At 73.8% G+C, this 57,671-nt stretch carries 36 protein-coding genes (1 of these 36 running past the window's edge); 22 read left to right on the top strand and 14 right to left on the bottom strand.

The features are described from left to right. From SNE206_RS20865 to SNE206_RS20855, 3 genes are all read left to right on the top strand, one after another. Window positions 1-92, top strand: the 3' portion of a protein-coding gene (locus tag SNE206_RS20865) for a hypothetical protein (RefSeq protein ID WP_407914962.1). Its footprint begins 172 nt before the window's first position; the window shows 92 of its 264 coding nt (coding positions 173-264); its start codon lies off the left edge, out of view; its stop codon occupies window positions 90-92. A gap of 263 nt (window positions 93-355) precedes the next feature. After that, window positions 356-856: a MarR family winged helix-turn-helix transcriptional regulator gene (locus SNE206_RS20860; RefSeq protein WP_407914961.1), complete on the top strand. Its 501-nt coding sequence runs from the start codon at window positions 356-358 to the stop codon at window positions 854-856. Next, a complete protein-coding gene (locus SNE206_RS20855; RefSeq protein ID WP_407914960.1) occupies window positions 847-2,139 on the top strand; it encodes an MFS transporter in 1,293 nt (430 codons plus the stop codon). The genes SNE206_RS20860 and SNE206_RS20855 overlap by 10 nt, the downstream gene beginning before the upstream one ends. A gap of 49 nt (window positions 2,140-2,188) precedes the next feature. Here SNE206_RS20855 and SNE206_RS20850 read toward each other — a convergent pair whose 3' ends face one another. Continuing rightward, entirely contained in the window at window positions 2,189-5,077 is a 2,889-nt protein-coding gene (locus SNE206_RS20850; protein ID WP_407914959.1) for a peptidoglycan-binding domain-containing protein, read from the bottom strand. 135 nt (window positions 5,078-5,212) lie between these two features. Here SNE206_RS20850 and SNE206_RS20845 point away from each other — a divergent pair, with 135 nt between their 5' ends. From SNE206_RS20845 to SNE206_RS20830, 4 genes are all read left to right on the top strand, one after another. Further along, entirely contained in the window at window positions 5,213-8,758 is a 3,546-nt protein-coding gene (locus tag SNE206_RS20845) for a DUF6603 domain-containing protein (RefSeq protein WP_407914958.1), read from the top strand. A 111-nt stretch (window positions 8,759-8,869) separates the two neighbouring features. After that, window positions 8,870-13,615 (top strand): hypothetical protein, encoded by a 4,746-nt coding sequence (locus SNE206_RS20840; protein WP_407914957.1) that lies wholly within the window; start codon window positions 8,870-8,872, stop codon window positions 13,613-13,615. Continuing rightward, window positions 13,612-18,123, top strand: a complete 4,512-nt coding sequence (locus SNE206_RS20835) for a hypothetical protein (RefSeq protein WP_407914956.1) — start codon at window positions 13,612-13,614, stop codon at window positions 18,121-18,123. The genes SNE206_RS20840 and SNE206_RS20835 overlap by 4 nt, the downstream gene beginning before the upstream one ends. Window positions 18,124-18,139: 16 nt before the next feature. Next, window positions 18,140-19,828, top strand: coding sequence for a hypothetical protein (locus tag SNE206_RS20830; protein WP_407914955.1), 1,689 nt, complete (start codon window positions 18,140-18,142; stop codon window positions 19,826-19,828). A 642-nt stretch (window positions 19,829-20,470) separates the two neighbouring features. Here SNE206_RS20830 and SNE206_RS20825 read toward each other — a convergent pair. Continuing rightward, window positions 20,471-21,400: a zinc-binding alcohol dehydrogenase family protein gene (locus tag SNE206_RS20825; protein ID WP_407914954.1), complete on the bottom strand. Its 930-nt coding sequence runs from the start codon at window positions 21,398-21,400 to the stop codon at window positions 20,471-20,473. Between the two features lie 83 nt (window positions 21,401-21,483). Between SNE206_RS20825 and SNE206_RS20820 the strand changes: the two genes are divergently transcribed. Then, window positions 21,484-21,939: a MarR family winged helix-turn-helix transcriptional regulator gene (locus tag SNE206_RS20820; RefSeq protein ID WP_407914953.1), complete on the top strand. Its 456-nt coding sequence runs from the start codon at window positions 21,484-21,486 to the stop codon at window positions 21,937-21,939. Between the two features lie 151 nt (window positions 21,940-22,090). On the opposite strand, the gene SNE206_RS20815 is transcribed toward SNE206_RS20820, so the two are convergent. Further along, window positions 22,091-23,614, bottom strand: a complete 1,524-nt coding sequence (locus SNE206_RS20815; RefSeq protein ID WP_407914952.1) for an FAD-dependent monooxygenase — start codon at window positions 23,612-23,614, stop codon at window positions 22,091-22,093. Window positions 23,615-23,770: 156 nt separating this feature from the next. Here SNE206_RS20815 and SNE206_RS20810 point away from each other — a divergent pair, with 156 nt between their 5' ends. Both SNE206_RS20810 and SNE206_RS20805 read left to right on the top strand, forming a co-directional pair. Then, window positions 23,771-24,517, top strand: coding sequence for a TetR/AcrR family transcriptional regulator (locus tag SNE206_RS20810; RefSeq protein ID WP_407914951.1), 747 nt, complete (start codon window positions 23,771-23,773; stop codon window positions 24,515-24,517). A gap of 356 nt (window positions 24,518-24,873) precedes the next feature. After that, the gene (locus SNE206_RS20805; protein ID WP_407914950.1) at window positions 24,874-27,111 is read left to right on the top strand and encodes an alpha-amylase family glycosyl hydrolase; all 2,238 of its coding nucleotides are present in this window, start codon (window positions 24,874-24,876) and stop codon (window positions 27,109-27,111) included. Window positions 27,112-27,121: 10 nt separating this feature from the next. Here SNE206_RS20805 and SNE206_RS20800 read toward each other — a convergent pair whose 3' ends face one another. Beyond that, complete coding sequence (locus SNE206_RS20800) at window positions 27,122-28,315, bottom strand: FAD-dependent oxidoreductase (protein ID WP_407914949.1); 1,194 nt, start codon at window positions 28,313-28,315, stop codon at window positions 27,122-27,124. Window positions 28,316-28,443: 128 nt separating this feature from the next. On the opposite strand from SNE206_RS20800, the gene SNE206_RS20795 reads away from it, so the two are divergent. Beyond that, entirely contained in the window at window positions 28,444-29,064 is a 621-nt protein-coding gene (locus SNE206_RS20795) for a TetR/AcrR family transcriptional regulator (protein ID WP_407914948.1), read from the top strand. Here SNE206_RS20795 and SNE206_RS20790 read toward each other — a convergent pair. Continuing rightward, window positions 29,045-30,145 carry an Lrp/AsnC family transcriptional regulator gene (locus tag SNE206_RS20790; protein WP_407914947.1) on the bottom strand — a complete coding sequence of 367 codons (1,101 nt, stop codon included), beginning with the start codon at window positions 30,143-30,145 and terminating at the stop codon, window positions 29,045-29,047. The genes SNE206_RS20795 and SNE206_RS20790 overlap by 20 nt on opposite strands. 106 nt (window positions 30,146-30,251) lie before the next feature. On the opposite strand from SNE206_RS20790, the gene SNE206_RS20785 reads away from it, so the two are divergent. Together SNE206_RS20785 and SNE206_RS20780 are read left to right on the top strand one after the other, a co-directional pair. After that, a complete protein-coding gene (locus SNE206_RS20785) occupies window positions 30,252-31,460 on the top strand; it encodes a M20 family metallopeptidase (protein WP_407914946.1) in 1,209 nt (402 codons plus the stop codon). Beyond that, window positions 31,457-32,926: an MFS transporter gene (locus SNE206_RS20780; RefSeq protein WP_407914945.1), complete on the top strand. Its 1,470-nt coding sequence runs from the start codon at window positions 31,457-31,459 to the stop codon at window positions 32,924-32,926. Before SNE206_RS20785 ends, SNE206_RS20780 begins: the two co-directional genes overlap by 4 nt. A gap of 106 nt (window positions 32,927-33,032) precedes the next feature. Here the strand turns inward: SNE206_RS20780 and pulA are convergent, their stop codons facing one another. From pulA to SNE206_RS20750, 6 genes are all read right to left on the bottom strand, one after another. Continuing rightward, window positions 33,033-36,392: a pullulanase-type alpha-1,6-glucosidase gene (gene pulA, locus SNE206_RS20775; RefSeq protein ID WP_407914944.1), complete on the bottom strand. Its 3,360-nt coding sequence runs from the start codon at window positions 36,390-36,392 to the stop codon at window positions 33,033-33,035. A 177-nt stretch (window positions 36,393-36,569) separates the two neighbouring features. Then, window positions 36,570-38,276 (bottom strand): glycoside hydrolase family 13 protein, encoded by a 1,707-nt coding sequence (locus SNE206_RS20770; protein ID WP_407914943.1) that lies wholly within the window; start codon window positions 38,274-38,276, stop codon window positions 36,570-36,572. A gap of 143 nt (window positions 38,277-38,419) precedes the next feature. Next, a complete protein-coding gene (locus tag SNE206_RS20765) occupies window positions 38,420-39,286 on the bottom strand; it encodes a sugar ABC transporter permease (RefSeq protein WP_407914942.1) in 867 nt (288 codons plus the stop codon). Then, window positions 39,286-40,275, bottom strand: coding sequence for a carbohydrate ABC transporter permease (locus SNE206_RS20760; protein WP_407914941.1), 990 nt, complete (start codon window positions 40,273-40,275; stop codon window positions 39,286-39,288). Before SNE206_RS20760 ends, SNE206_RS20765 begins: the two co-directional genes overlap by 1 nt. A gap of 80 nt (window positions 40,276-40,355) precedes the next feature. Continuing rightward, window positions 40,356-41,633, bottom strand: coding sequence for an extracellular solute-binding protein (locus SNE206_RS20755; protein WP_407914940.1), 1,278 nt, complete (start codon window positions 41,631-41,633; stop codon window positions 40,356-40,358). 472 nt (window positions 41,634-42,105) lie between these two features. Continuing rightward, the gene (locus SNE206_RS20750; protein ID WP_407914939.1) at window positions 42,106-43,116 is read right to left on the bottom strand and encodes a LacI family DNA-binding transcriptional regulator; all 1,011 of its coding nucleotides are present in this window, start codon (window positions 43,114-43,116) and stop codon (window positions 42,106-42,108) included. Window positions 43,117-43,567: 451 nt separating this feature from the next. Between SNE206_RS20750 and SNE206_RS20745 the strand changes: the two genes are divergently transcribed. Together SNE206_RS20745 and SNE206_RS20740 are read left to right on the top strand one after the other, a co-directional pair. Then, entirely contained in the window at window positions 43,568-43,885 is a 318-nt protein-coding gene (locus tag SNE206_RS20745; protein WP_407914938.1) for an alpha-1,6-glucosidase domain-containing protein, read from the top strand. 303 nt (window positions 43,886-44,188) lie between these two features. Further along, a complete protein-coding gene (locus tag SNE206_RS20740) occupies window positions 44,189-46,777 on the top strand; it encodes an alpha-amylase family glycosyl hydrolase (RefSeq protein WP_407914937.1) in 2,589 nt (862 codons plus the stop codon). Between the two features lie 180 nt (window positions 46,778-46,957). Here SNE206_RS20740 and SNE206_RS20735 read toward each other — a convergent pair whose 3' ends face one another. Together SNE206_RS20735 and SNE206_RS20730 are read right to left on the bottom strand one after the other, a co-directional pair. Then, window positions 46,958-47,569, bottom strand: coding sequence for a TlpA family protein disulfide reductase (locus tag SNE206_RS20735; RefSeq protein WP_407914936.1), 612 nt, complete (start codon window positions 47,567-47,569; stop codon window positions 46,958-46,960). 780 nt (window positions 47,570-48,349) lie between these two features. Next, a complete protein-coding gene (locus SNE206_RS20730) occupies window positions 48,350-49,696 on the bottom strand; it encodes an MFS transporter (protein ID WP_407914935.1) in 1,347 nt (448 codons plus the stop codon). Window positions 49,697-49,828: 132 nt separating this feature from the next. Here SNE206_RS20730 and SNE206_RS20725 point away from each other — a divergent pair, with 132 nt between their 5' ends. Then, window positions 49,829-50,482, top strand: a complete 654-nt coding sequence (locus SNE206_RS20725) for a winged helix-turn-helix transcriptional regulator (protein ID WP_407914934.1) — start codon at window positions 49,829-49,831, stop codon at window positions 50,480-50,482. Window positions 50,483-50,829: 347 nt separating this feature from the next. On the opposite strand, the gene SNE206_RS20720 is transcribed toward SNE206_RS20725, so the two are convergent. Then, window positions 50,830-51,396, bottom strand: coding sequence for a TetR/AcrR family transcriptional regulator (locus tag SNE206_RS20720; RefSeq protein ID WP_407914933.1), 567 nt, complete (start codon window positions 51,394-51,396; stop codon window positions 50,830-50,832). Between the two features lie 220 nt (window positions 51,397-51,616). Between SNE206_RS20720 and SNE206_RS20715 the strand changes: the two genes are divergently transcribed. The 6 genes from SNE206_RS20715 to SNE206_RS20690 all read left to right on the top strand — a co-directional run bounded on the left by SNE206_RS20715 (window position 51,617) and on the right by SNE206_RS20690 (window position 57,624). After that, on the top strand, window positions 51,617-52,144 hold the full coding sequence (locus tag SNE206_RS20715) for an ATP-binding protein (RefSeq protein WP_407914932.1): 528 nt from the start codon (window positions 51,617-51,619) through the stop codon (window positions 52,142-52,144). A 97-nt stretch (window positions 52,145-52,241) separates the two neighbouring features. Next, window positions 52,242-53,915: a CocE/NonD family hydrolase gene (locus SNE206_RS20710; protein ID WP_407914931.1), complete on the top strand. Its 1,674-nt coding sequence runs from the start codon at window positions 52,242-52,244 to the stop codon at window positions 53,913-53,915. 131 nt (window positions 53,916-54,046) lie between these two features. After that, window positions 54,047-54,997, top strand: coding sequence for an ABC transporter permease (locus SNE206_RS20705; RefSeq protein ID WP_407914930.1), 951 nt, complete (start codon window positions 54,047-54,049; stop codon window positions 54,995-54,997). Beyond that, window positions 54,994-55,851: an ABC transporter permease gene (locus SNE206_RS20700; RefSeq protein ID WP_407914929.1), complete on the top strand. Its 858-nt coding sequence runs from the start codon at window positions 54,994-54,996 to the stop codon at window positions 55,849-55,851. Before SNE206_RS20705 ends, SNE206_RS20700 begins: the two co-directional genes overlap by 4 nt. Beyond that, the gene (locus SNE206_RS20695; protein WP_407914928.1) at window positions 55,848-56,843 is read left to right on the top strand and encodes an ABC transporter ATP-binding protein; all 996 of its coding nucleotides are present in this window, start codon (window positions 55,848-55,850) and stop codon (window positions 56,841-56,843) included. Before SNE206_RS20700 ends, SNE206_RS20695 begins: the two co-directional genes overlap by 4 nt. Further along, entirely contained in the window at window positions 56,836-57,624 is a 789-nt protein-coding gene (locus SNE206_RS20690; RefSeq protein WP_407914927.1) for an ABC transporter ATP-binding protein, read from the top strand. The genes SNE206_RS20695 and SNE206_RS20690 overlap by 8 nt, the downstream gene beginning before the upstream one ends. Window positions 57,625-57,671 lie beyond the last annotated feature (47 nt).

Here is a 57,671-nt window from a genome sequence, read left to right as displayed (position 1 = left end):
GCACGGCCCGCGCCCGGTGCTTCCCCGCCCGGATCGTGGAGGCCGCCGCGCCGGAGTGCACCGCCCGGGCGCTCGACCCGCTGTTCACCTGACCCGGCACGCCACTTGCCGCTGACAGCGCTGCTCGACGTGCAGCTCTCCGGTCGGATCAGCACGACAACTGCCGCCGAATCGGCGAGGTGTCCGACGGCTGGTGACCGTTCGGCGAGCGCCGCACAGGAAGCCCGGCGGCTCGGGGGCCGTCAACCCGGGGGCCGTCAACTCGGGGGCCGTCAACTCGGGGTCCGGACCGTCGAACCCGCGATGCGGCCGTAAAAGCAACAGTACTTATATAAGTACTGTTACGATACCTCGCATGGCCGACCCCCGTGCACTCGACCCGACGCAGCAGAGCCGCTGGCGGCCCCTGCGTCTGCTCCAGGCGTCGATGGACGCCGACATCGCCCAGGTCTACTCCGGGCAGCAGATCGACGGGCTCAAGCCCAGCTTCGTCATGGAACTGCTCCGGCTCCACGCCTGCGGGCCCATGACCATCGCGGAACTGGCCGAGTCGGTGCAGCGCACGCATTCGGCGCTCAGTCAGAAAGTCGCCGCGATGCGCAAGGCCGGCTGGGTCCAGACCGTGGTGGGCGACGACGCGCGCACCAGGAAGGTGACGCTCACCGACAAGGCCCGCGGCGTCGTGGATCGTCTGGCGGCGGAATGGCGGGCCACCGAGGCCGCCCTCGCCGACCTGGAGGCCGAGGTTCCCTACCCGCTCTCCCGGGTCGTCACCGACATCGAGCGGGCTCTGGAGCGCAAGAGCTTCCACGACCGGATCGCCGAGAAGCTGGCGGAGGATCCCGCATGGAGCTGAGACGGATGCTGATCGACGTGACTCCGTTACGGTCGTCACCACCGTTCCGGCGGTTGTGGATCGGGCAGACCCTGTCCGCTTTCGGCGGCCGGATGACGCTCGTCGCCGTCATGTTCCAGGTCTGGCAGATGACGGAGAGTCCCACGTGGACGGGTGCCGTCGGGCTGGCCCAGGCGGTTCCGCTCGTCGCGCTCGGGCTGTTCGCCGGATCGCTCGTCGACCGGGTGGACCGCCGGAAGTTCTACCTGCTCGCGATCGGCGGACAGGCCGTGTGCTCGCTCCTCCTCGCATTCCAGGGCTTCCTCGGGCACGTTCCCGCCGCCGGCGTTCTGGGGCTGGTCGCGCTCCAGTCCTGCTTCGGCGCAGGCAGCGGCCCCGCCTCGCGCACCTTCGTTCCGCACCTCCTGCCCGAGCACCAACTGGCCGCGGGTCTGGCGCTGAGACGCATCGCCTTCCAGGGCGCGATGCTGTTCGGTCCCGTACTGGGCGGATCGATCGCGGGCGGGCCGGGAGTCGGCGTCTGCTACCTGATCGACGCCCTGACCTTCATCGCCGCACTCCACGGCGCATCCGGCCTGCCGCGGACGGACCCCGGGGACGAGCCCGCACGGTCCGGCCTGCGCGGAGTGCTGGACGGCCTGGCCTTCCTGGCCCGCACCCCCGTCATTCGCGGGGCCCTGCTCACGGACCTGGCCACCACCGTGCTGTCGATGCCCATCAGCCTGTTCCCCCTGGTCAACGCCGAACGATTCGGCGGCAACCCCCGCACTCTCGGACTGTTCCTCACCGCCGTCGCCGTCGGCGGCGTTGCAGCGTCGCTCTTCTCCGGAACCTTCACCCGGTTCCCCCGCCCCGGCCTGGTCATGCTTGGCGGATCCGCCACCTGGGGCGCAGCGTTGACACTGTTCGGCCTCCTGCCCGACCCATGGGCCGGTCTGGCCCTCCTCGTCGTGGCCGGCGCCGCCGACACCGTCTCCGTCGTCTCCCGGAGCACCGTCGTCCAGATGCACACCCCGCACGAACTGCTCGGCCGCGTCAGCGCTGCTGAGCAGATCGTCGGGCAAGCGGGACCTGATGTCGGCAACATGCGCGGTGGTCTCGTCGCGGACGCCACCTCGGGAGCAGCGGCCATCGTCAGCGGTGGCCTGCTGTGCCTCGGTGCCGTAGTCCTGGTGAGCGCCACCACGACAGACCTGCGCAACTCCTCCGCACCGCACCGTCCGCACCCGTCCGCGCACCCGGCCGGGCACCCAGCGGGGCTTCCGGCCGCAGCCGGCCCATGAGTCCTGCTCCGAGGCGCGCAGCCACCCGCTGCCGCGGCAGCGGTGGCCGTCAGGGTTGCACCAGGGACCTCGCCTGGTCGGAGAGGCGGCCGTAGTGGGCGTCGTTGTACTCGACGGCGAGGCGGACGCTGTTCTGGAAGGCGCCGTCGGTCGTGGCGTTGTCGATGAGCCACCGGGCCAGGGCCTGCTGCCGGGCGTCGGCACCCGCGGCCGGAAGTCCGTCGATCACGACGCGTCCCGTGCCGTGGACGGCCTCGTAGGCGCTGCGGGCCGCGTTCACGGCTCCGTTCGCGCCGATGATCTGGTTCGGGCGGTTGACGTGCCAGCGCAGCAGCGCGGCCACCGCCTGCTCGCTGGTGAACACGTCGCCGAACGTCGCCACCGAGCCGTCCGCCCGGAAGGGGCCGGTGTCCTCCGGGCCGGCGGCGGTCTGGAAGGCGCGGCCGAGCAGGGTGCGCAGCCGGATCAGGGCGAACCGGTACTGGGCGTACTGGAACCGCCGGCTGGTGCGGGCGACCGAGAGCAGCCGGTGCAGCACCCGCCAACTGCGGTACCAGTCCAGCAGGTAGGCGTCCTTGACGCCGCCGCCGTCGGCCGGGGTGAACGGCAGTGCCAGGTACGGCTGGAGCACTCCGTCCTCGTCGTGCAGGCCGTACATGGCCAGTGTGCCGGTGAGTTTGGCGCGGTTGACCGAGTCCGGCGGCTGGGTGTCGTCCCAGCCCTCGGCGATGCCTACGCCCCAGGAGCCGAAGTCCCGTTCGTAGTCCTGCGGGTAGTGGGTGCGGTAGTGGCTGAGCATCGCCGGCAGCTCCCACCGGCCGTTGGGGCCGAGGGTCCAGTGGTACATGCCCATGGACAGGCGGGCGATGTCCCAGCAGTTGTGGACGTCGAAGTACCCGTACATCTCGACCTTGGCGATGGCCCGTACGACGCGGTACTGCGAGACGACGACGGGAAGGGCGGGGGACGGCGGGACGTCCGGGTCGCCGCAGGTGTACGGGGTCATCTCGGCGCCCGCCCAGGTGCGCCGGATCGCCTTGTTCGGCATCTGGACCGGTCCGCCGGTGCCCTCGGGGGTCCAGGAGCCGAGCACCACGGGGTCGTTGCCCTGGGCGCCGAGTTCGGGTGCGGGGGTCGCGCCCCTCTCGGCGGCCTCGAACCACTGGCGGCGCAGGCCGTCGACCGCGCAGAGCACCAGCGAGGAGTCGGTGACCTGGTTCCACGTCCACACGTCGTCGTGGACCACGACGCCCAGGCCGGCGCTGCTGTAGCGGTGGGAGCGCACGCGCAGCGGGTTGAGCCGCACCGGTGTCGCCGCGGGGTCGGTGAGCCCGGACGCCTCGACCCAGGTGGCCAGGACCTGGGCGGTGTCGTGGTCCAGCACGCCGTTGACCGGCCCTCGGTAGCGCATCCAGGCGAGCTCGTCGGGACGGGGGGCCGGCCCGGCGGGGACGTCCCGGTGGAACTGCGACTGCTGCGCCTCGATCTGGAACTCGCGCAGCGCGACGGCCGTCCGGCCGCCGAAGTCCCCGTCCGCGGCGGTGATCACGGTGAAGCCGAGCGCCATCAGGTCCGTCTGGAGCTGGCGGACGGGGCCGGGCGGGGGAGGGGTGCCGTCGGGGCCGGGGGCGGAGGCCGGGTCCTCGGAGCCGATGGACAGCATCGAACCGCCCCAGCGCTCCAGCGGGTTGACGAGCGGCCAGCCGTTGAGCGCCCAGCCGTCACCGGTCAGGCCGGCCCGGAGCCAGGCGGTGAACCGGTCGGTCACCGCCTGCAGCATCGCCGCGCCCCAGGGGCTGCCCAGTTCGTGGTCGATCTCGCGGTTGATCTCGTTGAAGCCGACCCGGCCGACGAGGGGCAGTTCGCGGACCACGGTGGGCCGGCCCTCGGGGAAGGCGTCGAGTGCGTCGGTGTGGAACGAGGCCCGGCGGTAGCGGGCGGTGTAGAGCAGGGTGTGGACCGCCTCGCGGAGGGCCTCGCGGACGTCGGTCGCCGCGTCGGCGCCCAGCTTGCGGGCGCCGGGACCGCCCGCGGGGTCGTCCTCCTGGTCGATGTCGGGTACGACGCGGGCGAGGAAGAGGTGGAAGCGGTTGTTCGCGTGGACGGCGGAGCGGTCGGCGGGCGGGTGCTCCACGTCGTAGTAGGAGCGCAGCAGGTCGGTGACCGGGGTCCCGGAGTCGTCGTCGAGGTCCTCGAACTCCCGCATCAGGACCACCGCGTCGAGGTCGCCTATCAGGTCGTCGGCCGCGCAGCGGGCGGTGACCGCGGCGTCGAGCCACTTCGTCGGCACCGCGGCGATGACGGCGGGGTCGGCGGACTCGGTGAACGGCGGCTCGGTCACGGGGACCCTCCGCGCGACGGCGTCCCTCCGGACGGTCGTCCGGGTGTCGTTCCACTGCGACCACCAGGAGGCCAGATCGCCCGTCCAGCTGAGCAGGCCCGTCACGTCGGCGAGGCCGTTGTCCACCGCGTGGGCCTTGTACGAGAGGCCGTTGCGCGCCCGGTCGGCGAGCACCCACAGGTGGGAGAGGTCGATGGGCGGCAGGTCGCGGCGGACCCGGATCGCGCCGGTGCGGAAGAGGTTGTCCAGGGTCCGCTGCGGGACGTCCCCGACGGTGACGGGGGCGCCGGCCCAGTCGCTGCCGGTGGTGTCGAGGACGGTGTCGAAGAGGGCGTTGCCGGTGGCCTTGCCGTAGTAGAGCAGGCGGACCCGCTGCACGAACTCGTCCACGTCCCAGTCGGTCGCCCGTTCCAGTTCGGCGAGCCAGGTGAGGTAGTCGGCGAGGTCGACGACGTACCCCTTGTGTTCGCGCCGCAGTGCCACCGGCCCGCCGTACCAGCGCTCCCGGGGGTGGATCCGGCCGACCCGCAGCGTGGCGGCCGTCAGTGCGGTGATGTCGACCGGGGGCGGGGCCGGCGCGGCGGCGGCGGTCTGCATGGTGGCTCCCCATGGTTGCCTGATGTGGCATCAGCTGACTGCAGATCAGTTTGTGGATTTTACAGGCAATCCATGTACTTGTAGGGCACGATGTGAATATGCCGGGGTGGGCTGGTGTGTGATCGAGGGGGATCCATGACGCTTCGGGTGGATCGGGCACTGGCCGAGGCCGCCGTCGAGCTGGTGCGCCCGCTCCTGGCGGCCGCGCGCACCTCCGCCGACGCCGAGCGGCTCTTCGAGACCCTCGACTGGAACCCGCTCGCCGTCACCGGCCTCTCCGAGGCGCTGACGGCCGCCTTCGCCGCCTGCAGGAGTGCCGTCGACCAGGTGGTTCCCCTCGTGGAGAAGGGCCCCGACAGCTTCTCCGACGTCCAGGCCGCCCTGGAGGCGGCCGGGCGGGCCGCCGTCGCCCTGCGCGACGCCGCCCGCGCGTGGAAGCCCCCGGCGGGGATGTCGCCCGAGCTCGCCGCCACACTGGTGGAGACCTTCGTCGAGGACCTGCTCAACGCCCTCTTCGACCGCTGGCTCGAACTGCGCTTCCCCTGGCTGGCCGGCGTCCTGCTGCTGCTCGGCGTCCGCACCCTGCACGTCGAACCCGAGATCAGGATCGGCGCGGCGCCGCCCGTCCGGCGGGCCGCTCCCCGGCCGCGGCTGCACCTGGACCGGCTCGGCCGGGCGCTCACCGAGCCGGCCGAGGTGGTGCGGGAGAACGCCTTCGCCGACGGGACGGCCGCCGTCCAGGTCGCGGACCGGATCGGCCCGCTGGTGGCCGAGGCCGTCCGTCAGCTCGGACTGAACGCCGTGTACGGCATGCCCGCCGCACCCCTGGACGGCACGCTCGCCCCGGACGCCCGCGCCGCGGCCCGGCGACTGCTGCGGGTGTCGCTGGGCGCACCGTTCGGCGACCCGCCCCGCGCGGCCGGCGGGGCCGGCACCGAGGGCCGGGCGGACCTGGCACTGACGGCCGGCCTCGGCGACGGCCCCACCGGCCTCGTCGTGGCCGTCGTCCTGGCCGGGGCGCTGGACGCCCGCCGGACGTCCGGCGACTGGACGGTCGAGGCGGTGCTGCAGGCCGTCGCCCCGGCCCTGCTGATCGACCGGGACTCGGTGACCTTCGCCGCCCCCGACGGGGACGGCGGCACCGGCGAGGTGAGCGGCCGGCTCACCGTCACCGCGGACCCCCAGGACGGCCCGCTGCTCCGGATCGGCCCGGCCACCGGCACCCGGCTGGAGATCGACGGCGTCACCGCCTCGATCGACGCCCGCGCGGCGGCGGGCCAGCCCTTCTCGTTCACCGTGGGCCTGCACACGGGCGGCGCCCGACTGGTGCTCGGCGCCGGCGAGGACCCCTTCCTCGCCCGGGTGCTGCCCGACGAACCGCTGGTGGTCGCCCTGGACCTCGGCGCGGAGTTCAGCCCCGGCACCGGCCTGCGGTTCACCGGCTCGGCCGGCCTGGACCGCACCTTCCCGGTGGCGCTCGAACTCGGTCCGGTCCGCATCCCCCGGGTCCGGGTCCGCTTCGCGGTGGACAGCACCGGCGTCGCCGTGGAGGTCGGCGCGGACCTCACCCTGGCCCTCGGCCCGCTGCTGGTCTCCGCCGCCGACCTCGGGCTGCGGCTGGAAGCGGCCGGCGCCGAGGGCGGCACCGGGAACCTCGGTCCGCTCGCACTGCGCGCCGCGCTCAAACCGCCGACCACCATCGCGCTCAGCGTCGACTCGGGGCCGGTCTCCGGATCCGGCGCACTCACCGTCGACCCCGGCCGGGGCCGCTACGCGGGCGCCGCCCAGCTGCGCATCGACCTCGGCGGCTACGACATCCGGCTGACCGCCCTCGCGGTGATCGACACCCGGCTGCCGGACGGCACCCCGCTGCGCGGCCCAGACGGCTCGGACGGCTGGTCGCTGCTGCTGCTCGCCTCCGGCAGCTGGTCGCCGGGCTGGCAGCTCGGCCTCGGCTTCGCGCTCTCCGGCCTCGGCCTGCTGGTCGGCGTCAACCGGGCGGCCGACCCGGAGGCGCTGCGGGCCGGCGTGAAGACCAGGGCACTGGACGCCCTGCTCTTCCCGGCACCCGCCACCGCGTCCGGCGGCACCGATCCGACGGCCCTGCCCGAAGTCCTGGGCGGGCTGTTCCCGGCCGCCCCCGGCCGCCACGTCGCCGGCGTCATGGCCCGGATCACCTGGGGCCCGCAGCCGCTCGTCACCGCCGACCTCGCGCTGTTCCTGGAGTTCCCGGCGCCGCTGCGAGCCGGGCTCGCGGCGAGGATCACCGCGGCCCTGCCCGACCCGAAGGCGCCCGTGGTCAAACTGCGCATGGACGCCGTCGGCCTGGTCGACCTCGGCACCCGCACCGCCTCCCTGGACGCGGTCCTGGTCGATTCGGCGATCGCCGGGTTCCCGCTCACCGGCGAGATGGCGATGCGCCTGCAGTGGGGCGCCCGGCGGCGGTTCCTGCTGTCGGTCGGCGGCTTCCACCCGCGCTTCACCGACAAGCCGGCGGGCTTCCCGCAGCTGCGCCGGGTCGCCCTGGACCTCGGCCGGGGAGACGACCCGCGCATCCGCGCCGAGGCGTACCTGGCCGTCACCTCCAACACCGTGCAGCACGGCGCGCGGGTCGAACTCAGGGCGTCCAAGGCCGGGTTCACGGTCGAGGGCCAGCTCGGCTACGACGCGCTGATCCAGCTCTCGCCGTTCGCCTTCGAGGTGGACGTGTTCGCCCGGGCCGCCGTCAAGCGCGGCAGCAAGGTGCTGCTGGCGGTCGGCATCGAGCTCAACCTGTCGGGGCCGAACCCGTGGCGGGCCCGGGGCAAGGCCCACTTCAAGATCTGGTTCGTGTCGGTGTCGGTCTCCTTCGACGTCACCTCCGGCACCCGGGCCCGCACCGCGCTGCCGAAGACCGCCGACCCGCTCGCCGACCTGCGCCGGGCCCTGGCGGACCCGGCCTCCTGGTCCGCCTCCGCGCCCGGCTCGGGCCCGGTCACCGTCCGCCAGGTCCGGCCCCGCGCCGGGGAGGTGCTGGTCCACCCGCTCGGCGAGCTCACCGTGTCGCAGCGGGTGCTGCCGCTGGGCGTGGTGATCGAGCGGGTCGGCCCGGACCGGGTGGAGCGCAGGACGGCGTACGACATCGCGGGCGTGAGCTTCGGCACCGGCCGGCAGTCCCGGCCCGGCCCCCTCGGCGCCGCCGTCACGGACGCGTTCGCCCCCGGCCACTTCCTCGAACTCGACGACGCCGCCAGGCTCAGCAGGCCCTCGTTCGAGAACATGCGCTCCGGCTGCCGGATCGGCGCGGCGGGCCTGCGCTGCCCGTCCGGCGGAACCCCGGACGGCGTGCCGCTGACCACCTTCGGCGAGCTCGGCTACCGGACCGTCACCAAGGACGAGCCCGACCCCGCCCTCTCGCCGGCGGCCGGCGAGAGGGGAGGGGCCGCCGCCGCCCGGCTCGAACCGGTCGCGGCAGCGGACCTGTTCACCTTCGCGGCCGGCGCCCCGGCCGCGCCCCGGCCCCGGTTCGCCGCGGCGGGACCGGCTCTGTCCACCGTGCCGGTCCGCCACACCACCCCGGGCGGCCCGGCGTCCGGGGCCGGCTACACCGAGACCGCCCAGGCCGGCGGCGGAGGCCAGCGGGTCGTCACGCTGACGGCGAGCGCGCTGCGGGCAGCCTCCCTGACCGGCGCCCCCGCCTGACGGACCGCCAGGTCCTGCCCACGGCCCCGACCATCCGTGACCGGACCTGTCCGGGCCCCCACCCACCGACGACGCCGTTGCTGCGGCACCGACCATGGCAGGAGACACACGTTGAGCGGAGGGCTTCGGTTCCTGCCCTGGGTGCGTGACGGCCTCGCCGGAGGCGTGGACGGGCAGCCGGACGGCACCGGCGGCGCCAGGGCCGCGACGACCGTCGGGCTCACCCTGACCCGCGGCGGCGAGCCGCTGGACGGCGGCCGCGTCCAGGTGGCCGTGCTCGGACCCGGCGACGTCACCGGGCTCGACCCGGCCCAGATCGTGCGCGCCTTCCCCGCACCCGGCAGCGCCGACGCCGAGACCACCGGCTTCGCCGCCGTCGAGTTCGCCCGGCCCGACCTGCCGTGGATGTTCAGCCCCGGCGCACCGGACACCCGGGGGCGGCTGCGCCCGTGGCTGGTCCTGGTGGTGCTGCCCGAGGACGAGGGCGTCCTGGGCAGCCCGCCGGGGCGGACGCCGGTCCTGTCCTGCCCGGCCGCCTCGCTGCCCGACCTCTCCCGTTCCTGGGCCTGGGCCCACGCCCAGGTGCTGGTCGACGGCGCCGGCCAGGACCCGGCCCAGGTGCTGCGCGACCACCCGGAGCGCGGCTCGGCGCGGCTGCTGTGCCCGCGCCGCCTGGAGGAGGGCGTGCGCTACCTCGCCGCGGTCGTCCCCGCCCACGAGGCCGGCCGCCGCGCCGGGCTCGGCCTGCTCGCCCCCGAGGACGACGGCGGGCCCGCGGCCGACGCCTGGAACCCGTACTCCGGCGCCACCGCGACCCTGCCCGTCTACCACCACTGGCGGTTCACGGCAGGGCCGGAGGGCGACTTCCAGACCCTGGTCGAGCGGCTGACCGCCCGCCCGGCTACCGGCGTCGGCACCCGGCCGCTGGACGTCAGCGGGCCGGCCCCGCTCGCGGTCGACCCGGCGGACCCGGCCGCCCGCACCGTGCTGCCCAGCGCGCTGCGCGCCCCCGGGGAACTGCCCGACTGGCCGTTGCGGGACTCCTGGCGGGCCGCCATGCGGACCGTCCTGTCGGCCACCGACCGGCTCACCCCGCCGCTGTACGGCGGGCCCTACGCGCCGGCCGGGCTGCCCGCCGACGGCGCCGGGCCCGCCTGGCTCGCCACGCTCAACCTGGACCCCCGCTACCGGGCGATCGCCGCCCTCGGCGCCCGGATCGTCCAGGACCACCAGGAGGAGCTGGTCGCCGCCGTCTGGGAGCAGGTCGTCCGGCTGCGCGACGCCAACGAGGTGCTCGGCCGGGCGCAGTTGGCCCGGGACGCCAGTACCGCGCTCTACCGCCGCCGGATCACCGGCACGCTCGGCCGGGCCGCGGCCGGCCTGGCCGCGGCGGCGTCGGCGGGCCTGTCGGACGCGGCGCTGCTGGCGGTCACCCGGCCGGTGCACGACCTGGTGGCCGTGCCGTCCGCCGGCACGACCGGGCTCGCAGCGGGCCCCGGCGGCCCGGCCACGCTTGCCGCGGGCACCGCCGCGGTCGCCGACGTCCTCGCCGAGGGGTCGCCCGCGGTGGCCGCCGCCGTCACGCCGGCCTTCCGCCGGGCCGTCCGCGGCCCGGTGTCGCTGGGCGGCAGGCTCGGCACCACCGCCGACGCGGCCGTCGCCGGACTCGCCGCCCACCTGGTCGACCCGGTGCCCCCGGCCGTGCTGCCCGCCGGTGCGGTCGCCGACCTCGCCCTGCGCGACCCGCGCGGCAACCCCCTCGACCTCGCGCTCTTCGACCCGGGGCTGCAGGCCACGGCCGACGCGTGGTGGAAGCCCCCGGTGCCGCCCGCGCCGCTGCCGCCCGCGAACGGCCCCAGGGTGGCGGCCACCACCTCGGTGGTGGCCGGCCTCGGGGCCGAGTTCGTCCTGGGCAGCGACAACAGCCTGTACGAGCTGGCCCGGGGCAAGTGGCGCCGCCACCCCGCCGAGATGTGGGGCGACGTGTGGGCCCTGGGCGGCGGGCTGGCCGCCGTGCCCGACGACCGCCGGGTGTTCACCCTCGCCTCCGGGATGAGCGGCATGCGCCGGCTGATCGAGCGGCGCTGGGAGGTGGACCGCTGGGTGTGGCGGCCGCACACCGAGGTCAGCGGCTCCTGCGGCGCCCCGACCGTCGCGGCCGGTTCGCTCTGGCTGGTCGTCGGGGACCAGCTGGCCCAGATGAACCTGGCCACCGGGGCCTGGACGTACCACGGCAAGCCCCCGCAGCTCGGAGGCGTCTGGACGATCTGGCTGGACCCCGACCGCGCGCCCGGCGTGTTCGCCGACGGCTCCTCGGTGTTCGTGACCACCCAGTGGGGCACGCTCTACCAGCGCCGTCGCGACGCCGATGGTGTCTGGCGGTGGTACGAGCGGATCACCAAGGACCCCGCCAACCCGGGCGGCCCCGACCTCTACTTCAGCTCCGCCCCGGTGCCGGTGGGCTCCACCGCCGTCCGGCTCACCGAACGCGCCTGGACGGAACAGGCGGTGACCCGCCTGTGGGAGTACCGGCCGTCCGGCGGCTGGATCAACCGGGGCTCGCCGCCCGCCTCGCTCGGGCTGCTCGGCCACGCCCTCGGAGGCTCCGGCGGCAGCGGCGCCAACCACCTCGTGCTGCGCAACGGCGCGGCGGCGACGGTGACCGGCCTGGACACCGGCACGCCCCAGTGGACGACCTACAACATGGGCCTGCCCGACCCCGCGCTGGCCCCGACCGAGGCCAACCCCGCCCAGGGGCTGCTCTTCTGGACGCAGACCGACGGCGCCGTCGTGGTCGGCGGTCCCGGACGCCGCCTCGGCATGGGCCTGGGCTACCCCGCCGACACCGCGGGCCGTGGCGACCTCACGGACTGGCCGACCGCGGACCGCTGGCGGTTCGCCCCACCGGTCGGCGTGTTCGGTTCGCTGGTGGTGGTGCACCTGGACAACCCGGGCGGCCTGAACTACGTCCGCCACCGGGTCGGCCCCGACCTCGGCTTCGACGGCCGGCCGCGCGGCGCCTGGGGCCCGGCCGACCCCCACGCCAGCCCTTCGTTCCACGGCGAGGCGACCGGCCTGGGCATCGCCGTCGCCGACCTGAACGGCAACGGCCGCCCCGACCTGCTGGTGCTGACCGTCGAACCGCAGGCCGACGGCACCCGCCGGGCGGTGTACCGGGTGGGGCGCGACCTGGACGCCGCCGGCTCCGTGACCGGCGGCTGGCTCGGCCCGTACACCGTGCCCGACCCGCTGCCCGCCGTTCAGGCGTGCGACGTCGCACTGGCCGACCTGGACGGCAACGGCCGCCCCGAACTGGTCCTCGCCTACGCCTTCCAGGGCCGCGTCGCCTACCGGGTCGGCTGGTCGCTGGCCGCCGACGGGACCGTCACCGAGGGCTGGGGGCACAGCACCGACGTGCCCTGGCCGTTCACCGCCGAGGTCACCGGCCTCGGCATCGCCGTCACCGACCTGCTCGACGACGACGACTGCGCCGACCTGGTCGTGGTCGCCGCCACCCGCAACGGCACGGCCGACCGCGTCGACCACCGGATCGGACGGCGCGTCAACCGGCGCGGCAGGGTCACCGGCGGCTGGACGGAAGCACTGCCGCTGGGCAGCGAGCCGACCGGCGCCGTGCCCCACCAGGGCCTCGCGGTGACGGTCGCCGACTTCACCGGAAGCCGTCGCCCCGACGTGCTGGTCCTCCGGATCGAGAACCACCCGACCGACAACCGCGGCCTGTTCCGGATCGGCTTCGACCTCGGCAACGACGGCCGGGCCGCGTGGTGGGGCGCCGAGGTCCAGATCCCCGGCTGGTGGGGCTGGGAGAACGCCGGCGCGGGCATCGCCGTCGCCGACCTCGACCCGGCGCTCGTGGCCCGCCGGCAGGCCGTCGCCGAACGCTTCGTCTCGGCCGCGATCCGCCACCAGGCGACGGTCTCCGCCGCGCAGCGCCTCACCCGCAGCACCGCGCCCGCGCCCGTTCCGGTGTCGCAGGCCGCGGCCGCCGTCCGCGCCGCCCTCGACCCGGCCGTCCAGGTCACCGAACGCGCGCTGGCCCGGATCACCCTGGACGGCGCCCCGCCGGCCCCGGCCCCCGGCGGCGACCCGCTGCGCCAGCTGGCCGCGGCCGTCGAGTTCGCCCAGCCCGTGTACGAGCTGCTGCAGGCCCTCGACCCGCAGCAGCTGATGGCGGGCGCCGAACTGCTGCCCGCGGACACCCTGACGATCCTGCAGGCCGACCCCGCCTACCTGGAGGCGTTCCTGGCCGGGCTCAACACCGAGCTGAGCCGGGAACTGCTGTGGCGCGAGGTGCCGGTGGACGGCGGCACCACCTGGTTCCGCACCTTCTGGGACATCCGCGGCGCCCGCCCGGCCGAGGCCACCGACATCACCCCGCTGACCGACTGGACGGGCGGCGAACTCGGTACCCACACCACCGGCGCGGGCGGCCCCGGCGAGGGCGTCTGCATGCTGCTCATCCGCGGCAACCTGCTGGACCGCTACCCCGGCACCGCCGTCACCCTGCGCCGCGCGGCCTGGCAGGCCGGCGCCCGCACCATGCCCGAGGGCGGCGAGGAACGGCTGCCGCTGTTCGGCGCCCGCCTGGGCGCGGACACCCGGCTGCTGTGCTTCCCGGTCACCCCGGAGAAGGCCCGCGGCACCGCCGGGGATCCCGGCTGGTACGTCGCCTTCCGGGAGCCGCCCGCGAGCCTGCGGTTCGGCCTGGACACCGGGGCCGAGGAACCGGCCGACCCCGCCAACTCCGCCCACTACGCCCTCGCGACCCTGCAACTGCCGGTCTGCTACGCCGTGCACGCAAGCGACATGATCCTCCCGGAGGCCGCCCGGTCATGACCACGCCCATCCCAGCCCCGCCGTGGACGATCGGCACCACCCTGCCGCTGGCCCTGCTGCCGGTCCGGGTGGAGACCCGGTTCACCGGAGCGGAGAACGAACAGCTGCGCATCCGGATCTTCCCCGACACCCTGCACGTCGACAGCCACGAGCCGCCGCTCACCGCGGAGGAGGCCGCCGCCGCCCGCCGGTACTGGGAGGACGCCTGGCGGGCCGCCGGCGAACAGGCCCGCCGCACCGAGGCCTGGCTCGGCCTGGTCGCCCTGTTCGGCCCCGGCCGGGCCCGTTGGATCGCCCAGGTGATGGAACCCGACCCGGCGGGCAGGCCGGCCGAGCCGATCCCGCCCGGCGCGCCGCTGCCCACCGCACCCGCCTTCCCCAGCCCCCGGCTGCGCGCGGCCTCCTGGACCAGGGCGGCGGTCGCCCGGCTGCTGCCCGCCCGGTGGTGTGCGGTCGCCGTGACCGGGGAACAGCGGGCCGCCGCGACGTCCGAGCGCCCCGTCCGCCCCGACCTGGTGGTCGGCCTCGACCCGGACGCCGACCTGTCCGCCGTACTGGACGACGCGGCGCCCGTGGACACCGCCACCCGCTGGATGACGGACTACCAGGCGGCCGTCGACGCCGGCATGGCCCTGACCCTCGACCTGCCACCCGCCCTGCGCGAGGGCATCGACCGGCTCCTGGTCTTCGGCGTCTCCCAGCCGCCGTCCCCGACGGCCGGCTCCGACGCCCTCGCCCACCTGCTGGAGGCGCACGCCGCCACCGACGGCCTCGCCCACCTGCCGCCCGGCACGCCCACCAACAACACCGACGGCGCCCGATCCGGCCTCGACCCGGCCGAGCCCGGCCCGCCGGTGTGGCACACCGACACCGTCCCCGACCGGACGACCGAGGCCGGCCGCCTGGCCCGCGCCCTCGGCCTGCCGCTCAGCCACGACCCGGGCGGCCACCTGGCGTCCGCCCGCACCACCCCGCCCCGCCCGGGCGCCCCCACCGCACCGGCCCGCCTCCTGCCCGCCGGGCCCGCCGACACCGAGGCGGCACGCACCGTCCAGGCGGCCACCTGGTCCGCGACCTGGGGGTACTTCCTGCGCCACATGATGGCCGGGGCCGCCACGCCCGCCGACGTGGAGCGGGTGCGCGCCCACTACCTGGACTGGGTCAGGGCCGAAGGGCCGCTCCCGACCCTGCGGATCGGCAACCAGCCCTACGGCGTGCTGCCGGTGATGGAGACCGGCACCTGGGAGCCGCTGCCCGGCGAGAGCGACGACCGGACCGGGATCGCCCTCCTCGCCCGGCTGCGCTCCTCCGTCTGGAAGCCCTCCGTCGACCGGGTGCCCCGGCTCGGCCGGCCCGCCCGGCCGGAGGAGAACCTGGTCGGGATCCTCGGCTCGGGGCCGCGCGCGCTGGAGGTGCGCGCCCGCAGCCTCCTCGGTGAGGAGTACGTCATCTGGCTGTGGCGCTTCCTGCGGCTGAGGCTCGGCAAGGACTGGCGCAGCCACCTGTTCACCGAACCGATGGCGGTGCTGCGCACCCTCGAACTGGCCGGTGAGCCCCCGCTGGGCAGGGCCGTGTTCGCCTCCGGCTCGTACCCGCTGCGCACCCCGCTCGCCGCGCCCGGCACCGGCCCGGGCACTCCCGACGGCTACCTCACCGCACTCGCAGCCCGCGGGCTGCTCCCCGCCGCACTGCTGCACGAGGACCGGGCCGTGCCCCGCCCGCTGCTCCACCGGCTGGCCCGGGCCGCGCTGCTCGACGAGTTCTCACGGGCCGCGGCCCAGCTCGGCGCCGCCGAACCGACCGAATCCCAGCTGATCGACATCGCCGAGGGCGAGACCACCCCGACCCTGGAACGCCGGCTGGCCGGGCCCCGGCCCGCCGGGGCGTCCACCACCGGCCAGGGCGGGCTGCCCCCGGCGTCCTCGGCCACCACCCTCGGCGAGTACCTGGCCCTGGCCCTGCCCACCGACCCGGGCGGCGCACGCCTCGCCGAGCAGCGCGCGGCCCTCGCGGCCGCCGCCGCGCTCACCCCGGAGCAGGCCTCCCGCCACCTGGCCGGTGTCCTCGGACTCGCTTCGCACCGGCTGGACGCCTGGATCACCTCCTTCGCCACCAAACGCCTGGAGACCCTGCGCACCGCCGCCCCCACGGGCCTGCACACCGGAGCCTACGGCTGGGCCCTGGACCTGCGCCCCGCCGTGCGGCGGGCCCCCGTCACCACCCGCCCGCCGTGGGAGAGCGGCCCGCTCACCCACGGCGGCCCCGCCACCGGGTACGTGCTCGCGCCCTCGGTCGGCCAGGCCACCACGGCGGCGGTGCTGCGCAGCGCCCAGCGCTCCCACGGCGGCGAGGCGTTCGCCGTGGACCTGTCCTCGCGGCGCGTCCGGCTGGCCGGCGCCCTGCTCGACGGCGTACGGGCCGGGCGGCCGATCGGAGTGCTGCTCGGCGCCCTGGCCGAACGCGCGCTGCACGAGCACCCGCGCGGCACCATGGACCGCTACCTGCCGACCCTGCGGGCCCTCGCCCCGGCCGAGACCACGGTCGTCGCCCCGGACGGGACCGTCTCCTCCGGCGGCGCCGCCGGAGTGCTCACCGACGGCCTGGCCCTGCACCTGGCCCACCGCGACGGCCGACTGCCGTGGGGCGGGCCCGCACCCGCGCCCCGGCCCGGAGCCCCCGCGCCACTGCCGCTGCCCGCCGGCGGCGAGGACCGCGCCGCACTCGAACAGGTGCTGTCGGTGCTCACCGACGCGGTCGACGCGGTGCACGACAGCCTGCTGGCCGAGGGCGTGCACCAGGTCGTCCAGGGCCGTCCGGAACGGGCCGCCGCCGCCGTCGACCTCCTCGCCCGCGGCGAGGCCCCGCCCGCCGAGCTGGAGTTCGCCCGCAGCCCGCGCAGCGGCGACGCCGTCACCCACCGGCTGCTGCTGGCCGGCAACCAGACCCCGGTCGGCCGGGCCGACTGGCCGGCCGCCACCGGCCACCAGCCGCGCATCCTGGCCGCCGCCGCGGCCGACGCCGTCGCCGCCTCCCTGCTGCCCACCCCGGCCCGGGTGCGGTGCGTCCTGCACTGGGAACCGCAGGACGGCGGCAGCGGGCAGCCGCTGCCGCCCACCGTCGTCAACGACCTCACCTTCGACCGCCTCCAGATCTCCGCGATCGACCACGTCATGGCCCGGCGCAAGGGCCTCGCGGTGGACGACACCGCCGAACTGGAACGCCGGATCGCCGTCGCCGCGTGGGCCGCCGCCCGCCCGGCCGCGTCCGCCGGCCACCCGTACCGGCTGCGCCTGGACTTCGGCCGCCTGCCGTCCTGGCCGGCCGGGGCCGTCTCCGTCACGGAGTTCCTCACCGCGGTCGGCAACGCCCGCGAACTGCTGCTGCGGGCCCGCCCGCTGACCGCCACCGACCTGGTGCCCCCGGGCGAGGAGCCGGCCGCCGACGAGCAGTCGGCCGCCACCGCCGCGCAGGACACGCAGAACCGCGCCGACTTCGCCCTCGAACACCTGCGCTCCACCCTCGCCCAACTGGGCGGCGAGACCGCCCCGGAGATCACCGAGGCGACACTGCCCGCCCTGCGCACCGCCCTCGTCCGGGCCGCCGGCGCCGGCATCGCGGCAGCCGTACCGCCACCCGCAGGCCGGCCCGGCGAGAAGGAGGCCGTCACCCAGTGCACGGCCACCGCCCGGGCCGAGCTGCTGCGCCGCCTGGCCGCCCACGACGCGCTCGTCTCCGCCCACGCAGCCGAACACCCGGCCGGTGCACCCGCCACCGCCCGCGAGCGCACCGAACACCACCGCGACCGCCTCCACGAACTGCTGGACGCCGACCTGCCGGTGCTCCCACCACTGCTCGCCCCGGCCGGCACCGGCCTGGCCGACTCGCTCGCCTCCGCCCCCCTCCAGGGCCGCCCGGGCACCGCGCACCGCTGGCTGCGCCAGTACGGGCGGGTCCGCGGCGGCGCCGCGCGCTGGCAGGACGCCGTCGACTTCGCCGACATGCTCGGCGCACCCCTCGCCGACGCCCCCCGTGAGCGCCTGCGCGTCGCCCAGCTCCCGCACCGCCCCGGCGACGTGTGGTGGGGTGCCGAGAGCACCACCCGGCCGGCCGACTCCGGACGGCTCTCCCTCGTCGTCGGCATCACCACACCGGGACCGCTGGACCTCTCCCGGCAGATCCACGGCCTCGCGCTCGACGAATGGACCGAGACCGTGCCCGCCACCCGGAACACCGCCGCCCTGGCCGTCGAGTACGACGCCCCGGCCGCCGCGCCGCCGCAGACCGTGCTGCTCGCCGTACCGCCGAACCGGCAGGAGGCCGCCTGGTCGCCCGCCGCACTGGAACGGCTGCTGCACCAGACCCTGGACCTGGCCCGCATCCGTGCCGTGGACCTGGACCTGCTGGAGGCGGTCGGCCAGTTCCTGCCCGCCGTGTACCTCGGACTCAACACCGACGGCCTGGCCGTCTCCACCGACCCCGCCGTCGACGCCGCCCCGCCGACCGGCTGACCGACCGGGAGAACCCATGCCCCAGCAGCCGTCCATCACCTCCTGGACCAGGATCGAGCCGCGCACCCGCGCCGCCGACATGTCACCCGGCCTGGCGGCGGCGACCGCCGACCCGCTGTGGCTGCTCGCCCGGCAGTGGCAGGTCGGCGAGTTCCGCGGCGAGGACGCCGGCTCGCCCGTCACCGTGCGGGTCCGCGCCCAGGCCGCGCCGCTGGCCCGCTACCGGCCCGAGGGCGGCCCGGTGCCCGGGACGGCGGTGCCGATCGACCCGACGCTGCCGCTGGAGGCGGTGGTCGAACGGGAACCCGCCCCCCTCGCCCACGACCGGCGCCTGGCCGCCCAGCTGGGCCTGGACCTCCTGCGGGCACTGCGCTCGGCCGGCGTGAGCCCCGCGATCGTCGCGGCCGTTCTCGCCGCCTACCCGCTGCCCGCCCCGGCACCCGGCACCGGCGACCCGGCCGTCCCCGGCATCCCCGCCGACGACGACACCACCGGCTACCACGCGGTGACGACCGGCCGCGCGCCCGACGGCCTGGCCCTGCTGCACGAACGCGGACCCGGCCGGATCCCGATCCCGGCCGACCAGACCGCGCCGGTCGCGCGCGCCGTCCAGGACTGGCTGGCCACGGCGGGAGAACCCGCCGTCGCGGCCGCGACGGGCCGGGCCTGGAACCAGGAACGCATGGAGTACGCCTTCGCCGTCGCCGCCCGCGACGACACCGGCGAGACCGTGCTGGAGGCGCGCGGCCACCACGGCGACCGCCTCGACTGGTCCGACCTCGACGTCCGTGAGGGAGCCACGCTCGGCACCCCACCTCCCCTTGACGCCGTCCCGGCCGCCGCCGTGGAACACGTGGTCCGGACGGTGCTGCCCGCCGTCGCCGCCTACCCGGGCATGCCCGCCACCCGCTGGTGGGAGATGGAGGACTCCCGGGTCTACTGGGGCGGCATCACCGCCGAAGGCACCGACCTGGCCCGGATGCTGGTCGCCGAGTACGCGACCGGCTACGCCAACGACTACTTCCTGGTGCCGCTCGACCTCCCGGTCGGCAGCGTCACCCGGGTCGGCTCGGTGGTGGTCACCGACACCTTCGGCGAGCAGATCCTGATCCCGCCGGCCGGCCCGGACTGGACCCTCTTCCGGCCCAGCACCGCCCCGGCCGCCGGCGCCACCGGGCCCCGCCCGGCCGCCGACCTGCTGCTCACCCTGCCCACCGTGCTCGACACCCTGGACGGCGAACCCGTCGAGGAGGTGCTCCTCGCCCGCGACGAGGCCGCCAACCTCGCCTGGGCGGTGGAGCACAGCGCCACCGGCCCGGCCGGCCGGGCCGTCGCCCTGACCCCCCGCCCGGCGGCCGCCCCGCCCGCCGCCACCGCACCGGACGGGGTGCTGCACTACCGGCTGACCACAGGCGGACCGGAGAACTGGGTGCCGCTCGTCCCCGTACCGGACCCGGCCCACCCGGGACGCACCCTGCTGAAGCGGCTCGGCGCCACCGCACGCGGGGCGGTCCTGGACCGCTCCGTCCCGATGGCCGTGCCCGAGGAGGAGGTCCCGCCCGGCGGGACACGCGTCGTACGCCACTGGCAGCTGTCCCGGTGGACCGGCGGCCGCACCGTGCTGTGGCTGGCCCGCGCCCGCGGCGCGGGCCGGGGCGGCGCCTCGTCCGGGCTGCGCCACGACGTGCTGGAGGAACTGCGCTGACCGGCCGGCCCGGGGGCGGCGGCCGACTCCGGGCCCGCTCCGGCGCCCGCTCCGGGGGTGCTCGCGAACGGCCCGCCGCACGGTCGGAACACGGGTGACGCCTGGGGGTGTGGCCGGGGTGCGGCAGGCCCCGCGCCGGGTACCCGCCTGTGGCCCTGGTCGTCACGGGTGCCGGACCGGCCGCGCCGGCGAGGCGTCGGCAGGCCGCTGCGGGAGGGCGGCCTCGACGTCGCCACGGACCATCGCCGTGGGGGCGGCCCGGCTGGTCGAGCCGGCCCAGGGCGGGCCTGCGGTGGCCCCTGCGGTTCAGGGACCAGGTGGTTCCGTGCTCGGGGTTCCGGGTGTGCAGGTTGTCCAGGCCGAGGCCGGCGACGGCTTGCATGCCCCCGGGCGTCAGGTGGTTGATGCAGTAGCCGCCGGTGCGGCGCCCGGATGCCCGCTCGGCGGTCACCGATGTCCACCCGGCCCGGCGCGGTCCGACGGCCGCCGACATGCCGGCGATGCCGAGGCCCACGAGCGGCGCACGTTTCTGCAGGACCCGCCCCCTTGCCCCGGCTGCCTGCCGCGCGCGGGCGGCAGGCAGCCGGGGGAATCGGCACGAGGCGGGGCCCGAGTGCCGAAGCAGCGGGGGTGGGGCCGGGCCTACGGGACCAGGACGAGGCGTTCGCTGCTCCGGTGGTCGTTCCACGCCTGCGCGATCCGGGCCAGCGGCACGGCCCGTGCCTGGACGTCGATGGTGCCTTCGGTCACCGCGGCGGCCAGCTCGGGCAGTTCGGCGATGAAGTCGCGGGGCGGGACCGATCCGATGCCGCTGCCCACGATCTGCAACCGGGCCGCACGCAGCCCCGCTGACGGGATCGGGGCGGACTCGCCGGCGATGGAGCCGATCTGGACCCAGGTGAGCGGCGCGGAGCGGTCGGCGCGGGCGGTGAGGATCGGGAGCATGCTGTCCGCGGCGGGTGCGCCCCACAGGAAGTCGAGGACGACGTCGACGTCGGCTGCGGCGGCTATCTCGTCGAAGGTGAGCGTCCGGTCGGCGCCGAGGGCGGGCAGCGTCTTGAGGCGGTCGGTGTCGCGGCCGGCGGCGATGACGTGGGCGGCGCCGAACCGTTTGGCGATCTGGACGGCCATGCGTCCGGCGCTGCCGGTGGCACCGAGGACGAGGACGCGCTGACCCTCGCGGAAGGTGATGCGGCGGCGCAGGGCGACCCAGGAGGACATGCCCGGGTTCATCGCGGCGGCGATCCGTACGGGGTCCACGTGGTCGGGCAGGACGACGCTTCGGCGTGCGTCGATGACGGTGCGTTCGGCGAAGGTGCCGAGGGCCGTGTCGTCCAGGACCGCGTACCGCAGACGGCCCGAGGAGTCCCGGACGACGCCGTCGACGCCGGGAACCAGGGGGAGGGTGCCGGTGGTGGAGTAGTGGGTGCCGTTCGCCTTGGCCCGGGTCAGGTGGTGCAGGGCTGCCGCGAGGACATCCACGACCATCTCGTGCTCGCCCCGGGCCACGGGTTCGGGGTGCTCGCCGTAGGCGGGCGGTGCGTCGTGGGCCGTGATGACTGCTGCGTGCATGAAGGGGCTCCCCAGTTGGTTGGCATTACCAATCAAAACCAGGATTGTTGGTAATGCCAACAATGTCAAGTAGGGTGGTTCCCATGGCTCCCGACGACTCCACAGACGTCCTGATCGACGGCCTGGTCCGCAGCGCCTTCCAGGTCATGGGCGTGCTCACCCGCATCGGTGCCGAGCACGATCTGTCCCTCACCCAGCTGCGCGTCCTCGGCATCCTGCGGGACCGGCGCCCCCGCATGAGCGACCTGGCGGCCTTCCTCGGCCTGGACAAGTCGACCCTCTCCGGCCTCGTCGACCGCGCCGAACGGCGAGGACTGCTGGCCCGGGGCCCCAGCCCCGAGGACAAGCGCGCCGTCGTCGTCATGATCACCGACGCCGGACGCGACCTCGTCCAGCGTCTGCACGAGGACGTGCGGGGTGCCCTCGCGCCGGCCACCGGACGGCTCGAACCGCAGCAGCGCCGACAGCTCGCCGAGCTGCTCGAACCCGTCCTCACCCCGCCACTGGTGCACACGCCGCGCCCCACCGCCCAGCGCTGAGCGATCCGCCGGGTCCTCACGCCAGAGGGCGCCTCGGGTGCGGGCGGCCTCGTACCGCTGCGCCGGGGGTCGGTGGCATGGTGCGGCCGTGTGCCGTGTGCCGTGTGCCGTGTGCCGTGTGCCGTGTGCCGGTCGGCCCGGGAGGCCTTTGTCAGGGAGTGGGTTCGCCGAACCAGCGGGCGGCAGCGTGCCGAAACGCCGCGGGGTCGGGGTGGTGGCCGTCGGCCCAGGCGACGATGCCGTCGGGCCGGACCAGCAGGGCGCCGAATCCGAGGTCGTCGCTCACCGGCCCCGCCGCGTAGCGGATCAGGCCCTTCCAGCCTGCGGCCGTACCGCGCAATCGCCGGTCGGTGGTGAAGTCGAGGACGACGCCCTGCCCTTCGCGCAGCAGGTCGCCGAGGTGGGTGCCGTCGCCGAAGCGGAAGTCCGGGGCGGTCCGGCCGACGAGCGGCTGGTCGCTGCCCAGGTCGTAGCGGTGGGACAGGCCTGCGGTGCGGTGGAACACGTGGGTGGTGCCGTCGGGGGTGTCGAGCAGGTCGCGGAGCAGCTTGCGCAGGGCCGGGGCGTTGGGGCCGGGGTTCATCGTGGCCACCTGGGCGCGTGACCAGTCGAGGATCGCGGCGCCGACGGGGTGGCGTTCGGCGGTGTAGGTGTCGAGCAGGTGCTCGGGTGCGGTCCCGCGGACGGTGGCGGCGAGCTTCCAGCCGAGGTTCACGGCGTCGCCGATGCCGAGGTTGAGCCCTTGGCCGCCGAGCGGGGAGTGGATGTGGGCGGCGTCGCCGGCGAGCAGGACACGGCCCTCGCGGTAGGTCGTGGCCTGCATGGCGCGGTCGGTGAAGCTGGAGGCGAGGTGGACCTCGTCCAGCGCCACGTCGGTGCCGGAGATCCGGCGCAGGACGGCCTGGAGGTGTTCGCGCGTCAGCGGCTGCGAGCGGTCGAAGGCGCCGCCGTCGAAGTCCATCATCCCCAGGTGTCCTTCGAAGGGGGTCCTCAGGTACATGCCGGTTGGCGTCAGGTTGAAGCCGGGGTCCAGCTTCTGCGGGTCGTCGAAGGTGACGCGGGCGACGTAGCCGGTGAACATCGGCGGCGTGCCGACGAAGTCGAAGCCGGCCAGCCGGCGCACCGTGCTGCGTCCCCCGTCGCATCCCACCAGCCAGCGCGCCCGGTGGTCGCGCCCGTCGGCGCGTACGACGACGCTGTCGCCGTCCTGGGTGACGGCTTCCAGTCCGGCACCGGGCAGGATCTGCGCGCCGGACCCGCTCGCCCGTCCCGCCAGGACCGTGCCGACCGCGTCGAGGCTGGTCATGATGCCCTCCATCGCCGGGCCGGGCAGCCGGAAGGAGACGGCGGAGGCGTCGATGCCGGCCGCGTCGAGGCGCATGCCCGCGAAGTGGCTCACGTCGCGAGGGGCGGTCGGCCCCTGTGTGCCGGGGCCTGCTCCGACCCGCGCCGCGTCGACGCCCGAGGCCTCCAGCAGCTCGTGCAGCATGCCTCGGCGGTGGAACGCCTCGACCGATCCGGCGTTCAGGCCCCGCATGCCCAGCGGGAGCGTCTTCAGCGGCGAGGCCGGCTCCTGGTCCTGCTCCAGCACCAGGACCGAGCAGTCGGCCAGCGCGAGCTCGGCGGCGAGGAACAGGCCCACCGGGCCGGCCCCCGCGATCACCACGTCGTACATGTGGAACCTCCTTCGGTTCGAACCCCTTGCCACGCCGGGGCTCCTCAGGTCGGGGCCGGTGCCCGAGGGCGCCGGCCGACAGATTTGGAGCAATGCTCCAATATTGGAACCGTACTCCACTTTGGAGCATCGCTCCAAATCTGGGAGGATGAGGACATGGTCACCCAGACACGCCAGTCACAGCGGCGCCGGCAGGTCCTCTCCCGCGAGCGCATCGTCGAGGCAGCCGTCGAGCTGCTGGACGCGGAAGGGGAGGGCGCCCTGACGGTGCGGGCGCTGGCCGGGCGTCTGTCGACCGGGTCCGGGGCGATCTACCACCACGTGGGCAACATGGGCGAACTGCTGCAGGCCGCGACCGCGACCGTCGTCGCCGGGGCCCTGCCGCCGCTGCGCACGCCCGCCGGCTCCTTGCAGGTCCCCGGATCCACCGGCTCGCCCGAGGAGGCGATCCGCGCCGTGGCGCTGGGCCTGTTCGACGCCGCGGCCGAGCACCCCTGGCTCGCGGCCCAGCTCGCCGTGCAGCTCACCCGCAGCCCCTGGGGGGCGGTGACGCCCCGGGTCTTCGAGAGCATCGGCCGGCACATGCGCGCACTGGGCGTGCCCCGTCAGGACTGGTTCGCCACGACCTCCACGCTGGTCCACTACATCCTCGGCGCCACCGCCCAGAACGCCCAGGCCCCGGACGGCGCCGGCGGCGGCGCGGTCCCGGAAGCGGCGCAGGAGCGCGCGGAGTTCCTCGACGCCGCTTCCAGGGCGTGGCAGGACCTCGACCCCGACGACTACCCGTTCATCCACGACATCGCCGACCAGATGCGCCGGCACGAGGACCGCGAACAGTTCCTCACCGGCGTCGCCCTGATCCTCGCCGGCATCACCGCGGACCGGCCGCCCAGGACCGGCTGACCCCTCCCGTCCCGCCCGGCGGAGCACTGTCGACGAGGGCCGGGCGTCGCCACCGCACGGGCTTGCCGAAAGTTTCAGCAATGCCGCGCAATGCCTTGACGTGCTCCTGCCCGTGCGGGAAGGTCATGGCGCGGCGGGCCGGTGTGCACCTCCACCGGGCACCGGTCGCCGGACGGCGGATGCGGGGCCACGAACCCCGGCCCGCGCCGGGGGCCGCCATCGGCCGGCGCCGACACCGGGCCCGTCGACGCGCCGACACCTCCTCCCACCTCCACCCCCACCTCCCGCGGCCCCGCCGGGGGTCCTTCGCGGACCTCGCAGCCCGGCGCGACCCGGTCCAGCCAGGAGGCACCCCCATGAGGCTTCGAGCGCGGACCCGCGCCGGCACCCGGCGAACGCCGGTGTTCGCCGTGGCAGCGGCACTCGCCGGGGCGGGCACGGCCGTCCTGGCCGCCCCCACCGCCGCGGCAGCACCGGCGGCGATCAGCCTGCCCGCGACGTTCGACAGCGAGGTCGGCTGCTCGGTGGACTGGCAACCCGCCTGTCCCCAGGCGCAGTTGAGTCAGCGCGCCGACGGAAGGTGGGCGGCCACCCTGAACCTTCCGGCCGGCAGCTTCGAGTACAAGATCGCTGTCGACAACGCCTGGTCGGAGAACTACGGAGTCGGCGGGGCACGGGACGGGGCGGACATCCCGATCACCGTGCCGTCCGGCGGCAGGGCCGTCACCTTCGTCTACGACCCGGCAACCCACGTGGTCTCGGACGACGTGAGCGCGGTGCCCGGCTCGCTCGGCGCGCTGTACACCCCGACCGCGACCACCTTCCGCATCTGGTCGCCGGACAGCTCCGACGTCAAGGTGACCGTCGGCGGCACGACGTACCCGCTCGGCCCCACCAGCCTCAGCGGCTACAGCGCCGTCCACCAGGTCACGGTCGGGGGCGATCTCAAGGGACAGGCCTACCAGTTCGGCATCGGCGGCACCGCCGTCCGCGACCCGTACGCCCGGATGGTCAGGTCCGGCACCACCCAGGGCGTCGTCGTCGACAGCGGGGCGATCGCCCCCACCGGCGGCACGTGGGCCCCGCGCCCGGCCCTCGCCAACCGGGAGGACTCGGTCGTCTACGAGCTGAGCGTGCGGGACTTCACCGTCGACGCCAGCTCCGGCGTCGATGCGGCCAAGCGCGGGAAGTTCCTCGGCCTGGTGCAGACCGGCACCACCAAGGGCGGCGCCAGAACGGGCATCGACCACCTCAAGGAGCTCGGCGTCACCGCCGTCCAGCTCATGCCCGCCTTCGACTTCGGCAGCACCACGCCGAACTGGGGCTACGACCCGGTCGACCACAACGTCCCCGAGGAGCAGTACTCCCAGTTCACCGCTCCGGAGGACCGGATCCGCGAGTTCAAGGACATGGTCGACGGATTCCACAGGAACGGCCTGCGCGTCGTCATGGACGTGGTCTTCAACCACACCTACGACAAGAACGTCTTCGGCGGCATCACCGGCGCGTACTACACCCCGGCCGACCTGTCCGGCACCGGCAACTCCATCGACGACGGCAACCCGATGGTCAGCCGCATGATCCAGGACTCGCTGGAGCACTGGGTCCGCGACTACAACGTCGACGGCTTCCGCTTCGACCTGCTGGGCGTCCACCACTGGAGCAGCGTGTCCACCTGGGCGACGTACCTCACCTCCACCTACCCGGACCGCAACCTGCTGCTGTACGGCGAGCCGTGGAACGGCGCCGTCGCCGACCCCCAGGAGGCGCAGAAGGTCCGCTACGGCACCGTCCCCGCCCTCGCCGCCGGCCATGTCGGGGTGTTCAACGGCGTCTACCGGGACGCGATCCGCGGTGGCACCGACACCGACGTGATGGCCTACATGGGCGGCACCGGCAACGCCGGCGCCATCGCCTTCGGCATGCGGGGCTCACCGACCGACGCCAGGAGCACCGCCACCATCGCCGACCTGTGGACGCCGGCCTTCGCCCACGACCCCGAACAGACCGTGAACTACGCCTCCATCCACGACAACCTCAACCTCTACGACAAGATCACGTACTCGGGTGCCACCGGTGGCGCCACCGGCACCGCCGGACGCATCGACCGCTTCGCCGCCGGCATGATCCTCACCTCCCAGGGCATCCCGGTCATCGCCGAGGGCGACGAATTCCTGCGCTCCAAGGTCGTGGGCGGCGACTACACCACCGCCAAGAACTCCTACAACGCCCCCGACACCGTCAACGCGATCCACTGGGGCGACAAGACCACCAACGCCGCCGTCTTCCGCTACTACAAGGACGCCATCGCCCTGCGCCGCTCCACCCCCGCGCTGCGGCTCACCACCTGGGACGCCGTCCACGACCGGATGACCGCGCAGACCGACGGCCCGGTCGTCGTCGCCCGCCTCGGCGCCGACCCCGCCACACCCACCGGCTACGACACCGTCGTGGTCGCCAACCCCACCTCGGCCCCCTACGACGTCACCCTCCCCGCCGGCACCTGGACGAAGGTCCTCGACACCGACGGCGCCACCTCGGCCGGTGACACCGCCTGCACCGGCCTCGCCGTCACGGTCTTCCGCAGGAACTGAACACGGCCCTTCAGGCGGCCCGGTGGTCGCTCCGCTCGCCGTGGCCGGACGCGTCGTGCGCGTCGTGCGCGCCGTGCGGGTCGTGCGCCTCGTCGGACAGCAGCCCGTCGGCGGCGCCGTCGAGGAGGCGTTGCATGTCGGTGGAGCGGGGCAGCATGGTCGCCTCGTAGGCGCGGACGGCGTCCGCGACGGTGTCGTGCTCCGCGAGGGCGAGGGCGAGTTCGCAGGCGTCGAGCATGGCGAGGTTGACGCCGACGCCGAGCGGGGGCATGAGGTGGGCCGCGTCCCCGAGCAGGGTGACGGTGGGGCTGTGTTCCCAGGTGTGGGGGACGGGCAGGGCGTGGAGGGGGCGGTCGACGTAGCGTCCGTCGTTGTCGGTGAGGAGCCGGCGCAGCCGGGGTGACCACTGGTGGTAGCGGTCCAGGAGGAGGGCGCGGATGCCGTCGGTGTCCTGGACGGTGAGGCCGGCCTCGGCGATCCAGTCGGCGGGGGCGCGCTGGATGACGTAGACGCGGATGTGGTTGCCGCCGTTGCGCTGGGCGAACAGGCCGCGCTCGCCGTCGGCCGCGGCGGCGCTCCCGGGGCCGACGAGGTCGGCGATGCCGGGGTGCCGGTGGTCGACGTCGTGGAACCAGGCTTCGAGGAAGCTGATGCCGGTGTACCGGGGGGTGGCGGGGGAGAGCGCGCGGCGGACCCTGGACCAGGCGCCGTCGGCGCCGATGACGAGGTCGGCCTCGACCACGGTGCCGTCGGCGAAGTGCAGCCGGCGGGGGCCGTCGGCGGGTCCTTCGACGGAGCGCAGGGTGCGGCCCCAGTGCACGGTGCCCGGTTCGAGCGAATCCAGGAGGAGGTCGCGCAGCCGGCCGCGGTCGATCTCGGGCTTGAACCGCTCGCCGTCCTCGGGGACGTGGTGGAAGCCGGTCGTCCCGGTGGCGGCGTCCAGTTGACGCATCTCCTGTCCCTCGGGACGGCAGAGGCGGAAGAAGTCCTCCAGCAGTCCGGCCTCGCGCAGGGCGATCTGGCCGTTGTCCTCGTGCAGGTCGAGCGTGCCGCCCTGGTCGCGGGCGTCCGGGCCGTTCTCGTGGTCGTGGACGGTGACGGCGATGCCGTGCCGTTGCAGGATGCGTGCGCAGGTCAGGCCGCCGGGGCCGGCGCCTACGACGGCGATGCGGGGGGTGGGGGAGGTGGTGGGCGAGGTGGTCATGGTGGTGCTCCTTCCGGGATTCGCGACGGCACACCGGGGCGGCCGCTCCTCCAGAAGAGCACACCGACTTCAAAAGTGCAACGACTCAATCTTTGGACCGGGTAAACCCATGAGGGTAGGATGCTCGCATGCCCGACACAGAGCCCCGGAGCGACACCCCGCCTGCACCGATGGGGCGTCGCGAACGCAAGAAGGCCGCCACCCGCCAGGCCATCGCCGACGCCGCGCTGCGCCTGTTCCTGGAACGCGGCTACGACGACGTCGGCATCCGCGAGATCGCGGACGCCGCGGACGTGTCCACCACCACCCTGTTCAAGCACTTCCCGGTCAAGGAGGCCCTGGTCTTCGACGAGGAGGCCGACCTGGAGGCCCACCTGCTCGCTGCCGTCCGCGAGCGCCCCCCCGGCCAGTCCATCCCGGCCGCCCTGCGCGACCACGCCCTGCGCCACCGCAGAGCCGCCTCCGGCGGCGACCCCCGCTTCGCGACCTTCCTCGGCCTGGTCGACTCCACCCCGGCCCTGCGCGACTACCACCAGGCCATGTGGCTGCGCCACACCACCGCGCTCGCCGCGGTCGTGGCCGAACAGAGCGGCCTCGCCGCCGACGACCCCGCCTGCACCGCACTGGCCCACTTCGCGCTGGAGGCGCCCCAGGCCGCCCAGGCCCACGACGACGTCCGCGGGGCCATGGTCCGGGCCTTCGAACTGCTCGACCACGGCTGGCGCGGCCTCACCGCAGCCGCCCCCTGACTCCGGCGCTCCGGGACGGCCCCGGCGGAGTGCGCAGGCGGTCGAGGAGCGTCGCTTCGGCCGCCTCGGAGCGGGGGTCGTCCCAGGGACCGAGGGGGACGGCGCGCAGATGGCGGCCCTGCGGGTCGAGGAGGTGGCCGCCCAGCTTCACCGGCCAGAGGGTGAGCACCCGGTCCGAGACGGTGAGTTCGGGGAAGCGTTCGGTGAGCCGTGACTCGAAAGGGGCGATGTCGTCGACCGAGCGCAGCCAGCCGGCGAGCAGCAGGTTGTGCGGGCCGGTGAGGGAGGCGCAGAGGCGGATCTCGCGCAGGGCGCTGATCCGTTCGGCGAGGTGCGGGGCCTGGCTCTGCGGCACGGCGGCCCACAGTGACACCGAGACCGGCCAGCCGGAGAGGGTCCGGGCGACCTCGCAGCGGTAGACGAGGGCGTGCTCGGCGTCGAGCCGGTCGAGGCGGCGGCGGACGGTGGTGGGGCTGAGGCCGGTGCGGTCGGCGAGCCGGGCCGCTGGCTGCCGGGGATCCTCGCTCAGTGCCCGTACGAGTTCCAGGTCATGGCCCTGGAGCGGCCGGCCTCCCTGCGGCCGGACTCCGGCGGTCGCCGTGGGTGCCAGTCGTCGGCGCTGCTCCTCGGTGAGCCGGTCGAGACGCCAGCGGCTGCCCTCGGTGTGGAGGGCGGTGGCGACCTGGGTGCGGGAGGAGGCCACTCCGTCCAGGGAGCCGAGGCGAAAGCCGACGTAGCGGGCGAGTTCGGCCTGGTCGGTGAAGACGGCGGTGACGAGGAGGTCCCGGCCGCCGCTGACGTGTTCGAGGTTGAACACGTGCGGATCCTCGGCGATCTCGGCGGCGACCTCGTGGAGCCGGCCGGCGGTGCAGTCGACCTCGATGAAGGCGACGACGGAGGGCGCGTGGGTGTGCGCCTTCGGGTGGACGCTGATCCAGGCGTGCCCGGCCCGCGTCAGTCGCGCCCACCGGCGTGCGACGGTCGAGGCGTCGAGGCCGAGGACGTCGCCGATCGTCTGCCAGTCCGCGCGGGGCGCGACCTGGAGCGCGGTGACGAGCAGGTAGTCGAGTTCGTCGAGCACGAGGCTCCTCCTCCGCGTTCGGCTGTTTCCTGCAAATGATCGGCCACCTTCGGTGGATTCCTGCACCCTACTGGCGGTAGCCGGGAAGATCGGCACCATACACGCCATGTTCAAGCTCAGTGACGCCCTCGTCCTCGAAGACCCGCTCATCCGGCTGCGCCACGACCTGCACCGCGAACCCGAGCTGGGTCTCGACCTGCCGCTCACCCGACGGAAGGTCCTCGACGCGCTCGCCGGTCTGCCGCTGGAGATCACCCTGGGCGAGCGGCTCAGCTCGGTGACCGCGGTGCTGCGCGGCGGCCGGCCGGGCCCCGCGGTCCTGCTCCGCGGGGACATGGACGCCCTGCCCGTCCAGGAGGACAGCGGTGTCGCCTACGCCTCGGAGATCCCCGGCCGGATGCACGCCTGCGGACACGACCTGCACACCGCGGCGCTCGTGGGTGCGGCGCGGCTGCTCGCCGGGCGGCGGGAGGAACTCGCGGGCGACATCGTGCTGATGTTCCAACCGGGCGAGGAGGGCATGCGCGGTGCCGCCCTGATGATGGAGGAGGGAGTCCTGGACGCCGCCGGGAGCCGCGTGGTGGCGGCGTACGCGCTGCACGTGACCTCGACGCTGCTGCCCACCGGGTTCGCCGCCGTCCGCCCGGGTCCGATGCTGGCGGCCTCCGACGCGGTCACCGTCCGGGTCGGCGGTTCGGGCGGCCACGGCTCCTCGCCGCACTCCGCGAAGGACCCGGTGCCGGCCGTGTGCGAGATGGTCACGGCCCTGCAGACGATGGTCACCCGCGTCGTGGACGTCTTCGACCCGGCGGTGGTGACGGTCGGCTCGCTGCACGCCGGCTCGGCAGGGAACGTGATCCCCGAGCACGCCGAGTTCGAGGCGACCGTACGCACCTTCTCGCACGAGACCCAGGCCCTGGTCCGGGCCGGGATCGAGCGGACCGTCCGGGGCGTCGCCGCCGCACACGGCCTGGACGCCACGATCGACTACCGGGAGAACTACCCGGTCACCGTCAACGACCCGGCCGAGGCCGCGTTCGCGCTCCGTACCGCCCGGGAGCTCCTCGGCGAGGACCGCGCCTTCGAGGCACCGCGCCCGCTGACCGGGTCGGAGGACTTCTCCTTCGTGCTGCAGGAGGTGCCGGGCGCGTACCTGGGCGTCGGCGCCTGCCCGCCGGAGCGCGACCCGGCCACCGCCCCCTACAACCACTCGCCCGGGGCCGTCTTCGACGACCGCGCAGTCCTCCACGCGGCCGTCCTGCTCGCCGAACTCGCCGCCCGCCGCCTTCAGGAGACCACCGAGGAGTGCCCGTGAGACCGGCCGACCCCACCACGCCCACGGCCGCGCCCACGCCCACGGCTGTGTCCGCCGCGGCGCCGGAACGGTCCGCCTCCGTGCGTGCCGTCGTCGGTCTGCTGGTTCTCTTCGAGCTGACGAGCGGCTTCCTGCAAGGCGGGATCGCGCCCCTGCTGCCGGCCATCGGACGCGAACTCGGTGTCCCGGATGCCGAGTTGACCTGGGTGATCTCGGTGCAGCTGCTCGCCGCCGCGGTATGCGTACCGGTCATCGGCCGACTGGGCGACCTGTACGGCCACCGGCGGGTGCTGCGCTTCACGCTCGTCTGCGTCGCCGCCGGCGCGCTGCTCGTGGCGCTCGCACCGTCCCTGCCGGTGCTGCTCGCGGGCCGGGTGCTGATGGGGCCGCTGGCCGCCCTGCTGCCCCTGGAGATCGCCCTGGCCCGGGACCGGCTGCCGGTGGACCTGGCCCGCTCCGCGATCGCGCGGCTCGTCGGGGCGCTCACCCTCGGCACCCTGCTCGGCGGCGTCGTCACGGGCGCCGTCCACGAGGCCACGGGCGACGTGCGGACCACGCTCCTCGTGCCGGCCGTGCTCGCCGTGGTGTGCGTCCCCGTCTCCTTCCTGGCCGTCCCGGAGTCCGCGCGCACCGTCGGCGGCCGGCTGGACCGGCCGGGCGCGGTGCTCCTGAGCGTGGCCGTCGTGCTGCTGCTCTCCGGGGTCTCCGCCGCGAAGGACGGCGGCTGGCTGTCCGGGACGGTGCTCGGCCGACTGCTCCTCGCGGTGCTCGTCGCCGGAGTGTGGGTGGTGGTCGAACTGCGCACGACGGAGCCGCTGGTGGACGTCCGGGCGCTGGCCGATCGCCGGGTCGCCCCGTTCTTCCTGTGCGCTGTCGTCTTCGGCGCCGTGTACTTCGGCAGCCAGTCGCCCGACGCCACGTTCCTGGCCGCGGACCCGGGCCGCACGGGGTACGGTTTCGGGCTCTCGGCCCTGGGGATCTCCCTGGTGGCCCTGCCGGCGGCGGTGATGGCGGTCGTCACCTCCTCGCTCACGGCGCGCATCGCGGGACGGCTCGGCTACGTTCCGGCGCTGGCCCTCGCGTTCACCCTGATGGGCACGGGCTTCCTCGTCACGGCCGTCCTGCACGCGGCCCTCTGGCAGGTGGTGGCGGCGAAGGTGCTCGCGGGACTCGGGACGGGAGTGGCACTCGGCGCGATGCCGACCGTGATCGCGGAGGGCAGCGACCGGTCCCGCACCGGCGTGACCACCGCTCTGTACAACAACGCCAAGACGCTCGGAGGGGCGGTCGCGGGCGGGGTGATCGCTTCCCTGCTGGCCGCATCGGCGGGACGGGGCCCCCGCGGCGGGACTCCGACGGAGCCGGGCTACGTCACGGTCTGGCTGCTGTGCGCGGTCCTCGCCTTCGGCGCGGCGGCCCTGACGGTGGCCGTGACGGCGGCCGCCCGGCGGGCGGGACGCGATTGACGGGCCGGACGACGGCGTCATGCGACGGCGTTGCTGCTGCGGACGATCGTCGGGCCGGGACCGTGGGGTGCCGGGCCCGGCGTGTCGGCCGGGCCCGGCGGGTGGGTCAGTTCTGCACGAAGACGGCGACGGTGTGGGCGGGGACGGTGAAGGTGCCGGTGGCCGGGTCGTAGGTGGACTGCTTGACGGTCGGGTCGGTGCCGTTCTGCTGCACGGGGTGCAGGTTCTGGCGGGTGCCGGCCAGGGCGGCGACGCTCTGGGTCCGGGAGCCGGCGGTGGCGTTGTAGATGACGGTGACGGAGCGGTAGGTGTTCAGGCCGCGGCCGTCGAGGTGCTCGGTGATGACGCCGGGGGTCTCGCCGGGGGTGCCGGAGAGGGGGAAGGTCAGGCGCTGCTGGACCTCCTTCGCGGTGGCGAGGGAGAACAGCGGGGTGGAGCGCTTGATCTTCAGGAACTGCTGGTACTGCGCGGTGGTGGAGGCGGTGTCTGCGCAGGTGGGGACGAGGGCGGGGTCGGCGAGCAGCGGCTTGGCGTAGATCCACTGGGCCTGGTTCCGGCCGGAGGAGACGAGCGGGAGGCCGTGGCCGAAGCCGTTGCCCCGGGTGCAGTCCCAGTGGATGGCGTTGAACCAGTCGCCGCTGTCGTAGGAGTCGCCGTCCAGGGACTTGGAGCGCAGCAGGTCGGTGCCGGCCTGGACCATGCTGGGGCCCTGGGCGAGGGTGGTGGTGGCGAGGGCGAGGGCCTGGATGCGTCCGCGTTCGGCGGGGGTGGTGCCGGCGGGCAGCTTGTGGGCGAGGGCGTCGTAGAGGGCGAGGTTGTCGTGGGCGTCGACGTAGGTGACGGCTTCGCCGGGGGCTGCGGTGTAGCCGGCGGGGGTGCCGTTGTAGTCGATTCCGGAGCCCTTGCGGCGGGTGCCGTCGCTGGTGGTGAAGGTGTAGCCGGCGAGGTTGCCGGTGAGGCCGAGCTTGACGAGGTCCATGTCGTGCAGCAGGTCGGTCTTCTGCTGCGCGGCGGTGCCGTTGACGGGGGCGCCGTTGGGGTCGGTGAACTGCCCGCTGGCGAAGCCCTGCTCGCGCGGGTCGGCGTCGGAGGGGCCGCCGCCGCGGACGCCGTCGCGCAGGCGGTCGTTGAAGGTGCCGATGCCGGTGCCGGCCATGTTGGCCTGGGTGGCCTGGACGAAGCGGATGTCGTTCGCGACCACGCCGTAGTTCCAGCCCTCGCCGTACAGGGTGGTGGCCTTGCCGTCGATGCCGTCGCGGCGCTCGGTGAGCTTGCCGAGCGAGTGCTTGACGTCGAGCATGGTCTGCTTGGGGTCCAGGCCCATCAGGTCGAAGCGGAAGCCGTCGACGTGGTACTGCTTGGCCCAGGTGGTGACGGAGTCGACGACGAGCTTGTTCATCATCGCGTTCTCGGGGGCGGTGTCGGCGCAGCAGCTGTCGCGGGTGACGGTGCCGTCGGCGTCCTGGCGCTGGTAGTAGCCGGGGACGATCCGGTCGAGGACGGAGTTCGGGTCCTGTCCGGCGGCGGCGGTGTGGTTGTAGACGACGTCCATGACCACGCGCAGGCCGGCCTGGTGGAGGGCCTGGACCATCTGCCGGAACTGGACGGTGCGGGCGCCGCCGTCGGGGGCGGTGGCGTAGGAGCCCTCGGGGACGGTGAAGTGGAAGGGATTGTAGCCCCAGTTGAAAGCGTCACGGGCCTGGGTGCCGGCCACGCACGCCTGCTGCTGGTCGGAGTCGGGGGCGATGGCGGGCAGGTCGCAGTCGGGGGTGGCGTGGGTGGACCGGACTTCCGAGGTGCCGGCGAAGTCGAAGGTCGGCAGGATCTGCACGGTGGTGACGCCCGCGGCGACGAGGTCCTTGAGGTGCTTCATGCCGGCCGACCTGGGGTCGGTGAAGGCGAGGTAGGTGCCGCGCTCGTCGGCGGGCAGCGCGGTGTCCGCGGAAGAGAAGTCGCGGATGTGCAGCTCCTGGATCTGCTGCTGCCCGGCGGTGATCGCCTTCGGCGACTCGGTGCGGTCCCAGCCGCGCGGTGTGAGCGCGTCGTCGTCGAGGTCGACGATCTGGCTGCGCCGGGAGTCCGCCGACAGGGCGAGGGAGTACGGGTCGGTGACGGTGTTGGTGACGGTCCTCAGCACGCTGGGGGCCCAGACCTTCACCTGGTAGCGGTAGTACGTGCCGTTCCAGCTCCTGTCGCCCTTCACCGACCAGACGCCGGTGGCCTCGTCGAAGATCAGGGGGACGGTGCGCGCCTCGGTGGAGGTGGCGGTGTCGTAGAGCTCGACGCTGACGGACTGCGCGGTGGGCGCCCAGACGGACAGGGTGGGCCTCCTGCCGTCGAAGACGGGGCCGAGTTCGGCGTCGGCGGCCTTGGCCGCGTAGAGGCTGTCGAGGACGCCGGCGGTCTGCAGGCCGGTGGCGGCGATCAGGTCGCCGGTGCCGTCCATGGCTGCGACCGCGCTCTGGCCCTTGACCAACTGCTTGGCTCTGCCCGCCCATTCGCGCGGGACGCGCAGCGCGGTGAACTTCGCCAGGTGCGGGTACTTCGCCCTGAGGGCGGCGGGCAGGCCCTTGGGGTCGCGGGTCAGCGGGATGGCGGTGCCGCCGGTGATGCCGGTGCCGGCCGCGGTGAGGCCGCCGTCGGGGGCGGTGGCCAGCTGGAAGGTCTTCGCGGTGGCGGCGTTGTCGCCGAGGTCCCAGGCGATGGTGTCGGGGGTGAGCCAGTACCCGGAGCGGGGGGCGAGGCTGGGCTTGGGCTGTCCGGCGTAGACGCTCAGGACGCGGGAGGCGGCGGTGTAGCTGAAGGTGGTGGCGTCGCCGGCCTTCGCGACGGTGAAGGTGGTGTCGGTGCCGGCCACCGGGGTGGCGGGCAGGCCGAGGGCGGCCTTCGCGTGGTAGGTGCCGGCGGGCAGGGCGGTGGTGGTGAAGGTGGCCAGGCCGTCGCCGTCGGGGTCGGTGAGCCAGGCCGACAGGCAGTCCACGGCGCCTTCGGTGCAGCCGAGTTCGTCCAGGAAGTCGCCGCCCGCGGTGACCACGGCGGTGTTCAGGGTGTCGGTGATCCAGTGGGTGGCGGGGTCGTAGAGGAACGTGACGTCCGCACCGCCGGCCGGGACGGCGAGCGGGATGTTGGCGCCGCCCGGTGCCGCGTTCAGGCCGTAGTTGACGGCCCAGCTCTTCTCCAGGGCCGCCTTGTAGGAGTAGGCGCCGGCCGGCAGGTGCGCCGAGAGGGACCAGACGCCGTCCGGGCGGCGGGTCATCTGGGCCTGGTCGCAGTCGGGAGACCAGTCGCCGGGGCAGCCCAGGAGGTGGTCGAGGTCGCCGGCCACGGCGACGGCGGTCGGCGCGGCCGCCGGGTCGGCGGCCAGGGCCGGGGCGGGGGCCAGTCCGGCGGCGGCGAGGACGACGGCGGTGGCGACGGCCTGCCGGGTGCGGCGGGATCTGGCGGCGGTGGCGGGTCGGTCGGTCATGGCACCTCTTCGTGTCGCGACGGGTGGTGAAGTGGGGGCGGTGAAGTGGGCTGTGCCGCACCCGGGTTGACGGCAGGATGCGGCACCGCGGTCGGCCGGTGGGCTGGCCGGTGGCGGGATCTGCGGGCGGTGATGCGCTCGTGGCGGACGGCCGGGCGCATCACCGCGTTCCGGAGGTCAGCCGGTGGTCCACCAGGCGGTGGTGTCGGCGGGCAGGACGGTGTGGTCGCCGTCCTGGGTCAGCGGCTCGCTGGCGAGGGCGAGTTCGCCGGGGGTGGGGACGGTGACGGGGCGGTCGGTGATGTTGGCCGTGCAGCGCAGCGTGCGGCCGTCGTCGGTGGACCGTTCGAAGGACAGCACGCCTTCACCGGCGTCCAGCCAGGTCAGGTTGTCGGCGCCGCCGAGGGCGGGATGTGCACGCCGGTAGGCGAGGGCCGCCCGGTAGAGCTCCAGGGTGGAGGCCGGGTCACCGGTCTGCGCCTCCACCGAGAGGTGGGCCCACTCGGCGGGCTGCGGCAGCCAGGACGGGCCGCCCGCGGCCGGGCCGAAGCCGTACGGCGCCTCGGTGCCGGACCACGGGATCGGCACGCGGCAGCCGTCGCGGAAGCCGTCCTGGCCCTCCGCGCGGAAGTACGACGGGTCCTGGCGGACCTCGTCCGGCAGGTCGGTGACGTCCGGCAGGCCGAGCTCCTCGCCCTGGTAGACGTACGCGGAGCCGGGCAGCGCGAGCATCAGCAGGGAGGCGGCGCGGGCGCGGCGCAGGCCGAGCTCCCGGTCGCCGGCGGTACGGATCTGGGTGCCCAGGCCAGGCTCGTTGGCGAAGCGGGTGGCGTGCCGGGTGACGTCGTGGTTGGAGAGCACCCAGGTGGTGGGCGCGCCGACCGGGCGCATCGCCTCCAGCGACTCGTCGATCACCTGCCGCAGCGCGCCGGCCTGCCAGGAGCTGGCCAGGTACTGGAAGTTGAAGGCCTGGTGGAGCTCGTCGGGGCGCACGTAGTTGGCGGTGCGCCGGGCGGTCGGGGTCCAGGCCTCGGCGACGCCGATCCGCTCGCCGGGGTACTCGTCGAGGATCTTCCGCCACTCCCGGTAGATCTCGTGCACGCCGTCCTGGTCGAAGCAGGGCGTGGCGCCGGTGCCGAGCAGCTTGAGCGGGTCGTGGGTGCCGAGGTCGGGCAGGCCGGCGGCCTTGACCAGGCCGTGGGCGACGTCGATGCGGAAGCCGTCGACGCCCCGGTCGAGCCAGAAGCGCAGGACGGCGTGGAACTCCTCGCGAACGGCGGGGTGTTCCCAGTTGAAGTCGGGCTGCTCGGGGGCGAAGAGGTGCAGGTACCAGTCGCCGGGGGTGCCGTCGGGGTTCTCGGTGCGGGTCCAGGCGGGGCCGCCGAAGACGGATTCCCAGTCGTTGGGGGGCTCGTCGCCGCCGGCGCCCTGGCCGGGACGGAAGTGGTAGCGCTCGCGCAGAGGGGACGCAGGTCCCTCGCGCAGCGCGCGCTGGAACCACTCGTGCCGGTCGGAAGAGTGGTTGGGGACCAGGTCGACGATGATGCGCAGGCCCAGGCCGTGGGCGTCGGCCACCAGGTGGTCGGCGTCGGCGAGGGTGCCGAACATCGGGTCCACCGCGCGGTAGTCGGCGACGTCGTAGCCGGCGTCGGCCTGCGGGGAGGCGTAGAAGGGGGAGAGCCAGACGGCGTCGACGCCGAGGTCGCGCAGATACGGCAGGCGCGAGCGGATGCCCGGCAGGTCTCCCATGCCGTCTCCGTTCGCGTCGGCGAAGCTCCGCGGGTACACCTGGTAGATCACCGCGTCGCGCCACCAGCCGGCTCTGCGCGCGGCGTCGGCGGGGGCGTCGGCGGGCCGGTCGGTCGTGGCGAGATGCTGGGTCATGGGGTCCTCACGACAGCGGCGAGTGACGCCGCGGCTACATAGGGCGATGGAAGGCGGGTGGGACGGGCCGGCGCGCCTGTGACGGCGGCGGTGTGCAGTGCGGTTCGGCCCGTCCCGGGGCGCCCGGACGATCCGGGGCCGGGTCAGCTCTTGGTGCCGCCGGCGGTCAGGCCGGCGACCAGGTGCTTCTGGACGACGTAGAACACCAGGGCGGCGGGGAGGGCGATGAGCACGGAGGTCGCGGCCATGTAGTTCCACTGGGAGTTGAACTGGCTGACGTAGGTCTGCAGGCCGACGGCGAGGGTGTACTTGTTCTCGGAGAGCATGAAGTGCGAGGCGTAGGCGACCTCGCCCCAGGCGGTGATGAAGGTGTAGAACGCGGCGACGGACAGGCCGGGCCGGGCGAGGGGGACGACCAGGCGCCAGAAGGTGCCGAACGGGGAGAGGCCGTCGATGCGTCCGGCCTCGTCGATGTCGACGGGGATGGTGTCGAAGTAGCCCTTGAGCAGCCAGGCGCAGTAGGGCACCGCGGTGGAGCAGTAGATGACGATCAGGCCGGCGTAGGTGTCGAGCAGGCCCAGGTTCGCCATGATCTTGTAGAGCGGCACCATCAGGACGGCGACGGGGAACATCTGGGTGAGCAGGAAGGTGTACATCAGGGTGCCGCGGCCCAGGAAGCGGATCCGGGAGACGGCGTAGCCGGCACTGGCGGCGATGAGGACACCGACGACGGTGGTGCCGAAGGCGACGATCACCGAGTTGAGCATCCAGGTGCCGAAGCCGGTGTCGGTCAGCACGTGGCCGTAGTTGGACAGCGAGGGCCGGTCGAGGATGCGGCCGGGGTGCTGGTAGTCGAACTTGTCGGCGCCCAGCGAGATGTAGGCGATCCACAGGATCGGGAACGCCGCGACGAACGCCATGACGACGAGCCCGCCGTGCAGGGTGAGGGAGGCGGAGGCCTTGCGGCGGTTGCGCGAGTGACGGGCGGGGGCGGTGGGTGCGGTCGCCATCAGAGGGCCCCCTCGTTGTTGCGCTTGAGCCAGCGGCGGTAGACGCTCGTGAAGACCACGAGCAGGGACAGGCACAGGATGCCGACGGCCGCCGAGGAGGCGTAGTCCTGGGGCTGCTGGCCGAAGAACAGCTTGTAGGCGTAGGTGACGAGGATCTGGGCGCTGTCGCTGTTGGTGCCGAACAGCAGGAAGATCACGTTGAACTGGTTGAACGTCCAGATCACGCCGAGCAGGATCACGGTGCTGCTGACCGGCCGCAGGCCCGGCAGGGTGACGTTGGTGAACCGCTGCCAGGGGGTGGCCCCGTCCATCTCGGCCGCCTCGTAGAGCTCGCGAGGGATGGCCTGCAGGCCGCCGAGCAGGGAGATCATCATGAACGGCACGCCGCACCAGATGTTGACGCCGATCGCGGCCGCCTTCTGGGCGAGCGGGTTGCTCAGCCAGGACGGGCCCGTGATGTGGAGAAGGCCGAGCAACTGGTTGACGGCGCCGTCGTCGGCGAGGATGAGGCGCCAGGTGAAGATGGTGACGAAGGTGGGCACGGCCCAGGGCAGGATCAGCAGCAGCCGGTAGAGGCCGCGGGCCCGCATCTCGCGGTTGAGGGCGACGGCCAGGGCCAGGCCGATGGCGTAGGTGAAGGCGACGCAGAGGATCGTCCACACGATCGTCCACACCAGGTGGGGCCAGAACTGGTTGTTGGCGCCGGTCAGGATGTCGGCGTAGTTCTTCAGGCCGATCCGGTCGTAGGTGTCGGGGATGTGGTTGGCGCCGATGGTGCGCCCGACGTTCTCGCTGGTCGCGTTCGTGAAGCTGAGGTAGATCCCCTGGACCAGGGGGTAGCCGACGATCGCGCCCAGGACCAGGACCACCGGCAGGCACATCGCCCACGCGTACCAGTAGCGGTCGTAGGAGCGCCTGGCGCGCTGCAGGAGGCCGGGCCTGGGGCGGCGGCGTGTCTGGGCGGGTTCGCCCTGGACGGCGGTGGTCATCTGGCACCTCGGAGGCGGATCAGGGGGTGGTCAGTGGTCGGCTCCGGCCGGGGCACCGGGGCGCCCCGGCCGGAGGTCGGTCACTGCGCGTCGTAGTCGGGCAGCAGCTTCTTGGCGGAGGCGGCGACGTTGTCCAGGCCGGCCTTCGTGCTCTCCTGGCCGGAGAGGATCTTGATCAGTTCGGTGCCGAACGGGTCGTAGAGCGAGGAGTACTGGGAGACGGCCGGACGGGGCTGCCCGGTGGACAGCACCTTCTGGTAGCCCGCGATGCCGAGGTTGGTGGTGACCTCGGGGGTGTAGGCGTCGGTGCGGGTCGGCAGCGTGGAGTTCTTGGTCGCCGTGTAGATCTGCGAGTTCGCGGAGGTCATGAAGGCGATGAACTTCTGCGCGGCGGCCTGGTGCGCGGCGTCCGAGCCCGCGTAGGCGACCAGGTTGTGGCCGCCGAGCGGGGCGCCGGCCTTGCCGGTGGAGCCGGCCGGGACGGGGGCGATGCCGAGGTTGTCGTTCTTCAGGAACGCCTGGCCCTTGAAGACGTTCGCGCTCTCCCAGGGGCCCTGGATGATCGCGGCGACCTTGCCGTTGGTGAAGGCGTCCATGATGTTGGCGTAGCCGTTGCTCGTGGTGTCGAGCTTGGCCATGCCCGGGGCGGCGACCAGGGACTTGAGGGTGTCGATGCCCTTGACGGCGGCCGGCGAGGCGACGGTGATCTTCTTCGCGGCGACGTCGAGCATGTCGGTGCCCTCGCCGTAGAGGAACGGCATGGCGTAGTAGGCCTGCGGGTTGACGGCGAAGCCGTCGACGCCGGTCTTCTCCTTGACCAGGGCGGTGTCGGCCTTCAGCTCGCCCCAGGTGGCCGGGGCCTTGGTGATGCCCGCCTTGGCGAAGAGCTCCTTGTTGTACATCAGCGCCAGGGTGTCGGTGACCTGCGGGACGCCGTAGAGCTTGCCCTCGTACTTCGCCTGCTCGACGAGCTGCGGCTGGAACTGCGCGACGTCCGCCGCGGCGGCGGTGCCGTCCAGGGGCGCGAGGAAGCCCGACTTCGCGAAGCCCGCCGTCCAGCCGACGTCGGCGCGCAGCACGTCCGGGGCGCCCTTGCTGCCCGCGGCGGTCTGGAACTTGCTCTGCGCGTCGGCGAACGGGACGTTGACGTAGGTGACCTTGACGTCCGGGTTGGCCTTCTGGAAGTCGGCCACCATGGTCTTGAAGGTGGGCGACTCGTTCGTGGCGTCCGAGGTGTCCCACCAGGTGATGGTGACCGGGCCGGCGGCGGCGGAGCCCGATCCGCTGCCCGAGCTGCAGGCGCTCGCAGAGACGATGACCGCAGCCGCGAGGGCGACTGCCGCGATGCCACGACGCATGGTGAACTCCTAGATGGAGGGAGATTCCGGGGGTGGGGGGCCGGTCCCGCGTGGAGCCGGGGCCGGGCTTCGGTACTTCGTCCGGCGGTCTGTCGCGCCTGGTGGAGGCGGGGCGGAGCCGGAGACGGGGCTCCCGCAGCCACGACAGGCAGGTACTGCCCGAAGTCCGGTGACGCGGGATCCCACACGGTCGAGCTGTGTGATGTCGTCGACATTAGCAGGCTATTAACAGCAGTTACCTAACGTTCAGGTAACGCGCGTGACGCACATCGACAACGCGGGCGGATGAACCGGCCCCGAACCGGGGCCGACCTCTCGCGACGCGACGGCGCGACCCCCTCCGGCCTGTGGGCGGGCGGGCCGGGACCGGCGGGGGAAGGGTGGGGCCGGCGGGGGAGGGTGCGTGACGCACACCGCCCCCTGGCCCGGGAGGGCGAGGGGGCGGCGGTGTGCGGGGGTGTGCGGGTGAGGGTCAGCCGACGACGGCGGGCACCCGGCCGCTGGAGTCGCGGACGATGAGGTTGGTGCCGAGCAGCTGGTGGGGGTGCTGGTCCTCGTCGCGGATGGCGGAGATGAGGAAGTCGGCGGCCGAGCGGCCCTTGGCGGAGATGGGCTGGCGGACGCTGGTCAGGCGGGGCCGCAGCCAGGCGGCGTCCGGCAGGTCGTCGAAGCCGGTGACGGTCACGTCCTCGGGCACGCGCAGGCCGAGGTCGTGCAGGGCGTTGATGGCGCCGAAGGCGAGGATGTCGGACAGCGCGACGATCGCCGTGGGCGCGGTGTCCGACATCAGGGCCCTCGTGGCGCGGTAGCCGTCGGCGCGGGTGCAGGGGACCTCGCTGAGGGTGACGTCGGCGAGCGTCATGCCGGCTTCGGCGAGCGCTTCGGTGACGCCGTCCATCCGCCTGGCCAGCGGCCCGCGGTAGCCGCGCTCGGCCCGCTCGGGGCCGGGGTCGATCGACAGCAGGGCGATCCGGCGGTGCCCGAGGTCGAGGATGTGGCGGGTGACCTCGTGCGCCCCGGCGCGGTCGTCGACGTCCACGCTCGGCACGTCCTCCCAGGGACTGCTGTCCACCAGGACGAACGGGATGCCCCGGCGCTGCAGCTCCGCGACCTCGCCGCGGTCGTGCTCCAGCCCGCAGACGATGAAGCCGTCGACCGCGGCGTACGGGATGGCCTTGAGCATCGAGTCCCGCAGCGGCGGGGTCAGCAGCATCGTGTAGCCCTGCTCGTCGCAGACCTGGCCGACGCCCGTGAGGAACCGCGCGTAGTACGGGTTCTCCATGACCTTGGCGAGGTTCTGCGGCAGCAGGACCCCCAGCGACTGCGTCTGACCGGCCTGCAGCATGCGTGCGAGGGTGTTCGGCGAGTAGCCGATCTGCTCGGCGGCGGCCATGATCCTTTCACGTGTCGCCTCGGAGAGGCGCTCGGGACTGTTGAAGGCGAAGGAGACCGCCGACCGCGACACGCCGGCGAGCTTCGCCACGTCCGTGGACGTGACCCTTCCGCGTCCGGTCGTCGGGGCCGGACCTGGCGACTTCGGCGACATGGGGATCCCCCGTCTCGTGTGTGTCCCCCCACGATAACGCACGTTAGTAACCGTAAACAGAGTATGGATCCCGGTCGCCGCCAGGGTGGCGGCCGGGGCCCGCACGAGCCCTCGGGGCGCAGCGGGTTTCTGTCCCGAGTCTTGACCTGCCGGCCAGTTACGCATTATTAACATGAATTAGCAAACTGCCGATGAGGGATGGACCTCCTACCCGGTGCCCCGCCGTCGGCAGATGCGTGCACCACTGTGACGGATCATGAGCCGGGCGTATCCGCCCGCGCCGTCGTGTGCTCCTCCTCACCCCCACCCGCCCGCCCGCCCGCCGTGCACCGCCGAACGGCCGGACACCGCCCCTGTGCGGTGAGGGCGACACACTGGAGGTTCTTCCATGCACCGCTCTTCCGGCCGCCGACGGCCGAGACCGGTCGCCACCGCCGCGGTGTCGGCCGCGGCCCTGGGGCTGATGCGCATCGACGACACCGTCGGCCCGGACACCGACCCCGCGCTCAAGGGGCTGGTCGTCGTCTTCAACGCCACGCCGCAGACCACCACCCGGACCGTCGCGGGCACCGCCGGTGCCGCCTACGTCCTGGACCCGGCGCAGGCCGGGGGCAGCGACCCCGTCGTGAAGACGTCGAGCCACTCCGCCGCGAACGGCACGTTCACCGTCCCGGCACGCACCGTCGCGGTCTTCCGCACCTCCTGAAACCTCCGGCCCCCGCCCGGCGGGGCGGGGGCCGGATCCCCTGGGCACGGAAAACCCCGACCCTCCGTGCCCCGGGGCCCGCGGGTTCCGGGCCGCGAAGACCCTGACTTCTTCGCGGCCCGGGTACCCCGGCCGGCCCCCTGCCCCGAGCAGCCCACCGGCCGCACCACCGCACCGCACCACCCCACCGCACCACCGCACCGCACCGCACCACCACCCCACTGCACCACTGCACCACCCCCCACCCACGCCGAGCGGCCCACCCGCCGCCGGCACAGCACCACGGCCACAGGAGAGTCCCCCATGCACCACGCTCCCCGCCGCTCCCGGCGCCGCACGGCCACCGTCACCGCCACGGCCACCGTTGCCGCGGCCCTGGCCCTGACCCTCACCCCGTTCCTCCAGAGCGCCGCGAGCGCCGCCCCCACCGCCGTCTCCGTGCCCGGCACCTTCAACAGCGAGATCGGCTGCGCCGGCGACTGGGTCACCGACTGCGCGCAGAACCAGCTCACCCAGCGCGCCGACGGCACGTGGGCCGTCACCCTGAACCTGCCCGCCGGCACCTGGGCCTACAAGGTCGCGATCAACAAGAGCTGGACCGAGAACTACGGGGCCCAGGGCACCCCCGGTGGCGCCGACATCCCCCTGACCGTCCCGGCCGGAGGCAAGGCCGTCACCTTCGTCTACGACCCCGTCACCCACGTGATCACCGACAACGCCAACAGCCGCGTCGTCACCGCCGCCGGCGACTTCCAGTCCGAGATCGGCTGCCCCGGCGACTGGGCCCCCGACTGCCTCACGTCCACGCTGGAGGACGCCGACGCCGACGGCACCTACACCTTCACCACCACCGCGATCCCCGCCGGCACCTGGAACGTCAAGGCCGCCCTCGACCACGCCTGGACGGAGAACTACGGCCAGAACGGCACCGCCGGCGGCGCGAACATCCCCTTCACCGTTCCCGCGAACGGCGCCACCACCACCTTCAGCTGGAACGGCACCAGCCACGTGCTGAGCATCCGGTCCACCACCGGCAGCACGCCCACCCCGACGCCGACCGGCCCGCCCGCCTCCACGCAGACCACCCTCGGCGCGCTGTACACCGCGGCCTCGACGACGTTCCGCATCTGGTCGCCGGACAGCTCCGACGTCAAGGTGACCGTCGGCGGCACGACGTACTCGATGATCCCGGTCACCCTCAACGGCTACACCGGCGTCTACCAGACCGTCGTCGGCGGCGACCTGAAGAACCAGGCCTACCAGTTCAAGATCCGCGGCAACGACGTCCGCGACCCCTACGCGCAGATGGTGAACCCCGGCACCACCCAGGGCGTCGTCATCGACTCCGGCGCCGTCCAGCCCACCGGCGGCAGCTGGGCCCCGCGTCCGGCCCGCGCCAACCGCGAGGACTCGGTGATCTACGAGCTCGACGTCCGCGACTTCACCATCGACCCCAGCTCCGGCGTGGACGCCGCCAAGCGCGGCAAGTTCCTCGGTCTCGTCCAGGGCGGCACCACCCACAACGGCGTGAAGACCGGCATCGACCACCTCAAGGAACTGGGCGTCACCGACGTCCAGCTCATGCCCTCCTTCGATTTCAACTCCACCGTGCCGAACTGGGGCTACGACCCGCTGAACCACAACGTCCCCGAGGAGCAGTTCTCCCAGGCGACCACGCCCGAGGGCCGCATCCGCGAGTTCAAGGACATGGTCAACGAGTTCCACAAGGCCGGCATCCGGGTGATCATGGACGTCGTCCACAACCACACCGCCGGGAAGAACGTCTTCGACGGCATCACCGGCAAGTACTACAACGGCACCGACCTCTCCGGCACCGGCAACTCCATCGACGACGGCAACCCCATGGTCAGCCGCATGATCCGCGACTCGCTGGAGCACTGGGTCCGCGACTACAGCGTCGACGGCTTCCGCTTCGACCTCCTCGGCGTCCACTACGCCGCCAGCGTCGCCGACTGGGGCAGCTACCTCAACGCCACCTACCCCGACCGCCAGCTCCAGATCTACGGCGAGCCCTGGAGCGGCGGCGTCAGCGACCCCGGCGAGGCCCAGAAGGTCCGCTACGCCACCGTTCCCACCCTCGCCAGCGCCCACGTCGGCGTCTTCAACGGTGCCTACCGCGACGCCATCAAGGGCGGCACCCAGGACAACGTCATGAACTACATGAACGGCGCCGGCGACACCTCCGCCGTCATCCGCGGTCTGCGCGGATCGCTGCTCGCCACCAAGAACACCAACGCCCTGTCCGACCCGTGGAACCCGGCGTTCGCCTACGACCCCGAGCAGAGCATCAACTACGTCTCCGTCCACGACGACCTCAGCCTCTGGGACAAGATCACCTACTCCGGAGCAGGCGGCGGTGCCGTCGGCCGCGCCGGCCAGATCGACCGCTTCGCCACCGGCATGGTCCTCACCTCCCAGGGCACGGCCCTCATCACCGAGGGCGACGAGTTCCTGCGCACCAAGGTCGTCGGCGGCAACTACGAGACCGCCAAGAACTCCTACAACGCCGGCGACGACGTCAACGCCATCCACTGGGGCGACAAGGCCGCCAACGCCGCCACCTTCAAGTACTACAAGGACGCCATCGCCCTGCGGAAGTCCACCCCCGCCCTGCGCCTGACCACCTGGGACGCCGTCAACAGCCAGCTCTCCGCCCAGAGCAGCGGCTCCGTGATCACCACCAGGATCAGTTCCAACGCGTCCGCGCCCACCGCCTACGACACCGTCGTCGTCTACAACCCCACCAACAGCGACTACAACCCGAGCCTGCCCGCCGGTACCTGGACGAAGGTCCTCGACACCACCGGCGCCGTCAGCACCTCCAGCGCCACCGCCGGCCCCCTCGCAGTGACCGTCTTCAAGAGGAGCTGACCGCCCTCCGCCTCCGGGCCCCGGCACCCGAGTTTTCGTGCCGGGGCCCGGTGCTGCGTGGTTCCGTCCCCGGTGGGCGGGGCGTACCCCTGAGCTGATCGAGCAGCCTCCGGGCCGGGCCCGTCCCGGACTGCGCGATCCCCGGGCGCCGCTCCGACCCCCACCCGGGGCCGGCGCGGTCTACGGCTGGGGGGTCTGTTCCGCAAGGATCGGTCGGAGCATGGCTTCGACGGTGTCGGCGCTCTGGGCGCCGAACGCCCGGGCGGCCAGCCTGCCGTTCTGGTCGATCACGATGGTGGTCGGGATGAACTTCGGGTTGAGGCTGCCCTTGGGGAACTTGAGGATCTGCGTACCGTCCGGGTCGTAGATGCTCGGGTAGGTGATGCCCTTGTCCTTCTCGAACGCGACAGCGTTTTCCGGGTCGTTGTCCCTCGTGTTGATCCCGAGGAACTGGACGCCGTTTCCCTGGTATTTCTCCCACAGCCCCTGCAGGCCCTTTGCTTCTGCGCGGCAGGGGTTGCACCAGGCGCCCCAGATGTTCATCACAACCACCTTCCCCCGATAGTCGGACAGTTTGGACGGCTGACCGTGAAGAGTGGCGCCGAAAATGTCCGGCGCATCCTGACGATGACCGGGAGCAGCCGTTGAGAAGCGGCTTCCTTTGGCAGTGACGAAGCCGGTCCGGCTCTCACTGCCGGTGGATGACCCGGATGACGAGCAGCCGGAGAGAACGAGCGCGGCGAGGGCGGTCGCGGAGACGAGACAGAGAGGAGAGCGCTTCGCACCAGACATGCGAAAAGCTTCTCACGGGGGTTCCGGCATGCTCCGAAGAGGGGATGAAACTGCACACGCACCTCTGCTGACCAGCGGACGGATGCCTCCTTCGGAGCGGTGGTCCGGCTGCCCCGGGCGAAGGTCGAGGAGTGTCGCGCAGGGGGTCACGCCGTATCTGTCGAGGGGTCAACTCCCTGCAGCTGTCGGCCTCCGAGGTCGTAGGTGTTCAAGGAGAGGCCGACCGGCACCCGGCACCCGGGAGGCGGTTGGCGGCTGCGGCTCGACCTCCCGGTCACATGGCTTCGGCGAACTCCTTCGACCCGTCGAGATGCCATGCCGCAGCATTCCCGAATTGCCTGACATATCGACGGGTCGATCGGTTCGGAATTTCGGCGCGGTCGAATATCGGCGCGCCGTCCGAACCCGAGCGGATCACATGGCCGTCAGTTGTTCAGGTACGGACTGGCGATCTCGCTGGTGCAGCCCCCGTTGGCCACGGCGTAGATCCCGGTGAAGCAGGTCCCTCCACCCGTGACGGAATACCCGAGCTTGTGGCCGGCCGTGCCGGCGCCAGGATGGAAAACCGAGCTCCGCCCCGCGACGTGGACACCCTGACACGTGGATCTTTCAGGTCCAGGAAGGGGAAGTCCGGATGGGACGCCCGTCGAAGTGCCCGGACGAGTTCCGACGTGATGCTGTTGCGTTGTACCGAGCGGTGCCCGAGCCGGAGCTCAACGACGGCGAACGGGCCGAGCCGGTGCGGAGACCCGGGAGACCCGGGAGACCCCGGAGGCGAGGCTACTTCGCTGCGGCCCGGCGCTGGGCGGCGGCGAGCACCAGGGCGGCCGTGCAGGCCAGCAGCGCTGCTGCGATCACCGCCGTCCAGCCGCGCCGGAACCCGTCCAGCGCGGCCTGCGGCCCGTGCGGGGTGCCGATCAGGCTGACCGTCAGCGCTACGCCCACCACCGCGCCGATCTGCCGGGCCATCGTGGTGATCGCCGAACCGGTGGCGAAGCGCGTGGGCGGCAGTGCCGCCGAGGCGGACCCGATGAGGGTGGGCAGCGTCAGTCCCACGCCCAGGCCGGTGAGCAGCAGCCCGGGCAGCAGTTCGGTGGTGTAGCCGGGCCGGATTCCGATGGTGGCGGTCCACCAGCCGATGCCTGCGGCGAACAGCAGGGTGCCGAGCGCGGCCAGCCGTCCGGGGCCGAGCCTGCGCACCAGTGCGGCGCTGCCCAGTGCGACCGGCGGCACCAGCAGAGGGCCGGGGGCGATGGCGAGTCCGGTGCGCAGCGCCGAGTACTCCCAGGCCTGCTGGCACCAGAGGACCGAGGTCAGCAGCATGCCGGCGAAGGCGAGGGTGAACAGCAGGGCTGCGGTGTTGGCGGCGGCGAAACTGGGCACCCGCAGCAGCGGCAGTTCGACGACGGGGGCGTGGTGGCGCGCCGAGCGGTGCAGGAGCCAGCTGGTCAGCAGGGCGGTTGCGAGCAGGCCGCCCAGGACCCGGGGCGAGTCCCAGCCCCAGTCGTTGCCCTTGACCAGGGACACGGCGAGGGCGGCGACGGCGGTGGTGAGCAGTCCTGCGCCGAACAGGTCCGGCAGGGGGCCGCTTTCCTTGCCGCGCAGCCTGGGCAGTACGCGGATCCCCACGGCGATGGCGGCGATGCCGACCGGGACGTTGGCGATGAAGACCCAGCGCCAGTCGGCCTCGACCAGCAGTCCGCCGAGGACCGGTCCGAGCCCGGCGGCGATCCCGCCGATCGAGGCCCAGGCCCGGATGGCGCCGGGGCGCTCGGCCGGGGGAGTGGCATCCAGCAGCAGTGCCAGTGAGGTCGGCATCAGTGCGGCCGCGCCCGCCGCCTGGACCGCCCGGGCGGCGTCGAGCCAGCCGACGGCCGGGGCGAGTGCGCAGAGTGCGGAGGCGGTGGTGAAGACGGCCAGCCCGGCGAGGAACACCCTTCGGTGGCCGATGCGGTCCGCCAGCCGTCCGGCGGGGACCAGCAGCGCGGCGAAGACGATGGCGTAGCCGTTCAACACCCAGGACAGGGTGGCCAGGCTGCTGCCGTGGAAGTGCTGCTGCATCGCCGGGAGGGCGACGTTGACGATGAACAGGTCGAGGTTCGAGACGAAGACCGCGGCGGCGACCACCAGGAACGCGGCCCGGCGCCGGCGCCGGTCGGTCGGCGCGGCTACTGGGTTTGATATTCCAACTCTCTGCATGGCCCGGAACGCTAGTGGTAGTGAGTTTGAATGCACAACCCTCTGTGACAGGCTGGTGGAGTGACCCCGCGCACCGATGCCCAGCCCACAGCCGCCCGTTCCGCCGCCGCCGCGCTGCCGGGCCGCCCCTGCTCCATCGCGGCCGCACTGCAGGTCCTCGGCGAGAAGTGGGCGCTGCTCGCAGTGCGCGAGCTCTTCTACGGCAATCACCGGTTCGACCGGATCGCCCGCAACACCGGAGCCCCGCGCGACCGGCTCACCGCCCGGCTGCGCGCCCTGGAGGAAGCGGGAGTGGTCGAACGCCGCGCCTACAGCGAGCGCCCGCCGCGCTACGAGTACCACCTCACCGAGGCCGGCCGGGACCTCGCCCCGCTCACCCAGGCGCTGCTCGCCTGGGGCGACCGCTGGCTGTCGCCCGAGCCGCCGGTGGTGCTGCGGCACCACCCGGACCGCCCGGACCGCCACTCGGACCACCCGGATCACCCCGGCCACCCGCTGGACGCGGCCTGGACCTGCCGCACCTGCGGGGCTGAGGTACGCGGCCCGGACGTCGAGTTGGAGATCCGCTCCCCGGGCTGGGACCGCCAGGGCCCCACCGACCCCGGCGGTGGTGCGGTCGATCGTGCTGACGGAAGCGCGGCTCACGGCCGGAGCCGGGGGCCCATGGGTCACCAGGGGACTGACGGCGCGCCGCTTCGGGCCCGCATGCCATGACTCGCCGTTCGGGCGTCGGCGCTGTTCCCCGGGACGTCGCGGGGGAGTGCCGAGTCGAGTCCGCACGGGCTCGCTGACGTGCCGTCACCGACCGGTCGGGGTCGGCCTCCTCGCCGTCGGCTCGGCAGGTGATCGGCAGGTGATCGGCAGGTGGGGCGGAATGCCCCTGGCGTCGGCGGCTCGGAACGGGCGGCGGGCGAGGGCCCTGTCGTGGTGGTGGACGGCCACTCGCCGGCCCGGGGGCGCGGGCGGGCCGTGGCCGGCCCCGGCGACCACCGGGGCCGCCGTTCGCCGACGGCATTGCGCCGACGGCATCGCGTCGGCGGCGTCACCGGAGGCGTCGGGGCTCAGTCGGTGATGAGGGCGTCCACCACGGCCTTGGTGACGCGGGCGACCCGCTCGGCCGTCCAGTAGGCGGGCTCCTCCATGGAGGAGACGTAGTAGCCGCGGGTCAGAAGTGACAGGACGTCGGCGGCGAGTGCCGCGTCGGGCACGCCCGCGGCGATGGAGGCGTCGAGGAACTCCTGGCGTGAATCGCGGGGCTCCTGCCGGTCGACGCCGGCCGGGTCGGTGTGCGCCGAGGAGAGCATCTCGACCCACAGCGTCCGCAGGAGCAGGTCCTCGGGTTCCGTGCTGAGGTGCCATTCCACGGTGGCGCGCAGTCGGTCCGCGCCGGTCCGGTCGCCCACGTGGGACTCCAGGTCGGCCCGCCACCGGGACTCCGCCGCGCGAACGGCGTTGAGGATCAGGGCCGATCGGGTGGGCACGTAGTTGGTGACCATGGCGGTGGAGCCGCCGAGCTCCTTGGCGACGGCGCGGATGGTGATCGCGCGCGCACCGTCGCGGGCGGCGACCGTGAGGGTCGCGTGGGCGATTGCCTTGCGGCGCTGGACTTCGTCGACGTCGATCGGCATGGAGGAAACCTAGCTCAGAGAGGGGTTGACGCAGAACACCGCGTAATGCAACATCGTTATATCACGACGTTTTCTCTTCGCGCGACGGCCTCGTGCGTCGCCGCGCCGGCCCGGTGCCGGTCCGCCTGTGAAGCGTCGTCCGAACCGCCGACCCGCGTTCCCGCCGTTGCCGTGACCCGCCGTGCGGCCCGGCAGGGGACGATCCGGGAGGAGAGCCCCGATGTCCTGCCTGCCCCGCCCCGCCGCGCCCGTCCGAACCCGCTGCCGCCGCCGTGCCGGAGAGTGCCGGGCCGCGGTCTTCCGCCTCCCCGCGACCCCGCGGGCCGCGCGCCTCGTGCGCTCCCGCTGCACCCGGCTGCTGGGGGTGTGGGGCGTGCCGGCCGGTGACGCGATCGTCGTCCTCGCCGAGTTGGTGGCCAATGCGGCGGAGCACGGAGGGGACGGGATGGCCGTGCGCCTCCATCACTGCGGCGGCTGCCTGGAGGTCGAGGTCGTCGACAGCGGGTCCTCCCGGCCGCTTCCCGATGTTCCCGGGGCCGGCGTGGAGGGTGACCCGGAGGGGCTCAGGGGGAGGGGGCTGCCGATGGTGTCCGCGCTGTCCGAGCGGCTCGTCCTCCGTCGGGAGGCGGACGGCTCCACCCGTGCGCTCGCGCTCGTCCGGGTCGCCGGGCAGGTCGCGGCCGTGCGTCGGCCCGACCCCTGCGGGCCCGGTGCGGTGGCGCGCGGGCTCCAGGCGTCGTCGGCGTGAATTCCCCCGTCCGAACGGGGGTTGACGCTGGTCGGCGCGTAATGCAACGCTGTTGTATCACGATGTTTTCAAACGATTCGCTCCCATGGAGGGCCCCATGAGCCTTGCCGTCCAGCGCGTCACCCCGCAGCCCGTCCCACCGCAGGCACAGCAGCACATGGTGCGCATGCGCGACGGAGTGCTGCTGGCCACCGACGTGTACGCCGCCGGGCAGGAGGGGCCGGTGCCGACCGTCCTGGCCCGGCTGCCCTACGACAAGAACAGCCGTTACGTCTTCTTCGACCGGATCGCGGAGCGGTTCACGGCCCGCGGCTACGCCGTGGTCGTCCAGGACGTCCGCGGCAAGTTCCGCTCCCAGGGCCGGACCCTCGGCTGGACCGGAGAGGTGGACGACGGGTACGACACCATCGAATGGATCACCCGCCAGTCCTGGTCCGACGGGATCGTCGGCATGTTCGGCGACTCCTACTACGGATTCACGCAGTGGTCGGCCGTCTCCGGCGAGCACTCCGCCCTCCGCGCCATCGTCCCCCGGGTGACCTGCACCAGCAACGGCCCCGGCATCGCCAGTTACGACACCGGCTCCGGGCCGCAGCCGCTGTGGCTGGAGGGCACCACGTACCAGGCGCAGGTGTGGACCGACAACGACATCCACGAGTTCGACGTCGACCTCACCACCCGCCCGATCGCCGCGGCCTACGAGGAGGCGTTCGCCGCGCTCGGCAAGCGCTCGGCAGGCTTCGACCTCATCGCCTCGGGCATCCCCCTGGCCCCGTACAACGGGCCGCACCCGTACGACGCCCGGCCGGTGCCCGTCCTGCACTGCGTGGGCTGGTTCGACAACCTCGGCATCGCCCACATGCGCGACTACACCGAACTCGCCCGGCGCCCCGGCTGGTCGGCCGTGCAGTACCTGCTCGCCGACACGATCGACCACGAGAACTACTTCCTGGAGAACGCCCCGGTACCGCCGGAGGACGACCACCTGGTCCACGACGCCGCCCTCGACCGCATGATCGACCGTTACGCCGGACCGGCCGTGGAGTTCTTCGACGTCTTCCTCAAGGGCACCGCCCGGCCCGAAACGCTTCCCCGCGTCCGGTGGAAGCTCGGCCACGTCGGCTGGCGCACCGCGGCCACCTGGCCGCTGCCGGAGGCGGTGGAGACCGAACTGCACCTCGCCGACCCGTCCGCCGCCACCGGCCCCGCCCCCGGGGGGAGCCTCACCGCCCGTCCCGCCCCCGGAGCGGAGTCGGTGGACTGGCGCTACGACCCGGACGACCTCGTACCGTCCGCCGCCGCCGACACCTTCCTGCAGCTGCGCGACCACGCGGACGAACGCCGCACCCTCGACCGGGCGGACGTCCTCGCCTTCACCACCGCCGCCGCGGACACCCCCCTCGACCTCGCCGGTCCCGTCCACGCCGTGCTGCACGTGGAGAGCACGGCCCCCACCTTCGACGTGTTCGTCCGCCTCCTCGACCTCGCACCGGACGGCACGGCACGCCTGATCGTGCGCGGATGCGCCCAGGCCGACCGGCCCGGCGAGATCGGGATCGCCCTGGGCCACACCGGGTACCGGGTGCGCCCCGGCCACCGCCTCGCACTGATGGTCGCCTCCAGCGACTTCCCGAACCACCTCCCCAACTCCGGCACGCCGGAGAACCCGTGGCTCACCACGACGCCCGAGGCGAGCCTGCAGAAGCTCCGCACCGGCCCCGCCCACCCGTCCCGTCTGCGCCTGACCGTCCTGCCCGAAAGCGGCGAATAGCCCCTGCCCCTGGAGGGCCCCATGCCCCCTCTGCGAGTCGTCCCCCACACACCGCCGCCCCGCACGCCGCCCCCCACACCGCCGCCCCGCCGCCGGAACGCACCGTACGGCGGTCCGGGAGGCGGTCCCCGATGACGCTCCGGTACGTCGCCGCCCGCCTGGGCATGCTCGTCGTGACCGTGCTCGTCTCCAGCCTGGCCATCCACGGCGCCATGTTCCTCACCCCCGGCGACCCCGCCACCCTCCTCGTCGGCGGCAGCCGCAACCCCGACCCCGCCGTGCTGGCGCAGATCCACCGCGAGTACCACCTCGACGACCCGTTCCTCCAGGGCTACTGGCACTGGCTGAGCGGCTGCCTGCACGGCGACTTCGGCACCTCCCTCGTCTACCGCGACTCCGTCGCCGACCTCGTCGGCGCCCGCGCCGGCGACACCCTCGCCCTGGTCGGCTACGCCTCCGTGCTCGTCCTGGCCGCGGGCATCGCCGTCGGCACCGCCGCCGCGCTGCGCGGCGGCCGGACGGAGACGCTGGCCACCACCGTCACGGCGGGGGCGATGGCGGTGCCGACCTTCGTCCTGGCCGTCCTGCTCATCTGGCTGTTCGCCGTCCGGCTCCCGTGGTTCCCCGTGTACGGCTCGGGCGACGGCTTCACCGGCACCCTCTCCCACCTGACGCTGCCGGCCGTCGCGCTGGCGATGACCTGGATCGGCTACGTCGCGCAGGTGACCCGTACCGCCGTCCGCGCGGAGATGCGCGCGGAGCACGTGGAGACCGCGCGCAGCCGCGGTGTCCCCGAGTGGACGGTGATCAGGCGGCACGTCCTCCACAACGCCGCCGGCCCGGTGTTCGCCGTCTCCGGCGTCGCCGTCGCCGGTCTCATCGCCACCGCCGCCGTCGCCGAGCAGGCGTTCGGGACCGGAGGGCTGGGAGCCCTCATGATCGAGGCCGCGTCGAAGCAGGACATGGCCGTGGTCCAGGCCGTCTCGCTGATCTTCGTGGTCGTGTTCGTCGTCCTCAACACCGCCGTCGACCTGGCCGGCGCCGCGCTCGACCCCCGAGCCGCACAGAAGGGGTCCGGATGACCACCGCCCTGCCCACCCGAACCGCCGCCGAGCCGAGGGCCGGCGTCCCGCGCGACCGTCTGACGACCGGCGCCGGCTGCGTGGTCGCCCTGTTCGTCCTGCTGGCCGTGTTCGGCCCACTGATCGCCCCGCACGACCCGAACGCCGTCGACCCCTTCGGAGTCGACGCGGGGCCGTCCGCGGCCCACCTCCTCGGGACGGACGACACCGGCCGCGACCTCCTGTCACGGCTGATCACCGGCGCCCGGGCCAGCCTCGCCGCCCCCACGGTGGTGGTCGTCGTCTCGACGTCGCTCGGCACCCTCCTCGCGCTGGCCGCCGCCTGGTCCGGCGGATGGCTCGACCGGGTCGTCTCCGGTGTCCTGGACATCGTGTTCGGCTTCCCCGGGCTGATCATGGCGGTGCTCGCCGCCGCCGTCTTCGGAGCCGGGCTCACCGCGCCGATCGCCGCCCTGTCGATCGCCTACCTCCCCCTCGTCACCCGCGTCGTGCGGTCCGCCGCCATCAGGGAACGCCACCTGCCCTACGTGTCGGCACTCCAGCTCCTCGGCGCCCCGACCACCCGCATCTGGCTGCGGCACCTGCTGCCGAACCTGCTGCCCCTCGTCCTCGTCCAGGCCGCCATCGGCTTCGGCTACGCGCTGCTCGACGTCGCCGCGATCTCCTTCCTCGGCCTCGGCAGCCAGCCCCCCGCCCCGGAGTGGGGGCTGATGGTGTCCAACGGGGCACCCTCGATCCTCGCCGGCCAGCCGCAGCAGTCGCTCTACGCCGGCCTCGCCATCCTCGTGGTCGTCGTCGCGTTCAACCTGCTGGGCACAGGACTGTCCCGACGCCTGCTCGGAGAGAACGCATGAGCCCCGCACCGCTGCTGGAGATCAGCGGACTCAGGATCGACCTGCGGCTCGACGGCGCGGTGCGCACGGTCGTGCACCGCGCCGACCTGAGCATCCCGGAGGGGACGGCCCTCGCGCTGGTCGGCGAGTCCGGATCGGGCAAGTCCCTGACCGCCCGGTCCGTGATGCGCCTGCTGCCCGGGACGGCCCGGATCCACGGCGACCTGCTCTTCGCGGGGGAGTCCGTCCCCGCGATGACACCCGAACGCCTGCGTGCGTTCCGCGCGTCCGACGTCGCCATGGTCTTCCAGGACCCCAGGGCGCACGTCAACCCGGCGCGCAGCATCGGCGACTTCCTGGTCGAGGGCCTGACCACCGCACGCCGGGTTCCGGCCGCCGAAGCAGTCGCCAGGGTCACCCGGATCCTGCGGGAGGTGGGCATCGCGGACACCGACCGGCGCATGCGCCAACGCCCCCACGAACTCTCCGGAGGGCTGCTCCAACGCGTCATGATCGCCGCCGCCCTCGCCGCCGAACCGCGCCTGCTGCTCGCCGACGAGCCGACCACGGCACTCGACGTCACCACCCAGGAGGAGGTGATGGCGATCATCGCCGAAGCCCGTGAGGCCCGCGGACTCGCGATGCTGTTCATCACCCACGACCTCGAACTGGCGGCCGCCGTGTGCGACCGGGTCGCCGTGATGTACGCGGGCACGACCGTGGAGAACCTTCCCGCCGGCCGCCTGCGCGGCCGCGCCGCCCACCCCTACACGCGCGCCCTGCTCGCCTCCCGCCCCTCGCTCGACGACGCCGGTGCCGCCCTGCGCGCCATCGACGGAAGGCCGCTGTCCGGCTTCGAGGCACCCGGCGGATGCGCGTTCGGCGACCGGTGTCCCCACGTCCGGGACCTCTGCCGCAGCGACCGGCCGCAGCCGTCCGCCGTCGGCGACGGCACGGCGTCCTGCCACTTCCCGCACACGGTCCCGCCCGAGGAGGCAGACAGCCATGCTTGACGTCCGCAACCTGCGCAAGGAGTACGGCGACTTCGTCGCCGTCGACGACGTGGCCTTCTCGCTCCCGGAGCGGGGATCGCTGGCGATCGTCGGCGAGTCCGGCTCGGGCAAGACCACCACCGCCCGCATGATCGCGGGACTGGAGACCCCCACCGGCGGACACGTCGCCGTCGCCGGCCGGGAGCGCCGGCCGGGACGGCTGCGCTCGCGTGAACGGCGGGACCGTGGCCGGCAGATCCAGATGGTCTTCCAGGACCCGTACTCCTCCCTCGACCGGCGGCAGCGCGTCGGCGACGCCGTCGCCGAGGCCGTCCGGCTGCACCGGCGGCTTCCCGCCGACGGCCTCCGGGCCCGGGTGGCCGACCTGCTCGACATGGTCGGCCTGGACGACCGCCAGGCGCGGGCCCTGCCCAGGGCGCTGTCGGGCGGGCAGCGCCAGCGCGTGGCGATCGCCCGCGCGCTGGCGGCCGAGCCCCGGGTGCTGATCCTGGACGAGGCGATCGCGGCCCTGGACGTGTCCATCCAGGCGCAGATCCTGGGCCTGCTGGCACGCATCCGGGCGGACACCGGGACGGCGCTGCTGTTCATCACCCACGACCTCGGAGCCGTCCGGCACATCAGCGACGACGTGCTGGTGATGCAGGCGGGCCGGGTCGTCGAACGCGGCCCGGTCGCAGCCGTCCTCGACGACCCGCAGGACCCGTACACCCGGCGCCTCATCGCCTCCGTCCCGAAGCCCGGCTGGCGGCCGCGGAGGAAGGGCGACCCGGCCACCGCGTGAGGCCGGGCACGACGACCGGCGCATGGACGAGGACGTCCGCCCCGACC

Source organism: Kitasatospora sp. NE20-6 (assembly GCF_045862635.1).
The sequence above is the reverse complement of the archived record's forward strand: the minus strand, read 5'-3'. Positions and strand labels throughout refer to the sequence as shown.

Coding starts and splice junctions, on each gene's coding strand:
- SNE206_RS20860 (WP_407914961.1), top strand. CDS start 356: ATGGCCGACCCCCGTGCACTCGACCCGACGCAGCAGAGCCGCTGGCGG.
- SNE206_RS20855 (WP_407914960.1), top strand. CDS start 847: ATGGAGCTGAGACGGATGCTGATCGACGTGACTCCGTTACGGTCGTCA.
- SNE206_RS20850 (WP_407914959.1), bottom strand. CDS start 5,077: ATGCAGACCGCCGCCGCCGCGCCGGCCCCGCCCCCGGTCGACATCACC.
- SNE206_RS20845 (WP_407914958.1), top strand. CDS start 5,213: ATGACGCTTCGGGTGGATCGGGCACTGGCCGAGGCCGCCGTCGAGCTG.
- SNE206_RS20835 (WP_407914956.1), top strand. CDS start 13,612: ATGACCACGCCCATCCCAGCCCCGCCGTGGACGATCGGCACCACCCTG.
- SNE206_RS20830 (WP_407914955.1), top strand. CDS start 18,140: ATGCCCCAGCAGCCGTCCATCACCTCCTGGACCAGGATCGAGCCGCGC.
- SNE206_RS20825 (WP_407914954.1), bottom strand. CDS start 21,400: ATGCACGCAGCAGTCATCACGGCCCACGACGCACCGCCCGCCTACGGC.
- SNE206_RS20820 (WP_407914953.1), top strand. CDS start 21,484: ATGGCTCCCGACGACTCCACAGACGTCCTGATCGACGGCCTGGTCCGC.
- SNE206_RS20815 (WP_407914952.1), bottom strand. CDS start 23,614: ATGTACGACGTGGTGATCGCGGGGGCCGGCCCGGTGGGCCTGTTCCTC.
- SNE206_RS20810 (WP_407914951.1), top strand. CDS start 23,771: ATGGTCACCCAGACACGCCAGTCACAGCGGCGCCGGCAGGTCCTCTCC.
- SNE206_RS20805 (WP_407914950.1), top strand. CDS start 24,874: ATGAGGCTTCGAGCGCGGACCCGCGCCGGCACCCGGCGAACGCCGGTG.
- SNE206_RS20800 (WP_407914949.1), bottom strand. CDS start 28,315: ATGACCACCTCGCCCACCACCTCCCCCACCCCCCGCATCGCCGTCGTA.
- SNE206_RS20795 (WP_407914948.1), top strand. CDS start 28,444: ATGCCCGACACAGAGCCCCGGAGCGACACCCCGCCTGCACCGATGGGG.
- SNE206_RS20785 (WP_407914946.1), top strand. CDS start 30,252: ATGTTCAAGCTCAGTGACGCCCTCGTCCTCGAAGACCCGCTCATCCGG.
- pulA (WP_407914944.1), bottom strand. CDS start 36,392: ATGACCGACCGACCCGCCACCGCCGCCAGATCCCGCCGCACCCGGCAG.
- SNE206_RS20770 (WP_407914943.1), bottom strand. CDS start 38,276: ATGACCCAGCATCTCGCCACGACCGACCGGCCCGCCGACGCCCCCGCC.
- SNE206_RS20765 (WP_407914942.1), bottom strand. CDS start 39,286: ATGGCGACCGCACCCACCGCCCCCGCCCGTCACTCGCGCAACCGCCGC.
- SNE206_RS20760 (WP_407914941.1), bottom strand. CDS start 40,275: ATGACCACCGCCGTCCAGGGCGAACCCGCCCAGACACGCCGCCGCCCC.
- SNE206_RS20755 (WP_407914940.1), bottom strand. CDS start 41,633: ATGCGTCGTGGCATCGCGGCAGTCGCCCTCGCGGCTGCGGTCATCGTC.
- SNE206_RS20745 (WP_407914938.1), top strand. CDS start 43,568: ATGCACCGCTCTTCCGGCCGCCGACGGCCGAGACCGGTCGCCACCGCC.
- SNE206_RS20740 (WP_407914937.1), top strand. CDS start 44,189: ATGCACCACGCTCCCCGCCGCTCCCGGCGCCGCACGGCCACCGTCACC.
- SNE206_RS20735 (WP_407914936.1), bottom strand. CDS start 47,569: ATGTCTGGTGCGAAGCGCTCTCCTCTCTGTCTCGTCTCCGCGACCGCC.
- SNE206_RS20720 (WP_407914933.1), bottom strand. CDS start 51,396: ATGCCGATCGACGTCGACGAAGTCCAGCGCCGCAAGGCAATCGCCCAC.
- SNE206_RS20715 (WP_407914932.1), top strand. CDS start 51,617: ATGTCCTGCCTGCCCCGCCCCGCCGCGCCCGTCCGAACCCGCTGCCGC.
- SNE206_RS20710 (WP_407914931.1), top strand. CDS start 52,242: ATGAGCCTTGCCGTCCAGCGCGTCACCCCGCAGCCCGTCCCACCGCAG.
- SNE206_RS20705 (WP_407914930.1), top strand. CDS start 54,047: ATGACGCTCCGGTACGTCGCCGCCCGCCTGGGCATGCTCGTCGTGACC.
- SNE206_RS20700 (WP_407914929.1), top strand. CDS start 54,994: ATGACCACCGCCCTGCCCACCCGAACCGCCGCCGAGCCGAGGGCCGGC.
- SNE206_RS20695 (WP_407914928.1), top strand. CDS start 55,848: ATGAGCCCCGCACCGCTGCTGGAGATCAGCGGACTCAGGATCGACCTG.
- SNE206_RS20690 (WP_407914927.1), top strand. CDS start 56,836: ATGCTTGACGTCCGCAACCTGCGCAAGGAGTACGGCGACTTCGTCGCC.